The organism is Vibrio sp. SCSIO 43135, from assembly GCF_023716665.1.
GTDB classification, from domain to species: domain Bacteria; phylum Pseudomonadota; class Gammaproteobacteria; order Enterobacterales; family Vibrionaceae; genus Vibrio; species Vibrio paucivorans.
In genome coordinates this window covers 865,073-922,584 of the sequence record NZ_CP071860.1, presented here as the reverse complement: position 1 = coordinate 922,584, position 57,512 = coordinate 865,073, and the positions used below count along the sequence as shown (strand labels likewise).

The 57,512-nt window shown below is 43.6% G+C and carries 56 protein-coding genes and 4 tRNA genes (2 of these 60 running past the window's edge); 34 read left to right on the top strand and 26 right to left on the bottom strand.

Annotated features, from left to right (window positions below; translation table 11 throughout):
* A protein-coding gene (locus J4N42_RS18520; protein WP_252030887.1) for an electron transfer flavoprotein subunit beta/FixA family protein crosses the window boundary here: on the top strand, nt 1–181 show its 3' portion. The gene continues 584 nt to the left of window position 1, outside the view; only the last 181 of its 765 coding nucleotides appear in the window; its start codon lies off the left edge, out of view; its stop codon occupies nt 179–181.
* A 99-nt stretch (nt 182–280) separates the two neighbouring features.
* Nucleotides 281–1,246, top strand: a complete 966-nt coding sequence (locus tag J4N42_RS18515) for an electron transfer flavoprotein subunit alpha/FixB family protein (protein WP_252030886.1) — start codon at nt 281–283, stop codon at nt 1,244–1,246.
* 180 nt (nt 1,247–1,426) lie between these two features.
* Here J4N42_RS18515 and J4N42_RS18510 read toward each other — a convergent pair whose 3' ends face one another.
* From J4N42_RS18510 to pdhA, 3 genes are read right to left on the bottom strand one after another with little or no spacing between them, the layout of a single operon-like run.
* Nucleotides 1,427–2,575: a dihydrolipoamide acetyltransferase family protein gene (locus J4N42_RS18510; protein WP_252030885.1), complete on the bottom strand. Its 1,149-nt coding sequence runs from the start codon at nt 2,573–2,575 to the stop codon at nt 1,427–1,429.
* Nucleotides 2,572–3,555 carry an alpha-ketoacid dehydrogenase subunit beta gene (locus J4N42_RS18505; RefSeq protein ID WP_252030884.1) on the bottom strand — a complete coding sequence of 328 codons (984 nt, stop codon included), beginning with the start codon at nt 3,553–3,555 and terminating at the stop codon, nt 2,572–2,574. The genes J4N42_RS18510 and J4N42_RS18505 overlap by 4 nt, the downstream gene beginning before the upstream one ends.
* Nucleotides 3,548–4,660: a pyruvate dehydrogenase (acetyl-transferring) E1 component subunit alpha gene (gene pdhA / locus J4N42_RS18500; RefSeq protein ID WP_252034206.1), complete on the bottom strand. Its 1,113-nt coding sequence runs from the start codon at nt 4,658–4,660 to the stop codon at nt 3,548–3,550. The genes J4N42_RS18505 and pdhA overlap by 8 nt, the downstream gene beginning before the upstream one ends.
* Before the next feature lie 517 nt (nt 4,661–5,177).
* Between pdhA and J4N42_RS18495 the strand changes: the two genes are divergently transcribed.
* Together J4N42_RS18495 and J4N42_RS18490 are read left to right on the top strand one after the other, a co-directional pair.
* Complete coding sequence (locus J4N42_RS18495; RefSeq protein WP_252030883.1) at nt 5,178–5,804, top strand: hypothetical protein; 627 nt, start codon at nt 5,178–5,180, stop codon at nt 5,802–5,804.
* A gap of 92 nt (nt 5,805–5,896) precedes the next feature.
* Nucleotides 5,897–6,847: a glycosyl transferase family protein gene (locus J4N42_RS18490; RefSeq protein WP_252030882.1), complete on the top strand. Its 951-nt coding sequence runs from the start codon at nt 5,897–5,899 to the stop codon at nt 6,845–6,847.
* Between the two features lie 102 nt (nt 6,848–6,949).
* Here the strand turns inward: J4N42_RS18490 and J4N42_RS18485 are convergent, their stop codons facing one another.
* The gene (locus J4N42_RS18485) at nt 6,950–8,077 is read right to left on the bottom strand and encodes an acyl-CoA desaturase (RefSeq protein ID WP_252030881.1); all 1,128 of its coding nucleotides are present in this window, start codon (nt 8,075–8,077) and stop codon (nt 6,950–6,952) included.
* Between the two features lie 166 nt (nt 8,078–8,243).
* Here J4N42_RS18485 and J4N42_RS18480 point away from each other — a divergent pair, with 166 nt between their 5' ends.
* The 3 genes from J4N42_RS18480 (at nt 8,244) to vmeZ (ending at nt 13,204) form a co-directional block, all read left to right on the top strand.
* On the top strand, nt 8,244–8,804 hold the full coding sequence (locus tag J4N42_RS18480; RefSeq protein ID WP_252030879.1) for a GNAT family N-acetyltransferase: 561 nt from the start codon (nt 8,244–8,246) through the stop codon (nt 8,802–8,804).
* A 101-nt stretch (nt 8,805–8,905) separates the two neighbouring features.
* On the top strand, nt 8,906–10,042 hold the full coding sequence (locus tag J4N42_RS18475; RefSeq protein ID WP_252030878.1) for an efflux RND transporter periplasmic adaptor subunit: 1,137 nt from the start codon (nt 8,906–8,908) through the stop codon (nt 10,040–10,042).
* 9 nt (nt 10,043–10,051) lie between these two features.
* Entirely contained in the window at nt 10,052–13,204 is a 3,153-nt protein-coding gene (vmeZ, locus tag J4N42_RS18470; protein WP_252030877.1) for a multidrug efflux RND transporter permease subunit VmeZ, read from the top strand.
* A 41-nt stretch (nt 13,205–13,245) separates the two neighbouring features.
* Here the strand turns inward: vmeZ and J4N42_RS18465 are convergent, their stop codons facing one another.
* The 4 genes from J4N42_RS18465 to J4N42_RS18450 form a co-directional block, all read right to left on the bottom strand.
* Complete coding sequence (locus J4N42_RS18465) at nt 13,246–15,321, bottom strand: hypothetical protein (RefSeq protein ID WP_252030876.1); 2,076 nt, start codon at nt 15,319–15,321, stop codon at nt 13,246–13,248.
* 301 nt (nt 15,322–15,622) lie between these two features.
* The gene (locus J4N42_RS18460; RefSeq protein ID WP_252030875.1) at nt 15,623–15,874 is read right to left on the bottom strand and encodes a YgjV family protein; all 252 of its coding nucleotides are present in this window, start codon (nt 15,872–15,874) and stop codon (nt 15,623–15,625) included.
* 281 nt (nt 15,875–16,155) lie between these two features.
* Complete coding sequence (locus J4N42_RS18455; RefSeq protein WP_252030873.1) at nt 16,156–17,481, bottom strand: DUF1501 domain-containing protein; 1,326 nt, start codon at nt 17,479–17,481, stop codon at nt 16,156–16,158.
* An 11-nt stretch (nt 17,482–17,492) separates the two neighbouring features.
* Nucleotides 17,493–19,049 (bottom strand): DUF1800 domain-containing protein, encoded by a 1,557-nt coding sequence (locus tag J4N42_RS18450; protein WP_252030872.1) that lies wholly within the window; start codon nt 19,047–19,049, stop codon nt 17,493–17,495.
* Between the two features lie 371 nt (nt 19,050–19,420).
* Here J4N42_RS18450 and J4N42_RS18445 point away from each other — a divergent pair, with 371 nt between their 5' ends.
* Nucleotides 19,421–20,113, top strand: coding sequence for an aspartate/glutamate racemase family protein (locus J4N42_RS18445; RefSeq protein ID WP_252030871.1), 693 nt, complete (start codon nt 19,421–19,423; stop codon nt 20,111–20,113).
* On the top strand, nt 20,110–20,538 hold the full coding sequence (locus J4N42_RS18440) for a GNAT family N-acetyltransferase (protein ID WP_252030870.1): 429 nt from the start codon (nt 20,110–20,112) through the stop codon (nt 20,536–20,538). Before J4N42_RS18445 ends, J4N42_RS18440 begins: the two co-directional genes overlap by 4 nt.
* On the opposite strand, the gene J4N42_RS18435 is transcribed toward J4N42_RS18440, so the two are convergent.
* From J4N42_RS18435 to J4N42_RS18425, 3 genes are all read right to left on the bottom strand, one after another.
* On the bottom strand, nt 20,539–20,859 hold the full coding sequence (locus J4N42_RS18435; RefSeq protein ID WP_252030869.1) for a c-type cytochrome: 321 nt from the start codon (nt 20,857–20,859) through the stop codon (nt 20,539–20,541).
* Nucleotides 20,860–20,926: 67 nt separating this feature from the next.
* Nucleotides 20,927–21,931 (bottom strand): low-specificity L-threonine aldolase, encoded by a 1,005-nt coding sequence (gene ltaE, locus J4N42_RS18430; protein ID WP_252030868.1) that lies wholly within the window; start codon nt 21,929–21,931, stop codon nt 20,927–20,929.
* Between the two features lie 9 nt (nt 21,932–21,940).
* On the bottom strand, nt 21,941–22,456 hold the full coding sequence (locus tag J4N42_RS18425) for an NUDIX hydrolase (RefSeq protein WP_252030867.1): 516 nt from the start codon (nt 22,454–22,456) through the stop codon (nt 21,941–21,943).
* A 268-nt stretch (nt 22,457–22,724) separates the two neighbouring features.
* Here J4N42_RS18425 and J4N42_RS18420 point away from each other — a divergent pair, with 268 nt between their 5' ends.
* From J4N42_RS18420 to J4N42_RS18375, 10 genes are all read left to right on the top strand, one after another.
* Nucleotides 22,725–24,386: an ATPase RavA domain-containing protein gene (locus J4N42_RS18420; protein ID WP_252030866.1), complete on the top strand. Its 1,662-nt coding sequence runs from the start codon at nt 22,725–22,727 to the stop codon at nt 24,384–24,386.
* A gap of 9 nt (nt 24,387–24,395) precedes the next feature.
* Nucleotides 24,396–25,841 carry an ATPase RavA stimulator ViaA gene (gene viaA, locus J4N42_RS18415; protein WP_252030864.1) on the top strand — a complete coding sequence of 482 codons (1,446 nt, stop codon included), beginning with the start codon at nt 24,396–24,398 and terminating at the stop codon, nt 25,839–25,841.
* A gap of 162 nt (nt 25,842–26,003) precedes the next feature.
* A tRNA-Cys gene (locus J4N42_RS18410) sits at nt 26,004–26,077 on the top strand.
* A gap of 3 nt (nt 26,078–26,080) precedes the next feature.
* Nucleotides 26,081–26,171, top strand: a tRNA-Gly gene (locus J4N42_RS18405).
* A gap of 78 nt (nt 26,172–26,249) precedes the next feature.
* Nucleotides 26,250–26,336: transfer RNA gene (locus tag J4N42_RS18400), tRNA-Leu, on the top strand.
* Nucleotides 26,337–26,360: 24 nt separating this feature from the next.
* Nucleotides 26,361–26,434 (top strand) — tRNA-Cys (locus tag J4N42_RS18395).
* Nucleotides 26,435–26,592: 158 nt separating this feature from the next.
* Nucleotides 26,593–27,117 carry a hypothetical protein gene (locus J4N42_RS18390; RefSeq protein WP_252030863.1) on the top strand — a complete coding sequence of 175 codons (525 nt, stop codon included), beginning with the start codon at nt 26,593–26,595 and terminating at the stop codon, nt 27,115–27,117.
* Nucleotides 27,118–27,196: 79 nt separating this feature from the next.
* Nucleotides 27,197–28,606: a GGDEF domain-containing protein gene (locus J4N42_RS18385; protein WP_252030862.1), complete on the top strand. Its 1,410-nt coding sequence runs from the start codon at nt 27,197–27,199 to the stop codon at nt 28,604–28,606.
* A gap of 8 nt (nt 28,607–28,614) precedes the next feature.
* Nucleotides 28,615–30,099 carry a nucleoside hydrolase gene (locus J4N42_RS18380; protein ID WP_252030861.1) on the top strand — a complete coding sequence of 495 codons (1,485 nt, stop codon included), beginning with the start codon at nt 28,615–28,617 and terminating at the stop codon, nt 30,097–30,099.
* Between the two features lie 98 nt (nt 30,100–30,197).
* On the top strand, nt 30,198–30,674 hold the full coding sequence (locus tag J4N42_RS18375; RefSeq protein ID WP_252030860.1) for a LabA-like NYN domain-containing protein: 477 nt from the start codon (nt 30,198–30,200) through the stop codon (nt 30,672–30,674).
* Here J4N42_RS18375 and J4N42_RS18370 read toward each other — a convergent pair.
* A complete protein-coding gene (locus J4N42_RS18370) occupies nt 30,660–30,839 on the bottom strand; it encodes a DUF2986 domain-containing protein (protein WP_252030859.1) in 180 nt (59 codons plus the stop codon). The two genes, J4N42_RS18375 and J4N42_RS18370, sit on opposite strands and share 15 nt — an antisense overlap.
* A gap of 108 nt (nt 30,840–30,947) precedes the next feature.
* Here J4N42_RS18370 and J4N42_RS18365 point away from each other — a divergent pair, with 108 nt between their 5' ends.
* A complete protein-coding gene (locus J4N42_RS18365) occupies nt 30,948–31,328 on the top strand; it encodes a nitrous oxide-stimulated promoter family protein (protein WP_252034099.1) in 381 nt (126 codons plus the stop codon).
* An 18-nt stretch (nt 31,329–31,346) separates the two neighbouring features.
* Here the strand turns inward: J4N42_RS18365 and J4N42_RS18360 are convergent, their stop codons facing one another.
* Both J4N42_RS18360 and trxC read right to left on the bottom strand, forming a co-directional pair.
* Nucleotides 31,347–32,507 carry an MFS transporter gene (locus J4N42_RS18360; RefSeq protein WP_252034098.1) on the bottom strand — a complete coding sequence of 387 codons (1,161 nt, stop codon included), beginning with the start codon at nt 32,505–32,507 and terminating at the stop codon, nt 31,347–31,349.
* Between the two features lie 175 nt (nt 32,508–32,682).
* Nucleotides 32,683–33,117 (bottom strand): thioredoxin TrxC, encoded by a 435-nt coding sequence (trxC, locus tag J4N42_RS18355; protein ID WP_252034097.1) that lies wholly within the window; start codon nt 33,115–33,117, stop codon nt 32,683–32,685.
* A 152-nt stretch (nt 33,118–33,269) separates the two neighbouring features.
* Between trxC and J4N42_RS18350 the strand changes: the two genes are divergently transcribed.
* From J4N42_RS18350 to J4N42_RS18335, 4 genes are all read left to right on the top strand, one after another.
* A complete protein-coding gene (locus J4N42_RS18350; RefSeq protein ID WP_252034096.1) occupies nt 33,270–34,364 on the top strand; it encodes a ketoacyl-ACP synthase III in 1,095 nt (364 codons plus the stop codon).
* A 335-nt stretch (nt 34,365–34,699) separates the two neighbouring features.
* Nucleotides 34,700–35,647, top strand: coding sequence for a TerC/Alx family metal homeostasis membrane protein (locus tag J4N42_RS18345; RefSeq protein WP_252034095.1), 948 nt, complete (start codon nt 34,700–34,702; stop codon nt 35,645–35,647).
* A gap of 310 nt (nt 35,648–35,957) precedes the next feature.
* Nucleotides 35,958–36,149 (top strand): hypothetical protein, encoded by a 192-nt coding sequence (locus J4N42_RS18340; RefSeq protein WP_252034094.1) that lies wholly within the window; start codon nt 35,958–35,960, stop codon nt 36,147–36,149.
* A 144-nt stretch (nt 36,150–36,293) separates the two neighbouring features.
* A complete protein-coding gene (locus tag J4N42_RS18335) occupies nt 36,294–36,773 on the top strand; it encodes an aminoacyl-tRNA deacylase (RefSeq protein WP_252034093.1) in 480 nt (159 codons plus the stop codon).
* Between the two features lie 49 nt (nt 36,774–36,822).
* Here the strand turns inward: J4N42_RS18335 and J4N42_RS18330 are convergent, their stop codons facing one another.
* Entirely contained in the window at nt 36,823–37,380 is a 558-nt protein-coding gene (locus J4N42_RS18330; protein WP_252034092.1) for a PhnA domain-containing protein, read from the bottom strand.
* A 241-nt stretch (nt 37,381–37,621) separates the two neighbouring features.
* Here J4N42_RS18330 and J4N42_RS18325 point away from each other — a divergent pair, with 241 nt between their 5' ends.
* Nucleotides 37,622–38,704: a site-2 protease family protein gene (locus J4N42_RS18325; protein WP_252034091.1), complete on the top strand. Its 1,083-nt coding sequence runs from the start codon at nt 37,622–37,624 to the stop codon at nt 38,702–38,704.
* A 68-nt stretch (nt 38,705–38,772) separates the two neighbouring features.
* Here the strand turns inward: J4N42_RS18325 and J4N42_RS18320 are convergent, their stop codons facing one another.
* A complete protein-coding gene (locus J4N42_RS18320; protein ID WP_252034090.1) occupies nt 38,773–39,561 on the bottom strand; it encodes a M48 family metallopeptidase in 789 nt (262 codons plus the stop codon).
* 119 nt (nt 39,562–39,680) lie between these two features.
* On the opposite strand from J4N42_RS18320, the gene J4N42_RS18315 reads away from it, so the two are divergent.
* From J4N42_RS18315 to J4N42_RS18300, 4 genes are all read left to right on the top strand, one after another.
* Nucleotides 39,681–40,115 (top strand): hotdog fold thioesterase, encoded by a 435-nt coding sequence (locus J4N42_RS18315; protein ID WP_252034089.1) that lies wholly within the window; start codon nt 39,681–39,683, stop codon nt 40,113–40,115.
* A gap of 1 nt (nt 40,116) precedes the next feature.
* Complete coding sequence (locus J4N42_RS18310) at nt 40,117–40,350, top strand: DUF3389 domain-containing protein (protein WP_252034088.1); 234 nt, start codon at nt 40,117–40,119, stop codon at nt 40,348–40,350.
* A gap of 128 nt (nt 40,351–40,478) precedes the next feature.
* The gene (locus J4N42_RS18305) at nt 40,479–42,176 is read left to right on the top strand and encodes an SgrR family transcriptional regulator (protein ID WP_252034087.1); all 1,698 of its coding nucleotides are present in this window, start codon (nt 40,479–40,481) and stop codon (nt 42,174–42,176) included.
* Between the two features lies 1 nt (nt 42,177).
* Nucleotides 42,178–42,429: a hypothetical protein gene (locus J4N42_RS18300; RefSeq protein ID WP_252034086.1), complete on the top strand. Its 252-nt coding sequence runs from the start codon at nt 42,178–42,180 to the stop codon at nt 42,427–42,429.
* A gap of 369 nt (nt 42,430–42,798) precedes the next feature.
* On the opposite strand, the gene J4N42_RS18295 is transcribed toward J4N42_RS18300, so the two are convergent.
* Nucleotides 42,799–44,967, bottom strand: a complete 2,169-nt coding sequence (locus J4N42_RS18295) for a TonB-dependent hemoglobin/transferrin/lactoferrin family receptor (RefSeq protein WP_252034085.1) — start codon at nt 44,965–44,967, stop codon at nt 42,799–42,801.
* 220 nt (nt 44,968–45,187) lie between these two features.
* On the opposite strand from J4N42_RS18295, the gene J4N42_RS18290 reads away from it, so the two are divergent.
* Nucleotides 45,188–46,075, top strand: coding sequence for a LysR family transcriptional regulator (locus tag J4N42_RS18290; protein WP_252034084.1), 888 nt, complete (start codon nt 45,188–45,190; stop codon nt 46,073–46,075).
* Nucleotides 46,076–46,125: 50 nt separating this feature from the next.
* Here J4N42_RS18290 and J4N42_RS18285 read toward each other — a convergent pair whose 3' ends face one another.
* A complete protein-coding gene (locus tag J4N42_RS18285) occupies nt 46,126–48,807 on the bottom strand; it encodes a bifunctional acetate--CoA ligase family protein/GNAT family N-acetyltransferase (RefSeq protein WP_252034083.1) in 2,682 nt (893 codons plus the stop codon).
* Nucleotides 48,808–49,026: 219 nt separating this feature from the next.
* Between J4N42_RS18285 and J4N42_RS18280 the strand changes: the two genes are divergently transcribed.
* Both J4N42_RS18280 and J4N42_RS18275 read left to right on the top strand, forming a co-directional pair.
* Nucleotides 49,027–49,608 (top strand): SPOR domain-containing protein, encoded by a 582-nt coding sequence (locus J4N42_RS18280; RefSeq protein WP_252034082.1) that lies wholly within the window; start codon nt 49,027–49,029, stop codon nt 49,606–49,608.
* A gap of 157 nt (nt 49,609–49,765) precedes the next feature.
* Nucleotides 49,766–50,764: a D-alanine--D-alanine ligase gene (locus J4N42_RS18275; protein ID WP_252034081.1), complete on the top strand. Its 999-nt coding sequence runs from the start codon at nt 49,766–49,768 to the stop codon at nt 50,762–50,764.
* Here the strand turns inward: J4N42_RS18275 and J4N42_RS18270 are convergent.
* Entirely contained in the window at nt 50,761–51,717 is a 957-nt protein-coding gene (locus J4N42_RS18270) for a tyrosine-type recombinase/integrase (protein WP_252034080.1), read from the bottom strand. The two genes, J4N42_RS18275 and J4N42_RS18270, sit on opposite strands and share 4 nt — an antisense overlap.
* Before the next feature lie 100 nt (nt 51,718–51,817).
* Here J4N42_RS18270 and J4N42_RS18265 point away from each other — a divergent pair, with 100 nt between their 5' ends.
* On the top strand, nt 51,818–52,192 hold the full coding sequence (locus J4N42_RS18265; protein WP_252034079.1) for a DUF3319 domain-containing protein: 375 nt from the start codon (nt 51,818–51,820) through the stop codon (nt 52,190–52,192).
* A 7-nt stretch (nt 52,193–52,199) separates the two neighbouring features.
* A complete protein-coding gene (gene yciH, locus J4N42_RS18260) occupies nt 52,200–52,511 on the top strand; it encodes a stress response translation initiation inhibitor YciH (protein ID WP_252034078.1) in 312 nt (103 codons plus the stop codon).
* Between the two features lie 319 nt (nt 52,512–52,830).
* On the opposite strand, the gene J4N42_RS18255 is transcribed toward yciH, so the two are convergent.
* The 7 genes from J4N42_RS18255 to J4N42_RS18225 form a co-directional block, all read right to left on the bottom strand.
* Nucleotides 52,831–53,955 (bottom strand): zonular occludens toxin domain-containing protein, encoded by a 1,125-nt coding sequence (locus J4N42_RS18255; RefSeq protein WP_252034074.1) that lies wholly within the window; start codon nt 53,953–53,955, stop codon nt 52,831–52,833.
* Nucleotides 53,952–54,266: a DUF2523 family protein gene (locus J4N42_RS18250; RefSeq protein WP_252034073.1), complete on the bottom strand. Its 315-nt coding sequence runs from the start codon at nt 54,264–54,266 to the stop codon at nt 53,952–53,954. The genes J4N42_RS18255 and J4N42_RS18250 overlap by 4 nt, the downstream gene beginning before the upstream one ends.
* A gap of 3 nt (nt 54,267–54,269) precedes the next feature.
* Nucleotides 54,270–55,787 carry a hypothetical protein gene (locus tag J4N42_RS18245; RefSeq protein ID WP_252034071.1) on the bottom strand — a complete coding sequence of 506 codons (1,518 nt, stop codon included), beginning with the start codon at nt 55,785–55,787 and terminating at the stop codon, nt 54,270–54,272.
* Nucleotides 55,788–55,931: 144 nt separating this feature from the next.
* On the bottom strand, nt 55,932–56,132 hold the full coding sequence (locus J4N42_RS18240; protein WP_252034070.1) for a phage coat protein: 201 nt from the start codon (nt 56,130–56,132) through the stop codon (nt 55,932–55,934).
* An 11-nt stretch (nt 56,133–56,143) separates the two neighbouring features.
* Entirely contained in the window at nt 56,144–56,383 is a 240-nt protein-coding gene (locus tag J4N42_RS18235) for a hypothetical protein (protein ID WP_252034069.1), read from the bottom strand.
* 11 nt (nt 56,384–56,394) lie between these two features.
* Nucleotides 56,395–56,703, bottom strand: coding sequence for a single-stranded DNA-binding protein (locus J4N42_RS18230; RefSeq protein ID WP_252034068.1), 309 nt, complete (start codon nt 56,701–56,703; stop codon nt 56,395–56,397).
* A gap of 11 nt (nt 56,704–56,714) precedes the next feature.
* A protein-coding gene (locus J4N42_RS18225) for a phage/plasmid replication protein, II/X family (RefSeq protein WP_252034067.1) crosses the window boundary here: on the bottom strand, nt 56,715–57,512 show its 3' portion. 345 nt of this gene lie beyond the right edge of the window; 798 of the gene's 1,143 nt are visible here — the last part of the coding sequence; its start codon lies beyond the right edge, outside the window — the gene reads right to left on this strand; the stop codon is at nt 56,715–56,717.

Genomic DNA, 57,512 nt, shown 5'->3' with positions numbered 1-57,512 from the left:
TATCATGAAAGCTAAGAGAAAGCCGTTAGAGGTTATTACGCCAGAGAGTTTAGGTATTGAGCTAACTAGCAGCCAAGAAGTCCTCGAGGTGATGGCACCACCGAGCAGAAGCGCTGGGATTAAAGTGGATAGCGTAGAGCAATTGGTTGATAAGCTTAAGAACGAAGCTAAGGTGATTTGAGGCCAAATTGGCTGATATAAAATACTTATTACTAAGTTGCTTGTTACGAAAACGTTTGGAGCACAGCGACTTTAATTATTTCGTGTAAGGGAGACAGCGATGAGTGAATCCAACACAAATGTCTTGATTATCGCAGAGCACGACGGGCAATCTTTATCACCCGAAACCTTTAGAACAGTTACGGCATCGAAAGCGTTGTCTGATACTGACAGTAGAAGCGTTTCAGTTTTGGTTTTCGGTGGCAATGATCAAGTTACCGAGCAAGCCAAAACTCTTCCCGAGGTGAGTTGCGTGATAAGCGCAAACCAGCCACAGTTTGAGCATTTACTGGCAGAACCTGTTTCCGAGCTAGTGAACTTACTGCAGCAGGAAAAGAAGTTTACTCATATTCTCGCCGCAGCAACAACGTTCGGAAAAAATCTTTTGCCTAGAGTGGCGGCTCTGCTTGATGTAGGGATGCTTTCCGATGTGATTGACTTTGAATCCAGCGATACAGTGCTAAGGCCAATCTATGCTGGCAACGCACTTGCGAAGATTAAATCTAATGATTCCGTTAAAGTCATTACTGTCCGAGCCTCCGCGTTTGATTTACCAGAAGACATTCCCAGTGGCGAAGCGACTGTAGAGAGCTTCGATGCAGAAATCACTAATGAAGTATCAAAGTACATTAGTGAGCAAAAAGTGAAGTCAGAACGCCCAGAACTACCTGCTGCAAAAGTAGTCGTCTCAGGCGGGCGAGGGCTGGGAAGTAAAGAGAACTTCCAGTTAGTTGAAACTCTGGCCGACAAACTAGGTGGTGCAATAGGGGCGTCGAGAGCGGCTGTAGACGCTGGATTTGTGTCGAATGATTTACAAGTTGGTCAAACAGGTAAGATCGTTGCGCCTGACTTGTATATTGCAGTCGGTATATCCGGTGCGATTCAACACTTGGCTGGAATGAAAGATTCAAAGGTAATTGTTGCGATTAATAGCGATGCTGAAGCGCCTATTTTTGAAATTGCAGACTACGGATTAGTCGGCGACTTATTTGAAGTACTCCCGCAGCTTATTGAAGCGTTAGATTAATCAGCAAGAAGTGAGTGAGGAAAACAGTTGGAAGAAGCTGTTTTCCTTTTTCCGTCTTATCTATTGTCTCTTATCTCTTCTCTTATCTCTTATTAAGGGGTTAAATTAAAACGCCCCATTCACTACTTAGGGAATGGGGCGTTTATCTTATTAGGCCATTGGCTATTTCACGATTTGATTTTAGCTACTGGATTTCTGTAAGTGCTTAACCAGCGCTTTTATGAATCGAGCAGCTTCTCCGCCCGTACAAGCACGATGGTCAAAGGTCATGGATAATGGCATCGCTTTTACAGCGATTGGCTTGTCATTTTTCATGATGACTTTCTCTATGATTCGTCCTGCTCCCACAATCGCGACCTGTGGTGGTGAAACTACTGGCGTCGCATAAATACCAGCAATAGCCCCAAAGTTAGAAAGCGTTATGGTTGCATGCTGCAACTGTTCTCTACCAATTTTGCGTTGGCGAATGCCATCTACCGTGTCGTCTAACCACTGCCTGATGCCTTTTGCACTGTAATCATCGGCGTGACGTAGCACTGGTACATACAGACCATGACTACTGTCTACGGCGATACCAATATTAACGGCTTCGTGTACACAACGAGTCATGGTTTCAGCATCAAACCAAGCGTTTAACGCTGATTCTTGATGGCACGCGTGGATCACAGCTTGGATCAAACGGATAGAGATGTCTTCACCATCACGCCATTTGTCCAAAAGCGCTTCTTCGGTAATCGTTACGTTAGCGACATCGTGATGCGACTCCGCCATGGTGTTCACCATGGTTCTCCTTGCTCCTTTTAATACCTCTGTACCAGGCTTTTGTTTGTCGCACTGCGAGTAAATATCAGCGTCTACAATCAAGCCATCAGGTCCGCTTCCGCTGATCAACTTAAGATCCACACCGAGTTTTTGTGCGAGTAGTCGTGCAGAGGGCATTGCGCTAATCACATCGGCTGGTGGCGTGTTGTGTTGGCTCCCAATCCAGAAATCATCGACTTCAACTTGATGATTTTGCTGCGAAACATTTCCTACAACAGTCGCAGCATCTTGTTTCGTTGCCGAGGCGGTGGATTCAGCTTGCGCTTCGCCTTCTACTTCTTCTATTTCAAGCAGCAGGGCTCCGATATTAATCACATCTCCTTCGTTGCCGTGTCTTCTAACTATTTTCCCACTATAAGGAGCGGGAACCTCAACGACTGCTTTTGCAGTCTCAACCGTTAGAATGACTTGATCGATCTCTACTTCGTCACCGACGTTCACGTGCCATTGGATAATCTCTGAATCTGCTAAGCCTTCTCCTAGATCGGGCAAAGTAAATGTTTTCATTTCCATCCCTCCACAAGCTCTCGCGCTGCGTTCACTATGTCTTGCTCTGTGACTAAGAAATAATCTTCGTTACGGTAGTACGGCATCACGGTGTCCATGCCCGTAACCCGTTTTGGTGGTGCTTTAAGTAGGCACATGGCTTCTTCGGCGGTACGGGTAATGATTTCAGCGCCAACACCACATGTTTTACTCGCTTCGTGAACCACAAGTAAGCGTCCTGTTTTTTCGACGGATTTAAGAATGGTCGCCATATCAATGGGTTTGATACTCGCGAGATCAATCACTTCAACTTCTATGCCTTGTTTTGAAAGAGCTGCAGTGGCTTGCAGCGCTTCGACTACACATGCCCCCCAGGTCACTAAAGTCAGATCTCGGCCTTTGCGTAAGGTAAAACAGGTATCTAAGGGAAGTGCTTGACCGTTATCGACAACATCGGATTTTACGGTTCTATAAATGCGCTTGGGTTCGAAGAACATAACCGGATCGTTACTGCGAATCGACGCGAGCAATAGTCCATATGCACGCTGCGGAGACGATGGAATGACAACTTTAAAGCCAGGAATGTGAGCAAATAAGGCTTCTATACTTTCTGAGTGGTGCTCTGGGGCATGAATTCCACCGCCGAACGGCGCTCGAAACACAGCTGGGCAGGTTAACCGCCCCCGGGTTCGGTTTCGCATTCTAGCTGCATGACACATCAAGTGTTCCATAGCGGGAAATACAAAACCTTGGAACTGGAACTCAGCGATAGGGCGTAAACCTTGCGTCGCCATCCCAACAGTTACGCCGCCTATCAGAGCTTCGGCTAGAGGGGTATCGATGACGCGCCGTAGCCCATATTTTTCTTTGAGCCCAACAGTGGCACGAAACACACCGCCGTTATCACCGACATCTTCTCCTAAAACGACGACATTATTGTCGTGTTCCATTTCATGATGCAATGCTAGGTTTACGGCTTCGACTAAGGTGATTTCACTCATGTTTACCTCCCTGCATGCGCATCGCTTTGTTAATCAACTCGTCTCGTTGACGGTGAAGCTCAGTAGGCATGGATTCGTAAATGAAATCGAACGCCGACTCTGGCGCTTGGGGTGGCATGGTTAAATACCGTTCTACGGCTTGCTGGACAAGTTCTTTGCTGTGTTCAGTCCACTCGACGTCTTGTTCTTCCGACCACTCACCTTGTGCGATGAGGTACTTTTTCAAGCGAGCGATGGGTTCATACTGCCATGCTTGCTGTAATTCATCTTCGCAGCGATATCGGCTGGCGTCATCTGCTGTAGTGTGGTCGCTGAGTCGGTAACTTATTGCTTCGATGAGGGTTGGGCCTTTGCCTTTTCGTGCTCTATCTAATGCTTCCGACACGGTGTCATACATAGCAACAACATCGTTGCCATCTACTGTTATCCCGTGAATTCCAGCGCCTTTGGCTTTTTCTGATAAAAATTCAGCGGCACATTGAAGTGCTCGGGGGACGGAAATTGCCCATTGATTGTTGTTCACGACGAAAACCAACGGAATGTTCCACGCGCCAGCGCAGTTAATCGATTCGAGGAAATCTCCTTTGGAAGTTGCGCCATCTCCGCAAGTAACCAGTGCAGCTTGATGCTGACCTTGAATTTTTAGCGCTGATGCAACACCTACCGCATGTGTACATTGTGTCGCGATAGGAACACAGAAAGGCAGGTCTCTACATTGATGGCTATCGTTATTTCCATCTTGTATGTCCATTGGCCAGAAGTCACTACCACGTTCATCGCCGCCCCAATATTGGAGGTTTTTCTCCATCGGAATTCCACGAGCCCACATAGCGGGTAGATCACGATAGTAAGGAATGAAAACATCGTCTTTATGCAGTGCTCTACCTACTGCGATACCGACGGCCTCGGCTCCTAAATGAGAAGGGTATGTGCCTAGCTTCCCCGTCCTTTGTAGAGCAACAGCTTTGTTGTCATAAGTACGAGTCAGCACCATGTCGCAGTAGAAACTTTTTAACTTTGCAACATTAGCCCAATCGGGAAGTGAATCGACAAGATTACCTTGATTGTCGATATAGCGTTTCATTGGTAATGCCTGAACGTTCATCTCAAGCTCCTTTTGAGTATGCCCGCGGGCTAGCTTCATATGAGCTCGCGACTAACAGGCAAATCGAAACCAACATTCATTTTCTGTTTCGGATGAGTGTGCTGTAGAAACCAACAACACCGCTTTATTTCGCTATTAACTCCGAACTATTTAGTGATGAATCTTGGAGTCACTGTATAAGTTAAGTGTAACTAAAATGTTAAATCCTGCTAAAAATCGAAAGCAAGCAAACAGTAAAGAGGGGCTTACAGTGCTTGTTTTTAGATGAATATTTCAGTTTTTCTTATGGTGAAGAGCAAAATTTGAAAACTTTCACTAGAAGCGACGAAAAATTCGCAATAAACGAGCGGACATTTTTTCTTACTCGGAAGTGAGGGAGTTCAATCGAGTATGACCGAGATCTTAATCTTGTATAAGTGTTCTGCTAGAAGTCTAATTAAATGCTAATTTTATCATTATATTAAGGACTTATTGATCATGTCTTAGTGACTTATTTAGTCAATGAAAGGAGCTCGAAATGGAATTTGATTGGGTCGAATGGTTTGGATACTTAGCGTCATTGGTAGTGCTAGTCTCACTTACAATGACTTCTATCGTCAAACTAAGGGTAATTAACTTTATCGGTTGTTTGCTCTTTGCTGCATTTGCGTATTTCATTGATTCCTATCCCACAATGCTAATGAATCTAGGTATTGCAGGTATTAACGTGTATTACCTTTATGGGCTATACACGGCAAAAGAGCGTTTTAAACTGATTGGCGCTTCTGTTGACTCTGAATACTTCCAACACTTCGTCCAAACCAATCAAGCGGACATTGAGCGCCAAACCGATGTTGGCACTTTAAAGACTGCTGACACTGCCTTTTATATGCTGAGAAATAACAGCATAGCGGGTGTATTAGTCGGTAATTGTAACGATTCAGAAACCCTAGACATACAGCTCGATTTTGTGACACCCGAGTTTCGAGACATGAAAATCGCACATTACTACTATGAGTCACACCCTGATGTGATGAAAGAAAGAGGTATTTCTCAGTTACGTGCGGTAGCGAAAACTGAAGAGCACCGCGAATACTTACTCAAAGTTGGATTCGAAATTGATCAAGACCTTGAAGGTGAACTGCGCTATATAAAAGCACTTTAATTCAACTCGCTAATAGACATTACATAGGAATACATAGCGCATTCGGTGAGGTATACTGGCTTGGTTACAAGTTTGAACAGTAAAGGAATGAGATGAGTAGTATTTTAGAGTGTATACGCACAGTTGGACGAGGTGAAAGGGGGCGTAAACCTTTAACATTTGAACAAGCTTATCGTGTAATGAAGGAATATCTAGCCGGCGAAATGCATGATGACCAAATGGCCATGTTGCTGATGTTGATTCGTGTACAGAATGAAACCAAGCAAGAAATCGCAGGATTTGTTACCGCTTTCCAATCTTTAGTCCCAAATATCGGCGTTGATATTGATTGGCCATGTTATGCGGGAAAACGACCGGCAGCAGGTAAGCCATGGCATGTAATCGCTGCGCGCTTGTTGGCTGACAATGGCTATACTGTTCTTCTTCATGGATACGACGACAAACCCGCAAGCAGAGAACACGCAGAGCACTATCTTGATGCGTTAAATATCCCACTTGCCGACAATGCTGACCATGCTAAAGCGCTCATTTCTGAGCATGGTATCGCTTATTTGCCGCTTGGTCATTTTGCTCCTCAAGCAGAAACGATGATCAGTTGGAAAAGTCGCTATGGCCTGCGAACTCCTATCAATACTGTTGTTCGAGCGCTCAACCCTGGCGGTGGCCGACTAGGGTTACGTGGGAGTTTCCACCCAGGCTTTCAACAACTACACGCTGAAATTGAACATGAAATAGGAGAGGTTGCTCATTCTGTTATCTCTTTTAAAGGCCAATCGGGTGAATCGGAATACAATCCTAAAGTGAGTCAAACAGTTTGGTTGAGTCAACCTGACGGCGTTGAGTCTTACTATTGGGATTCAATTTTCGACGAAGAGCCTTGTTTACCTGCAACTTGCCCACTTGGTACGCCAGAAGAGGAGGCTGTGAACATGGCAAACACTGTCATTTCTACGATGGCGTCAATATTGTTTACCGATTTGAAAGATCGAGAGCAAGCTCACCGTAAAGCAACAGATATTTGGAATACCTACTGTCAGCAGTAATAAACGGGTTCAATAAAAAATCCCGCGATAAGACGCGGGATTTTTTGTATCGATGGGAAATCTAGAGTTACGCTGTAACCATATCACCATGCAACTATGTAGTTATGCGTACTGTGCAACCAGTGATTCCCAAGACTGCCTTTGGTTCTCTAAATTCTTTTTAATTTGCTTATAGCGCACACTCAAGATTGAGTGCTCATACTTTTTAACCAAATCCGCTTTCTTGCTTTCTAGCAATTGCTTTTTCACTTCATAGTATTCGTTCATGCAAGACATAAGTGCTTCGAACTCATTCTGAATATTGCTGTTCAGTAGGTGATAGTTAGGCAAGTGCTGGATTTTACTTTGAGCCGATTTCAACGTCATTTGTGCACGTGTCTTATCAATCTTAAGCTGGGGTGCCTTACGCAGTTTCTTCGCTAAACCCAACCAAGAGGCACATTTAATTAGCCATTTAGTTGGATCGTATTGATACCAAAGAATGCCATTGCGATAGTCATTTTCAAAAATATGGTGGTAGTTGTGGTAGCCCTCGCCAAAGGTAAAGAACGCCAGAATACCGTTGTCACGCGCGGTGTTCTTATCGGTATAAGGCTGGCTGCCCCAGATGTGCGCAAGAGAGTTAATAAAGAAAGTAGTGTGATGGTTTAGCACAAGTCGTACTGCACCAACAATTAGGAACATCCCGATGACATCGCTATAGATAAAACCTAGCCCGATCGGAACACCAAAATTCATTAATAGCGCCAAAGGCACGTAGTATTTATGTTGCCACATAACGATTTCATCTTTTTGTAAATCGCGGCAATTACTGTAATCAGAGTACTTGGCTTTGTTGTAGTGGCGAAGCATCCAGCCAATATGCGAAAACCAAAAACCACGTTTAGCTGAGTAAGGGTCTTTATCGTTATCGTCTACGTGCTTGTGGTGGACACGGTGATCGGAACTCCAGTGCAGTGCGCTATTTTGCAAGGCGAATGCACCGCCCAATGCGAATAGGATTCGAAGGCTCCAATGAGCTTCGTAGGCTTTGTGAGACCATAGGCGGTGGTATCCGGCGGTAATCGATAAGTTGCAGAAAGAAAACGTTAAGATCAGCCAGACTAAGTGCTCTAGTCCGTATCCATTGAAGTAACCGTAAATCGGCGCTGCCACGGTAGCGAGCAGCATGCTTGAAGAAAAGATAAAGATATTCAGCCAAATCAACGGTGGCTTATCTTGGGTGTTCATTGTTGAATTTTCCTTTGAGCTAACAACTGTTCGCTAGAATATCAGCGAACACGTGTAAGTCAAATTGCGATTTTAAAAAATGTGAATAGAATGTTTGGCTTTCTAACTGTAAATGAATAGTATGAATGTTGTAATTCCTCTTACAGGAAGTAATAAGGAACTAAGAATGGAACTTAAAGTAGCTGAATATAGCGATTACGAACGTATCGCGCAGCTTCATGCGCAGAGTTGGCGCACATACTACAATGGAATCCTAGGCGATTCTTTTCTTAAAAACGACGTCCAAGACGACCGTTCGGTAATCTGGCAAACGCGTTTGATCAATCCACCATTCAATCAACATGTGCTACTTATCGAAGAAGGCGGCCTGCTTTGCGGTTTTGTATGCGCATTTGGTAACCACGACTTCGAAAAAGGTACGATTATCGATGCTTTACACATCGACGAGAACTACCGTGGTAGAGGGCTGGGGCAAAAACTTTTAATTGAAATAGCGAATTGGATTGACCAGCACTTTGGTCAATCGGGCGTGTACTTAGAAGTTATGGCAGAAAACAAGCAAGCTGTTGAGTTTTATGACCGAATGGGTGGTAAGAATTCCCTACAAAGGCTTTGGAATGCGCCATGCGGAAATCAAGTACCGGAGTTAGTTTACACGTGGGATTCAGCGGCAGATTTGAAGAAATCGATAATTGAACATCACTCGAATCACTTCGTAACAGATTGAAACAGTTGAGCAAGTTGTCCTGATATTTCTCGGACATTGTAGCAATAGGCATTGATTAAATTGGAATATAGGTTATTCCTATTTAATTTAACGGTCTATTCATGAAAAAAACTCTTCTCCTATCGACGCTAGCCAGTGCAGTTATACTCGCTGGCTGTAGTGACGAACAAAATAAAAACACACCGCCTCTACCGTTAGTCGTTACCCAGCAAGTAACGCCAGTCGAACATAATCAAAGCAAATCTTACATTGGCCGAATTGAAGCTGTTGAAGATACGAACATTACCGCGCAAGTATCTGGATATCTTCAAGAGCGTCACTTCGAAGAGGGGCAAATGGTTGAGAAAGGCGATCTCCTTTACTCCATTGAGCCGTCTTCATTTGAAGCCCAATTAGCAAGTGCCAAAGCTGCTCTCGCTCAGGCTAGTGCAGCCCTTAAGAAAGCAGAGCTGGACTTCAATCGTGGTAAAAACCTATTACCTCGCGGCAGTATTTCACAATCGGAATTCGATGCGTTAACCGCAGCACTTTTGGGCGCTGAAGCAGAATTAGAAGCTGCGAAAGCGCAAATCAAACTTGCTGAAGTTAACCTTTCTTACACTCAAATCCGAGCGCCATTCAGCGGTCGTATCAGTGATAGTAAAGCAAGTAAAGGCGACCTAGTTTCTCCGTCGTCTGGTATTTTGACGACTTTGGTAAGCTTAGACCCTGTTCATACCGCGTTTAGCGTCAGTGAGCGCGAGCGCTTAGCTCTAGGGATGGATCGTATTCAGGGCGATGGTACTTCAGAAGCGCAAGGCGTAGAAGTTCAAGTTGTGCTTGAAAACGGTGAAGAGTTTGCTCACATGGGGCAGTTGGATTTCTTAGGAAACCGTATCGACATCAATACCGGCACTATCGCAATGCGCGCGGTAGTACCAAATCCAGAACAGCAGCTTTTACCTGGTCAACACGTAAAAGTCGAACTACGTGAAAAAGAAACAACGTCAGTTTCTGTTGTTCCTCGCCGTGCAGTGCAAACTGATTTGGAAGGCGATTTCGTTATGGTGCTGACAGAGGGCAATGTAGCAGAGCGCCGAAACGTAGCACTTGGTAAGCAGCTTGATGAAGGGATTATTATTCTAAGCGGCATTGATAGCAAAGACGTGGTGATTACTCAGGGCCTACAACGTATTCGTAATGGTATGCCAGTACGTGTAGAGCAACCTGAATCCGTCGAAGCAGAAAAAGCAGAATAAGGTTCTTAGATGTTAAGTCGTTTCTTTATACAGCGCCCTAAATTTGCGCTGGTAATTTCCATAATACTGACGTTAGCAGGTGCCATCTCTCTTGCTATTCTGCCAGTTGCGGAATACCCAAAAATTAGTCCACCGTCTGTAAGCGTTACTGCTTACTACACTGGCGCGAGTGCGGAAGTGGTAGAGCAAGCCATTGCTGACCCGATAGAAACCTCGGTCAACGGTGTGGAAAACATGATCTACATGTCGTCGAAAAGTGCGAATGATGGTTCTTATAACCTAAACGTTACTTTCGATGTTGGCACCGACCCAGACATGGCACAGGTTAACGTTCAAAACCGCGTATCCCAAATCGAATCGAAACTTCCTCAGGAAGTTCGAATGGTGGGTGTGACGGTTAAAAAACGTTCTCCAGACCTTCTCATGGTTCTTAACTTCTACTCTCCAGACGGAAAGTATGACGATAAGTTCCTGATTAACTACATTAACCTCAACGTGAAAGACCAATTGGCACGTATCAAAGGTATCAGTGAAGTTAACGTAATTGGTGGCGGTGAATACGCGATGCGTGTTTGGCTGGACCCAGAGAAAATGGCCAACTTAAACCTGACTACGACAGATGTTTATGCTGCCCTTGCTGAGCAAAACGTTCAAGTTGCTGCTGGTCGAGTTGGTGCTGCGCCTTACAACAACCCACAAGAGGTCCAATTTAACCTTGTCACAAAAGGGCGATTGGAGTCGGTAAGCGAATTTGAAGATGTTGTATTACGTGCAAATTCAGATGGATCGACGGTTTATCTAAAAGATGTTGCAAGAGTAGAGCTTGGTAAGAAGTTCTACGACGGTAACGGCATGTTCCGTGGTCAGGATGCCTCAATTGTTGCGTTGTCACTTCAGTCGGATGCTAACGCATTAGAAAGTGGTAAGGCAGTGATGGATTTGCTTGATGGGATGAGTAAAAACTTCCCTGAAGGCATGGCGTACGAAACAAGCTATGACACAACCGTTTTCGTCGCTGAGTCAATTAAAGGGGTAGTCAAAACCTTAGTTGAAGCCATTCTATTGGTTATTGCCGTTACATACTTATTCTTAGGTAGCGCACGTGCAACGTTGATTCCTGTGGTTGCAATTCCAGTATCATTGATAGGTACGTTTGCCATTATGCAGGTGACCGGCTTTACCATTAACACGGTAACGCTATTTGGTTTGATTCTTGCCATCGGTATCGTGGTGGATGATGCAATACTGGTGATTGAAAACGTTGATACTACAATGGCGAAAGACCCAACCATTTCTCCTCGTAAAGCAACATTGCTTGCGATGAAGGAAGTAACCGGGCCGATTATCACTTCTACGCTAGTTCTGCTTGCGGTATTCATACCTGTAGCGATGCTACCGGGGATAACCGGGATTATGTATCGCCAGTTCGCGCTGACTATCTGTATTGCAGTTGTTATCTCATCGATCAACGCTCTAACATTGTCACCAGCTCTATGTTCTTTGGTACTAAAACAAGGTGGTGGTAATACTGCTAGCTGGTTTAAGGCATTCAACCGTGGTCTAGAACGTGTAACCGCTGGATACGGCAAGGTAGCCGGTTTCTTGGTGAAAAAATCAGTACTGCTGATCGCTTTCTTCTTAGTAGCGCTTGCGGCAGTGACTTACTTCTCGAAGACGACGTCTACCGCGTTTGTTCCTCAGGAAGATAAAGGCATCTTGCTAGTTAACGTCCAATTACCAGATTCTGCGTCATTGTCTCGTACTGAAGAAGTAACGAATCAGCTAATGGAAATGGTAGAGCAGGAACCTGGAGTAGATGGTGTAACCGTTGCCAATGGATACTCGTTTATGACTGGTGCTGCTGCTTCGAACGGTGCTTCAATGTTTATCAAGTTGCATGACTGGAGTACGCGTAACGGATTCGAAGGTGATCATGCTGCGAACGCAATTGCTCAGCGTATTAACGGTAGAGCTGCAATGGAGCTTCCACAAGCGGTTGTATTTGCGATGGGGCCGCCAGCGGTACCGGGAATGGGTGCAGCATCTGGTTTTGAGTTTGTACTTGAAGATACGCTAGGGCGCAGCCGTACTGATCTTTCATTGGTCATGTCTGACATGATTCAAGAAGCGAACAAGCAACCTGAAATTGCTTACACCTTTAGTACGTTCCGCGCGAATGTACCACACTATTATGTGGACATTGACCGTGAAAAAGCGCAGCAGCTAGGCATACCGCTATCGTCTGTTTTCCAAACGTTGCAGGGCAACTTAGGCTCGTTGTACGTTAACGACTTTACGATGTTTGGTAAGAACTTCCGCGTAACAATGCAGGCGGACAGTGAACACCGAAGCAGTATGGAAGATCTGGAGCGTTTCCACGTTCGTTCTTCATCTGGAGCGATGATCCCACTTAGCACATTGGTAAGCTATGAGCAGGTGTTTGAACCGGACGTAGCGTGGCGTTATAACATGTACCGTAGTGCAATCATTCAAGGTCAGCCAGCGCCAGGTTACTCAAGTGGTGATGCGATTGCGGCTATGGAACGTGTCGCTGCAGAAGTTCTACCGCAGGGTTATCAATACGAGTGGACTGGTATGGCATACCAGGAAGTTTTAGCGGGTAACCAAGCTATATTTGCTTTCGCATTGGCATTGATCTTTATCTACCTGTTCATGGTTGCTCAGTACGAAAGTTGGACAATACCGCTGGCAATCATTCTGGTGGTTCCGGTAGCAACGCTTGGATCTTTCCTCGCATTGAATTTAACGGGTACACCGCTGAACTTGTACGCTCAAATAGGTCTTGTCTTACTCATAGCGCTCGCCGCGAAGAACGCAATTTTGATTGTGGAATTCGCGAAGGTAGAGCGTGAAGAAAAAGATGTACCAATTGATGAAGCAGCAGTGCAGGGTGGTAAGTTACGTTTCCGTGCGGTTAACATGACATCCTGGTCATTTATCCTTGGTATTTTCCCATTGATCTTCGCAGCCGGTGCAGGTCACGTGAGTCAAAACTCACTGGGTATTTCCCTAATTGGTGGTTTGTTGTGTGTACTACTTGCGGGTACGTTCCTCATCCCAGGTTTCTACGCATTCGTACAAAGACGCCGCGAGAAAATCCATGGTGGCAGTACCAAACTTGTGCCACTAGATGATGATTAATTAACAAGAAAATGAAAAGAGGGCCAATTGGCCCTCTTTTTTTACTGAAGTTTTAGGCTGTTAATGTCAACGCCATCACCATCGTATGGATTTACCGCTCCGCTCCCATAGATACCTAACGCATCTTCTACTTTAATTACTGAGACCGCACAGTTTTCGAATCCTTCACCGAAGCTAAACGAGAACGATTGGGCAGACTTGAAGGTCTTAGAACCATTGTCTAGATCATTCGTGAGTAGAGTAAATCCAGAGTTCAACTCCTGATTAGTACAGTGCTGTAGCTTAACCTTAACCATACCTACCTCGTTGTAGGCGGTAGGTGCAACCTCGTTAAGCGATAGCGTCTTACCAAATACTGGACAAGTGGAAATGAAGCCTTGCTCACGTAGTCTCAATACAATATTTCCGCTTTGGCCGAGTGAAAGGTGTAAAGACTCAGAAAGAATGTTTGATTCAATACTGGTATTTGGATCCGCATGGCCAGTATCACTTTCACCTTGTTTCCAAACCATGACCGACTGAGTTAAATCACAGCCAAGTTGTTCAGGTTCTTTATCGCCTAGTAAGCACATCGCTTGTGCATCGCCTTTATGCGGATAGATTTCTTCACATTGCGCTTGACGTGGGTTATTCGCAAATTCGGATACATTCACTGAACGAAGAAGAACAGGGCTACTTCCATCTGGGCCTTCTTTTTGAATCGTCAAAGTTGTATGGAATTTACTGGCGGCAATAAACAAAGTCTCCGTTTTAAAGCCTTGATCGAGTTCTTCATTCGGCTCAACTTCAGTAGATAAATAATTTAACTCTCCGCCAATATTAACGAACAAACTTGGTGATTCTTCCGAAGTATCAGCAAAGGTAATCGCTTTTACGGTGAAGTCACTGTTATCTGCTTGGCGATACGAGTTTCCATTACCTGCTGCTTTAAGAACAATCTTGTCAAAGCCGGAGTCAATGGTTTCAAAACGTTTGGTGTAACTGCCGTTTGCGCTGTCGGAAGCAAAGGTCTGTGTAGAAACCTTGATGCCATTTTTGTAAAACTCAGCAACACCGGCTTCTTTCTCATAGGCATAGAAGTGCTTAAATTCAATTTCAGCGCTGTACGAGATGTTGTCTTTCAGATCGAATGTGAGTGCTTCCGAGACACCTTGGCGATACGCAAAGCGGTAATCAACTTCGTTTGAAAGAGCGAAACCATTACTTACGTGGCTTCTTACTCCAAGGCCAGAGTATGAACGATTGACGAACGCCCAGCCAAGGTGTGCAGAGCCTGGCCATACAAAGCCTTTAGCAGTAACGGTAATACCATCTTTATGTAAATGGTAAAAATTACGTCCGTAGCCAGCAAAGTCGATACGGCCAGTTAATACGCCATCAGCCGATGTCGTATTTGCATCACTCTGATTACGACACCAAGGATGATGCCAGTTACCTGAGCCCCAATGACGATTCAAACCATAAAAATAGTTGAGTAGGTTAGAGTAGTAACTGTAGCCGCCGTGGTGATAATTACGATATGGACCGTATGGGTGGTAGTGACACATGTTGTTGTCTGTTGAATCATCGACAATCGGTTCTACCTGACGGTATTTAACTTCAAACGCATAGATGGCACCGGGTACTGTAGGAATGTAACTCCTCATGCGGTAGTTTTTGTTACTTCCATCTTGATTGCACGATTCAAGCTCTAAGTTGGCAACCTCACCATCTGCTTCTGAAGGTGGAAAATCAGTTGCGGCAGATTGAGCAAAAATAGGTTTACATGCAACATTGTTTCTTAAATCGTATAACGCTTCTTGTCTGCCTTTTTCTGTCTCTTTGTTAGGGTAGGCTGCCCATTCGTCCGGGTACATTGATGACAGTGAAGAGAAGGTCCAACGGATATCAAACTTGATCTCATTATTAGTGGTAAAGAGGTCTTTTACATAATCAGGTAGCATATCTGGATACAGTTCGACCTGTTCATCAAACTCTAAGCCTTCAATGACTCCCCAATTGGCGTCTTGATTACTACCTTGGTAACCATAAACATACGGCTGAGAGGCAGCTTCTTCAGCAGTCGCGTTCATACACAACCCAGCTAAAGCTATGCTTACTGCGATTTTAGTTTTCATTGTTGTCCCTTACTTAAGAACTATTATTCGTGGAATAGACAAGTTCACTGCGTAATCGATTAACGATTCAGTTGCGCAGATTTTGGGACTAATCTCACATCAAATACACCGTACTAGCCTCATTTAATGCAAATTCAGTGAAATAGCAGCGTTGAAAAGCCGAAAGGACTAAGAAAGAGGATTGGGGTAATAGACCATAAGACTGAGAAAAGCATGAGTTATTACTTAGGTAATTCGGTATGTACAAAAAAGCCCCAGCAATTGCTGAGGCTAGATATTCTGTATTGCTTTAAACGACTACTTAAGCAGTTGTTTCTACACGATTCGCTTTCTTTTCGTTTTGCATTTTTGCTAAGAAGTAAACATTAACACATGCGATGAAGCCGTTGGTGACAACAACTGGCCATGCGTCGATCATCAAACCGTAAGCTGTAAACAGTGCACAACCGATGAAATTTAGTACACGTAGTTTAACGATATCTTTCATGGTGAGTGAGATAGCAACCATAATCGATGCTGCGTAACCCAATATTTCAACCATATTCATGTCCATAATTTGACCCTCTAATTTTTGCCGATCCTATCGGTACCAATTCTTCTCTCCTGAGATTAGTGAGGAAGCTCCATGCCTCGAATGGTCTAATTTGAATAACTGGGCGCTAATATAACAGGGCTAAATATGTGATGAAAGCCCCAAAAAGGACATCGGTGAAGGTTAGCGATTACGCAAACGTTTAACGCCAACTACAGAAAAAGTAATTACTCTTTCTGTTGCTGGCGCTTAGCTGTTTTCAGTTGCGTCGTGAATGGTATTTTTACTTTAATCGCTGAGCGTTACGTCATAAATCCGAGGTTATTACTCGCAAAGTTATCGATATGAGGGAACACATACCGAAGTTCTTCAGGGTGCTGGACCCCCATCCATTGAGCTAACGTAGCGTGAACTTGGTCGCTAGCCAGTGTAGGAATCAATCTGCCTTTAGATATGTCATCGTCCCCATCTACCTGTAACTGAGGCCAAACCCCAATACCTTGATTTCCATTGACCGCTCCACCGAACACAAACTGGTGACCACCCCAGCCGTGATCAGTCCCGTTGCCGTTTGATGCTAAACGTCTGCCAAATTCAGATGTAGTAAACGAAGTTACGGCATCCGAAAGCCCGTGATGGGAAAGTGCATTATTAAAAGCTGCGACGTTTTTCGCTAAGTCAGCCAGTAATAGGGGATGCTTCTTCAGTTGATCGTCATGAACATCATAGCCAGTCTGTTTTAGGTAAAAAACTTGCCGACTTTGACCGAGTTGAGATTGACTTACAATAAGTTTGTAGGCGATTTGAAATTGCTTACCTAGATTGGAACTAGAAAACTCCGGCCAATCACTTATCTTGTCAATTTGGGCTGCTAACGCTTGGCTCACATGCATGGCATCACCCATAACACTGCGCATTTGAGTGACGAATGGATTGTCGGAGTCAGCCTCTGATATCTTTTGATAGTTCGATTCCATATGCTCATTGCTTAGCCCACTTAGTTTGATACTGCCATTCTGCTTTAATACATTTTGGCTGTGATCAGCTGAGCGTAACAACAGTGTATTTCCCGAAATACTGAACAAGGGTGCAATAGAGGTGTTGCTTTCAAGTACATCAAACATTCTTCCGGCCCAACCCAGCTGAAGCGTGCTTCCTGCTGCACCGCGCTCCCATTCACTGGTTTGTGAATTGTGTGAGAAAAGCTGAGGTGGAAGTGGTTTCACTTGAGACTCAATGTCCGATTTGGATAACGGCTCTTTAAGTATGCCGCTATTGATGATCACTGTGGCATTACCATCCTCAAATAGTGGCTTGAGAGGCGCGAGTTTAGGGTGCAAACCCAGTGTTACGGGCTGTCCATGGTTATCTAGAACTGTTTGAGGGATTTCAACAATCGTCGATTTGGAAACAGCAATACTCGGCCGAACCGCTTTGTACTCGTTGTAATGATTGTCATCGGTTGGCACTATGGTATTTACCGCATCGTTCCCCCCCGCTAAGTTGATACAAACAAGAGCTCGATAGTCTGTTTCGCCAGCTATAGCGATAGCGGGCACTGAAGTTGCGATAGAAGCAAGTGAGAGGCCACCTAAACTTGCAACAAAATTGCGTCTTGAGATTTTCATTAGCGTGCCCTCTAATTTTGTATAAAGAATTCGTCACTTGATAACGCAATAATCACAGCGTGATAAAGCTTCTTGTACGGATTTACGTTGTCTCCGTATTCGTCTAATCCATCAACTAACGTCATTTCGAGTTGCTGGCTCATTGTTCCGCCAAACAAGCGATTGTTTACAACTTCTACCAGTTCAGGGTTGTTATCAACGACGTCGTAAAGCTCATCTAAGTCGAGGTACATATCAGCGACAGCCCCTTTTTTCAGGTAATGCCCTAAATGGTTCACCAACGAGGCATAAGTAGACCAACCAAGTAACTCAAATTCAGGAGCATAAAGGTCTTGGTCGTCAAGAATGCCGGGGGGCTGGTAGTCTGGAGAGTAATAATTAAATACAGAGGGTGATGCTTGTGGCTCTTGCTCTGCATTATTCATAACGCGATTGGCTACCGTCATTCTCGAACCGTCATACATAAGGCCCATCGCTCTATGATAGTGAGTCGCGACTAAAAGCGGTTCTTTAAGTTTAATCGGCTTATGAACGCCTTCACCCAAAGCTTCTTGATCAGTGAGGATAGCGACCAGCACAGCTTTCATGTCACCTTTTACGCCTTCGCCGTTGTCATTAAAAACAGAAGATACGCGTTTAATATAATTTGGAGAGGGGTTTGAAGTTACCAGTCGTTGAATGAGTAAACGAGAAACGTGTGGAGCAAGATTAGGGTGCTCGAACAGGATATCGAGCACTGCCGTCACATCTTGGTAGGGAGTTTGATTGGCAGGAAGCGTATGACCAAGCACGGTTTTCTCACCAAAATCATGATATTTGTCCAAACTTTTCATTGGTTTCATGTACGCCCAATCGCTGTTCTTCCACCCTGTGAATGCTCTTGCGACTTCTTCTATATCGGTTTGGCTATAGGTGGGAATGGGTTGGCCACTTTGCAATTTATGTGAACCATCAAGATTTAGCTCGTAGAGCCCTATAGTAAACAACTGCATTACTTCGCGAGCATAGTTTTCATCGGGGTAACTGTTGGTGTTGGGATTAGCGACTTTGCTACCTAGCATCGAGAGGTAGTTCCCCATTGCTGCATGCAACGTTGCTTGTTCAAGTATATCGCGATAGTTTCCGAACGCGTTGTTGACCAGCATGTCGTAATAATGCGTTAAGGCTTTAGCTCGTGAGTTCAGCTTTCCGCCATGCCTCGACACAACTAAGACTTGGCTTAGAGCATAAGCGTATTTTTGGCGTAACTGATCGGGTGAAGATATCGCTATCTGATACCAGGCATTTTGCCTATTACGCTGAGCGTGACCGGGAAAAGAGGTGGAATAAAGCGCTAAATGGGAAGTTGGCGGTAATTCGAATTGGTCGCTAAGCCACTCGTCTAGCCCAATGTGTTTTAGCTGCTCAATGGAGCTTGCGCTTGGGCCAAAGGTTGCCTGTTCGAGAAACCGGTAAGTTTGTTCATCGGATAATTCTGTTTCGCTCGCATTGGTAGGCTGCACAGTCCACCAACTGACAAAAATACAACATGTCAGCAACCAACCACTAAGGTAATTAGTTCTGATCATAATAACTCTCTTATCGCTGAAATGCGTATGCAATCATGCGAATATCTAATAAATTAACAAAGTCAACATGCAAACTGTCTTATTTCTGAGAATTCAATAATTTAGCTCGATGTCTCGGTAAATTATAGGCACAGATCACGTTTCGGTGAGCAAAATAACCAAGTGCATATATCAATACACTCCATTAAGGGATGTAAGCGGATGTACTAAAAAGAAAAAGTGATTCTATAAAATATTTGTGACTTATTTTTTGCCAAATTAGGTCAGTATTGATATTGGGAATATTGCACTCGACCTCAAAACTTAATTTGATAAAGAAAGCTATCTTTGCTGTAGTGGTATTTCTACTTTGCTGAAAACAAGGGAATTAAATGAAAACTATTGGAATGATTGGTGGAATGAGCTGGGAATCAACGCAGACCTACTATCGACTGGTTAATCAATACACCAAACAACGTCTTGGTGGCCTTAATTCAGCAAAAGTTACGCTGGTTAGCGTCAATTTTGATGAAATCGAAAAACTTCAATCATCGGGTGAGTGGGATGCGGCAGGAGAGCTGCTAGCCAATGCTGCACTTAGCGTAGAGAAAGCTGGAGCAGATTTTCTGCTGATCTGTACCAACACCATGCATAAGGTGGCAGAGCAAGTTTCAAACTCAATAAATATTCCTTTGCTCCATATTGCCGACGCTACGGGTGAAAAATTGAAATTTGATGGAGTAAAAAAAGTAGGGTTACTTGGTACGGCCTTTACAATGGAACAATCGTTCTACAAAAGCCGAATTGCCGACAAATATGGTATTGAAGTCTTAGTTCCAAATGGGGTTCAACGTAAGCTAGTTCATGAAATTATATACAATGAACTATGCCAAGGAGTGATATCTAATCGCTCAAGAAATGACTTTCTTACGGTTGTCTCTGACTTACATGAAATGGGAGCCGAAGCGATAATTCTTGGCTGTACTGAAATTTCACTTCTGATTGGGCAGAGCGACACAAACATGCCATTGTACGATACAACGTCGATTCACGCGGAACTGGCAGTTCAAGAGGCACTGTCTTGAAGGCAGAAATCAAACGTATCTCGATTCTCGATACGTTAGCGATCAGGCAACAAGTTCTATGGCCAGACAAATCGCTGGAAGAGGTTAGAGTGCCAGGTGATGACAAAGCGATGCACATAGGCGCTTTCATTTCTGATAGCTTGGTGTGTGTGGCATCTCTATTTATTAGCGATAATTCGGCAATTCGACTAAGAAAATTTGCCACGATAGAAGCTCACCAAGGGAAGGGAATAGGGACAGAAGTACTGAACTATGCGTTGGATTTGGCCGTTTCAAAAAGGGCGACCCATTTTTGGTTTGATGCACGTGAAAGCGCATTACCGTTCTACCTTAGATTTGGCTTTAAATCGAAGGGGAAACGCTTCTACAAAGGAAGCATCCCTTACTTTCGAATGGAAAAACCGCTAAAGCATGACGAGAGGTAGTTAGTCCGCACCTTGTGCTTGAGAATAAAAAGCTGCGACATCTTTTAAGTCCAGCTCATTTAGATGCTGTAACTGCGCAGTCATCATTTCAGCTAAAGCACCTTGACGCTGATTGAGCTGATAGGCTCTCATCGCGTTAAACAAATACGTTTCACTTTGCCCGTTTAATGATGGGTAATTTTTATTAGAGTTGGGGCCATTAGGATTGTGGCAGAATACACAGCTAGGAGCTTTCAGCTTTCCCTCTGCCGCATCGCCTTGAGCATAAGCTGGTAAGATGTTCGCAACAGCAATTAGTGCGATAAAACAAAATTTTTTCATAAATTAAGCGAAATTGGTCATCAAGCCTTGAAGATAAAGCTTCCCCTTAGGGGAAGCTCAATCGTTTTTACAGACACGCCGCAATCTTTTCGATCAATGTATCAATATCTTGTCGGCTCACATCGTTGTGAGTAACAAAGCGAATTGGGTTTCCTGGGCTTATAATGATGTCTTGTTTCGAAAGCTGCTCAGCGATACCTGAGATGTCGACACTATCATCTAATTTAGCGAACACAATGTTAGTTTGAACAAACTCCGCATTCACGTTGAAACCACTGAGTTCATTGAGGCGTGTCGCTAGATGCTTAGCATTCTCATGATCGACTTTCAGTTGCTCTACTTGCTCAGTTAAGGCGAGCTTACCAGCGGCAGCAAGGATACCTGCTTGTCTCATACCACCACCGACCATTTTTCTTAGACGGCGAGCTTTTGCTATGTACTCCTTACTACCAAGTAATAGAGAACCAATCGGCGCACACAATCCTTTAGACAAGCAAATCGTCATAGAGTCGAAGTGTTTCGCGATTTCTTTGACATCAATATCAAGTGCTATCGAAGCGTTGTATACACGAGCGCCATCTAAGTGCATTTTTAGACCATGCTGGTCAACAAATTTACGCGCCTCAGCTAAGTAAGACATTGGAAGTACTTTGCCATTGATAGTATTTTCTAAGCTGAGCAAACGCGTTCTAGCAAAGTGGCTATCATCAGGTTTGATCGCAGCTGCCAGCTTGGATAGGTCTATTGTGCCATCTGGATTGTTCTCGATTGGTTGAGGCTGAATGGAACCTAGAACAGCTGCTCCTCCCGCTTCGTATTTATAGTTGTGGGCTTGCTGACCACACAAGTACTCGTCTCCACGCTCACAATGTGCCATTAGCCCCAATAAGTTAGCCTGAGTACCCGAACTGGTGAAGAGTGCAGCTTCAAAGCCATGACGCTGAGCTGCCCACTGTTCTAAATCGTTAACGGTAGGGTCATCGCCATACACGTCATCTCCAACTAACGCATTCGCGATAGCTTCGCGCATTTTGGGAGTAGGGCGTGTTACGGTGTCTGATCTAAAGTCCATGAATGTCTCCTAAAGGTAGCCACATAACTTGGCTTTACTTAAACAAGCGATAGTTTTGGCATCTGTTATCGTGCCTTCTATTATCATTTCTTCTAATTTTTTGAGTGACAGTGTCACCACTTCAATAACTTCATCTTCATCGCATTGATGTGTTTCTACTAGCGAAAGAGATTTGGCCACGTACAAGTATTGTATTTCGTCGCAAAACCCTGCGAGTGGCGTAACTTGCCCTAGTGGGACAAAGGTATCTGCGTGAAACCCCGTTTCTTCGGTAAGTTCACGTTGCGCACACTGCAAAGGGGTTTCTTGCTGCTCGATCGTACCAGCAGGTAATTCAAGTAACCACTTGTTTAATGAAGGTCTAAATTGGTTGATCAGAACAATATCACCTCGCTCGTCTATCGGAAGAATGACAGCTGCACCGGGGTGAGAAATAGTGGTGTGGGTAATAGATTGACCAGTTGGTAAGGTGACTTGCTCTTCAACTAAAGAAATACGCTTCCATGTGTGTATGGTTTTGCTCATGCAAAAAGGGCCGTTATTATAAAGTAAATAATTATTAGGACTCACAATAACGGGATTAGTTCGCTAAAGAAACCCATAAATCTTACCCTAGGTTAAACTTTCGTATAATCAACGTGTTGAATCGTAAAATTGCAAACAATGATTACATGGATCGCGTTAATAAAATGTTGTGATATAAGAGCTCCCTTATAGTTGAAAATCCACTTGTAACAAAGTGATAACAAATGTATAAACTTATATATATCCTATCTCCCCAAGGAAGTGCTCAATGATCCAACCTTCTCACACTTCGCATACCCAAAAAGCGTTGTTATCTGAAAGAATAAACAAATTAACCAAAGCGTTGTGCGATGGGGTATATGAGCGAGAAGAAACCATTAAACTGTGTTTACTTGCAGCTCTTTCCGGAGAGAGTGTTTTTCTATTAGGGCCTCCTGGTATTGCGAAGAGTCTGATCGCTAAAAGGCTCATTCAAGCATTTGATAACTCGAGCTACTTTGAATACCTAATGACTCGCTTTTCTACACCAGAAGAAGTCTTCGGTCCACTAAGCATTCAAGAATTAAAAGATAACGGACGCTACGTTCGTTTAACAAAAGGTTACCTTCCTACTGCGCAAGTTGTTTTCCTTGATGAGATTTGGAAAGCAGGCCCTGCAATACTCAATACGTTACTCACCGTTGTTAATGAAAAAACATTCAAAAATGGCAGCGATATTGATCGCGTACCGATGCGCCTATTGATTTCTGCTTCAAACGAATTGCCTGATGAAGACAGCGGGTTAGAAGCCCTTTACGACCGAATGTTAGTTCGAGTATTCGTTAATCGAATTCAGAATAAGCAGAATTTCAAATCCATGCTAACAGTTGGTACTCCACAAGAAGCCGTCATTCCTGAAGGGCTAGCAATCACAGACGCTGAATACCACCAGTGGCAGCAAGAGCTCGACCAGCTCGAATTAAGCGACCAAGTATTTGAAAAGCTATATGCACTAAAATCACTACTAGAAGAATCTGTAGAGTCTCAGGGCGTAGATATCGCGCAAACAGATATGTATGTGTCGGATCGACGTTGGAAGAAAGCGGTTAAGCTTTTAAAAGCCAGCGCATTCTTCAATGGCCGTGAATCTATTAACCCAATGGATCTACTGCTATTACAAGACTGTTTATGGAATAGCCCTGAATCTAGAGAAGTGGTTCAAGACGTAATCCGTAAATTTGCGCTTCAGCATGCGTTTGATCAACAAGATGTTGAGATGCAAATAGCTCATTGCCGTGAAGAGTTAAGTGATATCCAAGACGAATTAGAGTCCAAATTTGGCGTCGCCCTAACTGAAGAGTCTACGACTGGGTTATTAAAGAAGCATGTACATCATTACGATATCTCAGGCGCAAAAACCTACACTGTAGGGGCAACTTCCGGGCTAGTTAAACTGGTATTGCTACAAAGCAATATGTCTGTTTCTGAATCAGAAAAAGGCGACAGTCGCTGGGTGTATGTGCAAAAGAATGAACTTGAGCGAGTAATCAAGGAAGGTCACGGTGATGTTTATGGCTACGTTAACCAAAACACCAACATGTGCCGCATGCGATTTGACTTAGACGCAGACAGTAACCTTGTGATTAAAGACATCGCAAACAGGGCAGTTCTGGTTTCTATTGTGACTTCCTTCGGGCTAGATGAAGAATTATACCAAGCTTGGGTTGAACGCACAGAGTCTGCATTGAAGCAGTTAGAGTCTGCAGAGCACCAATTGAGAAAAGCGAAATCCGATTTTCATGGTGCATTACCGCATAGTTTCGTCGACGAAGAATATCCTCGTCAGATGGAAGTGAGCCTGCAGCATTTACAACAGCAACTTGAATCAGTGAAAACAGAAAGTGAGAAAGCTGCTTTCCGATTCAAAAGCCTTAATCAATACTTTTCTTGAGGAACTCTCATGCTTGGAGCTGACGGCCTAAACTTAGCCATCATGGTTGCAGAATCGGGAATCATTGACACTGCTGTTAATGATCTTATGGCTCGTTCACAAGTAATGATGATGGCTGAAAATCGTGGGGTAAAATCCTCGGTCAAAAATCATCTTTTGAAATGGCGCGGTAGTGTTAAGAAACGCATCACAAAAGTATGCGAGACGGAACGTATTCAAAAAGAACTAGAGTTGTATCAAGAAGTTATCCACTGGGATGAAGTGCAATTTTTCCTCAAAATTGAAGAAGTCATCAAAAAGTTAGAATGGCATTCCGCTTTTTATCTCAAAGCTCGCCGATTGCTAGAACAAAACAATACAGTACATAACCCGATGTTCCCGCATTACTTTTGTGACCAATGGTATCAAAGCCTAGCGGAAGCGGTTAAACAAGCACAAATCAATGAGCTTGAAGCAAACAAGGAAAAGATGCTCAAAGACCTATACCAGCGTATGGAGACCATGAAAAACATGGATAACGTCGCTGAAAGTGGGGATGGAAACAGCATCGGTCGCCTTTGGGACATGGCATCTGCAAAGCTAAGTAAAACCGACTTAGGGGTTATGAAGCGTCACGCCGATTTTTTGAAGAAAAATAAAGGTCTACAAGAAATTGCCGAGCAATTAGGTCGTATGGCTGGCCAAGTTGATGATCCGGATTTGAACAAAGCGCCGACTGAAGAGCCACAAATGGTGGAAGAAAAATCGGACGAAGCTACTGATGACATCGTGGGAATTCATGAAAGTGATGACCTCAATAAATTGCTTCCAAATGAAACTATGTTTTTGGCGTACCCAGAACTTGAAGTCGTGTTCTATAAAAACTTAGTTGATAAGCGTTTAATGAACTACCGCATGCAGGGAAAATCTCGAACTTTGCGTAAGGTAAAAGCCCACAAACCAGACAACAAACAAGTTGATGTAGAGAAGGGGCCTTTTATCGTTTGTGTGGATGCATCTGGCTCAATGAGTGGTTTTCCAGAGCAAAGTGCAAAAGCGATGGCGTATGCACTAATGCAGATTGCCTTAGCTGAAGATAGGGATTGCTATGTGATTCTGTTTTCTACCGAACAAATCACTTACGAGCTCACTCGTCAGGATGGATTACGTGAAGCCGCCGACTTTCTCACATATAGCTTCCACGGTGGCACTGATTTAGAGCCAGTTCTTATCAAATCTGTTGACCTCATGCACAGTGGAAAGTACAAGAACGCAGATTTAGTTGTGCTTTCTGATTTTATCGCGCCAACCCAAACCGACGAGGTGATCGATAAGATTAACTCCCTCAAAGAAACAAAAAACCGTTTCCATGCGGTAAGTTTGTCCAAATATGGCAATCCGGAGCTAATGAAAATGTTCGATCATTGCTGGGGATACCATCCAAACCTTATGGGTCGAATCATGAAGAAGTGGTAGCGCCAGTTGCATTTACACCAAAAGGCGATCATTACTTCATCGAATTGATTCAAAACCAAGCAAGCGAATTTTTTTCTACTTTTTTTGTTTGACTCTTATCGGTAAATCCGTAAAGTACGCATCGAACGCAACGGTGGTGACATCTAAAGCGTTGTTATAAAAGGCGTGTTGGCAGAGTGGCTATGCAGCGGATTGCAAATCCGTGGACCTCGGTTCGACTCCGGGACGCGCCTCCATTTGCGACACTAGCTCAGTTGATAGAGCGCAACCTTGCCAAGGTTGAGGTTACACCTTCTAGTTTAGAAGAAGGGAACCTAGTGTGTCGCTCCAAATTTTGGAGTGTGGAGCTTCTTCTAAGAAGTTCGATACTAAAGATGGTGTCTTACCCATCGCAATAAAGAATTGCGTGCCCTGGTGGTGGAATTGGTAGACACAAGGGATTTAAAATCCCTCGGCGTTCGCGCTGTGCCGGTTCAAGTCCGGCCCGGGGCACCATCTCTCATTATCTTCCAATGAAATGGCGTGTTGGCAGAGTGGCTATGCAGCGGATTGCAAATCCGTGGACCTCGGTTCGACTCCGGGACGCGCCTCCATTTCAAACTAACTTTTCTCGACTCAATCTAACACTAAAGCACGACAACCTGTTATAACCCCTCATTTTAGAAGCTTTCACTTGGTAAATAAGTTTATTATTTGTAATATTCAATCGTTATGAATTGATTCACCTATATTTAACAAGGAAGTTAAATCTATGTCGTTTACTTTTCGCGCACTTGCGCGCAGTATCGTTGCAACCGCTTTTCTATTTTCCTCATATTCATTCGCTGACTCTAATGCAAGTTATCCAGAAGGCTGGGAAACTTGGCCTGTAGTAAAAGAGTCGATGAACTTGCCCGCAGATACCGTATTACCGCCAGATACATCGCTATTTATTCAAGAATCTGTAAGGGCGTACAGTTGGATTAACAATGGTAATGGTTCGCCACTTACCATTAGGGTTAACCCAGAAAAACTCGAGCAATACAAAACACACGGACCTTACTCGGATGGTCCCACAGTGGTTGCTGTATCCGAAGTGCAGGGGATTGTTTGGGTAACGGAACATATAGGTGGCGTTGCGATATACGGTAGTTACGATCGCCAAGGAAAAGATATAACCTCAATGCACCCAACGCTTGAGCCAAGTTTCTGCCAAAACTGCCATACAACCTATAAAGATATCTGTATCAACGGCACCTGCGCAGAGCCCGTGTTAGAAGTATACGGGTCTAAATAGGTCGTTCAGCTTGCGAGCGCGATTCTTCCGTAACCTCACAATAAATCAAATGTTGTTCATTTCGCATTTGGTTTTGGTGATGACTATCATCGTTGGGATGACGTATGCACGTTATAACAGCGAGTGGTCGATTCGCGTATCGAATGCAACGTCACTGGCTGTTAGCCACTTATCTTCTCAACTAACATTTCTTTCAGGTTCTATAGCTGGACGTAACTATGCAAACCTAGTTATGCCGACAACCAAAGAAAACATTCTCAATATTCCGGATCTCATCTTTTTAGAGGTCAAAGGTGTATCCGATTACCAATCTCAACCTGTCGGTGTCCGTTATTTAGTCTCGAGTAACCAAGTTTGGCGCACGGATGTTACTGACGAAGAGATTGAAGCACTACAAAAAAGTTATGACCGTATAAAAGGCATGATGGACGGTGAGGATGAGGGCTCAAAAAACAAAAAGCTTACTTACGTACTTAACAAGATTGAAAACGACTTGTATGGAACTACACAAAGCAAAATTCTCCACGATTCGAGCCGCTTACACTGGACGAAACCTAACTTTAGTTCATCAGATTCAATCTTAAAATTAGAGCACAATGAACTGCATTTGAAGCTCCCTTTACGAAACAAAAATGGGGGAGAAATATGGGCAGTACTAGACGCATCAAAACTTAATGAATTTCGTGCCGAGCTAATTTCTTGTTTGCTTAAAGAAGCGTTAATCGCATTATTCGTTTCTATGGTGCTCATTTATTGGGTCACGCTGTGGATTGTCAGCCCACTTAAACACCTTTCCCATTCGATGAAGCAAGATATCGAACATATCGAGCAGCATCGCCCTGTTGAAATCGTCCGAAAGGATGAAATTGGTGACCTCGCAAGAGCGTACATGAGTCTGATCAAAAAGATTAAGAATCAGCTTAAAGTTCTTCAGCTACAAACAGACACCGATCCCTTAACCGGTTTAGGTTCAAGGTATAAATATGCTCGCTATTCAGAGTCATTCTTGGCTCTCTCGTTTTCACAGGGCGATCACGTAGGTTACCTAGTCTGTGATATCGACAACTTCAAAGCATACAACGATAGCTATGGCCACATAGAAGGAGACAACACGCTCACTATGGTTGCCAATGCAATTTCGGATGCAGTGTCAGGCAACGATTTAGCATGTCGTTTAGGAGGAGAAGAGTTCATAGTGTTGGTTCGAGCTTCTTGTAATGCCGAAGTGTTTGCCATTGCTCAACGCATCAATTCTGCGGTTGAAAATCTAAACATTCTCCACGTTAACAACCCACCGTACAAAAAAGTTACGATCTCCATTGGCGCTGTGGCAATAGGCCCACAGTGCCGCTCTGATTCAGAATTTTTGGATGATATTTTATCTAAATCGTTCAAACAGGCTGACATCAGTTTGTATCAATGCAAAGCAAATGGCCGAAATACGGTGATTTGTGAAAGCTACGACAGCGAAAATCAACAAGCAAGTTAGGATGACTTATGCAAAGTGTAGATATGGATTCTCGTCCATGTGACGAACAAGTGCGTCTATGGATCGATACTGATATTACTATAGGAACCTGCGGTAAATTAATGGCATTTCGCGACGTCGATGACGGTTACGCGATAGGCGCACTGTTTCGTAGCCAAGAAGTCGATATTGTAGGCTTAAGCTCTACTAGGGGAAACACCGAAGACATTAGCCTATCTACCGACATTGCAAAGTCCTTCGTTAAAAAGTTTGGCCCTGTAAGTTTACAAGTCAGCGAGGGTGCAAGTGAAAATTTTAATACATGCCAAACCATCCCAAAAGCGGTTGAAGATCTGGCCAACGAGCTGCGAAATGGCCCTTTAACTATATTAGCCATTGGTGCGCTAACCAATATTGCGTTACTGATTAAGCACTTTCCAGACACTATCGAGAACATCACTCAGGTAATTAGTGTTGCAGGAAGAAGGCATACCAATGATCATTTCATTTCTGGTTCCCATCAGCCAAAGCCTTTTAGAGACTTAAACTTCGAGTTTGACGTACCGGCGTTTAAACAAGTATTGGAAACTAACATTGAGCTAACACTTGTCCCGTTCGAAGTGTGCAAGCAAATGTGGGTAGACTTTTCAGCATTAGAACAATTGGCACTGCACAGTGGATTAAGTCGTTACCTAGCTGAGCATTCTCTAGGTTGGTACAGCGAATGGAAACTTGTGTTTGGATCTAAGAATGGGTTTAACCCTTTCGACATGGTGGCAGCTGCATTTGCCATCAACTCTGAGTGGTTTACAGCAAAACGATGGAACGCAGAGGTTGTTGAAGCAGCGAGCGATACTTCGAAAGGGGAGCAAAAGCCTTACCTTATTTGCAACGAAGAAGTCACCAATCATCGTCCGGTGAACTACTTGGTAGAAGTCCAACCAACGGTTCAAGACATTCTATTGCAGAGACTTGCTGAAAACGACATCGGGTCATTTGTGCTCGGACTATCACACATCAATGTGATCGTCGATGATGTTGTTGAAGCAGCTAACTATTACCAAAGAGTTCTTGGTTTTGAAGCAGCGGTCGATGAACAAGGTAATAAAATGGAATACTTAGGTGTTTCGATGGCTGAGTTTAATCAAGATGCAGGACTCTCCGGTCAAGATGTTAATGTTGACGTGAAGTTTGTGAAGCACCCTTACGCCAAATTGTATATCGAACTCATGACGTACCATCAGCCAGTGGGTAAGCAAACTCTACCGGAACAACCTAAAACATACGACTTTGGGGGGCCTAGACATATTGCGTTAGAAGTATCTAACTGCAACCAAGTATTTAACTACTTGAAGTCACAGCCAGATGCCAAGCTGATAGATCCAAGGCCAGACTATCACCCAGAGAAGTTAGCCGGATTTCCTATCACTTTTTTCTACTGGATTGATAAGTATGGAGTCCAATGGGAAATGGAAGAAGGGCGTAGAGTAGGGACGTCGAGAGGAATTGTGTAACGCAGAGCCAAGGTTAACACCTTGGCTCTTTCTTTTTGCGCTACTCATTGTGTGGCACAATAGAAGCTTAACAACATCAAAATGATTAAGAGAACAAGTTGGAAAAAGTCGCCATATTCGTCGATGTACAAAATGTGTACTACACGACTAGAGATAAATACCGTGCTAATTTTGACTACAACCAATTTTGGTATGTCGCTACTCAAGGCAGAGAGATTGTACAAGCCAATGCTTACGCAATTTCCAGCCAAGATCCAAAACAACGTCAATTCCACCACATTTTAAGAGGCGTTGGGTTTGAGGTTAAACTAAAACCGTTTATTCAACGTAAAGACGGCAGTGCAAAAGGCGATTGGGATGTCGGTATCGCATTGGATGCAATTGAAGTTGCCGAGCAGGCGGATGTAATTGTGCTGGTATCGGGAGACGGTGACTTTGAGGTCTTAGTCGACAGAATTCAGTCTCGATTCAATAAAACGGTTGAAGTCTACGGCGTTCCTGGCTTAACCGCTCAGAACCTAATTGATGCTTCGAACCGCTTTATAGCAATCGATGAAGATCTACTCTTGAGATGAAGAAGCCTCAGAACCGGACTCTGATTGTTCGGCCTCTTGTTCTAGTTCCATCTTTTCGCGCTCAGCCTTAGAAATATATTTAGGCTTATTGCTTTTGTGAAGCTTAGCATTTTGTTTTTTCAGCTTCTTTTTTAGAATTTGGTTTATCTTCTTTTTGCGGTTCATCAGAAACCCCTCATTAGTTCGAGCGGGGAGGATATAGCTTTTGTTTATCAATCGCAAACATTAGTAACCCCTCAAATCTCGGTGACAATGTAACAGAATGGTTTTACGATGTATCAGAGTAAAATACTACTAGGTGAGTTAGCGCTTGAGTTCAAAACCGTGTCTGCAATGGTTGGGATTTATTGTCGCGATCACCACAGTAGCGAGAAAGGTTTATGTAATGAATGCCAAGCGTTGTTGGAGTACGCGGAAGTAAGGTTGGACCGATGCCCCTACGGTGAAGCTAAGCCTACTTGTAATAAGTGTCCAATACACTGTTATAAGCCAGAACCAAAAGAACAAATGCGACAGGTAATGCGTTACTCTGGGCCAAGGATGTTGTTACCGCATCCGATTTTATCGATTCGCCATTTGTTACACGAGCGTAAGCCTGTACCGAGCAAACCCGGAAAACAGGCTTCAAATCGTCACAAGAGGGCGCAGAAATAAGCGCCCCCTTTAGTCAGGTTACTCTCCAGCCATAATTTGGCGTTTACTTTTAACACTAGCAAGTAACATATAAATACATGTCGCTAACAGCGAGATAAACAAGTACCCCATTAAGCCATGTTGCGACTTCATAAATAGGTCGGCAATAACAGGGCCCAAAACAGATCCTATGCTGTAGCTAAATAGCATTACTTGAGTCGCAGATACAATATAACTGGTTTCTAATTTGTCGCAACCCAAGTTAATCGCGATTGGATACAGTGCAAAAGTCGCCATGCCCAGCAAGAATAAACATACCGCAAGCACTCCAAGGTTTGAATCCATTGCAGTTAGGGCAATAGAAGCAACTCCTAGCAAGCAAAACATCGCCATTAATAGAGTACGACCTAGATATTTTGACATCCACGGTACCATTGGCTGAACCGCCATTCCTCCCATAATCACAAGCGCCATTAGTGTGCCAACTTCAGTGTGATTAATCCCGCGTTGGCTTAACTCTAATGGCATAAGCCCGTAGATCGCGCCCAAAGTCAGCCCTGACACAATACACCCAATAATCGCGGCATGGTTGAGCTTTGCAATTTGTTTTAAAGACAATGATGATGAATGTTCAGTTTCAGGTTGGTCTGATTCACCATAAATAAGCACCGTTACCGCTAATAGCATTAACGTAAAGATTGCGATAAAAGGCACACCGCCTTCAGTCCCGAGTAAGCCGATACCAAATTGACCTAATGCGCTTCCGCCATAAAGCGCACCCATGTATAAGCCGAGACGTTTCGCTCGACTCATTTCATCGCCATGAAGCAACCAAGATTCAACGATCACGAATACCCCTGCCACCGCAATACCTGCGACTAAACGAGCAAACAACCAAACCGCAGCATTATGGAATACAGGCAATACTAAAATCGTGGCAGTAAGAACGACTAAGCACCATACAAATGCATTTCTATGCCCAAGCCTTACGACAACAGGCTCGATACCTGCAGCACCAATCAAAAGTCCCCCATAAAACACACTCGCTAGCCAACTGGCTAAGTCGCTGTCTAAACCATAATGCGGCAGCATTAACGGAATAAGGCTCATTAGGTAGCCTGACGCAACGGCATATAGAGTAAGTGCGATTACCGGCACCAAAATACGTGGAGTAGGTGCTGGAGACAGAGTGTTTTCCACAGTGTTTAGCCTCGAAATTAGTAGTAAGGATAGAAAGATTTCGGGGCGAATATGCAGCTTATAGGGGGGAAGGTAAAACGAATATTTGTGACCATTACGACAACAGATATTTATCGTTTGATCGGGAGGGTTTACGCATTAAATTGCCGACCTAAATCGGCAAACATAAGTATGATTATTTGGATAGCGCCTGATTAAGCCACTGATCAAATTGACCTTTAGGCAACGCGCCATTGATCATATCAACTCTCTTGCCGTGCTTGAACACCATCACGGTAGGGATGCTACGAATTTGATACTTGGCCGAGATCGACTGCTGCGCTTCAGTATCGACTTTTACAAATCGGACTTGCCCTTTACGTTCGGCCGCAACGTCAGAAAATACGGGAGCAAAACCGACGCAAGGATTACACCAAGGTGCCCAAAAATCGATAACGACTGGATGCTCGCTGGTTAATAAGGCATCAAGATTAAGCTCGGTGCCTTCGACGGGAGAACCATCTAATAATTGTCCTTGGCATTTCCCGCAGGTTGGTGATTCTGAAATTCGGCTGAGTGGCACTCTGTTGACACCACTACACGATGGACAACGCGTGTTGAAAGTTGACATATATTTCTCTTCGTTTTCTTTGTTTTATTGTCGCTATGATTCCATTATTAAGTTTATATGGAAATTTAGCTTACTGGCCTTACCAGCAACGGTCATTTAGCCGTATACTAACGAGCATACGAGAAGAACAACAAAGAATAAATAGGTTATTAATGACAAACTATTACGCCGAAATTACAGGGTGGGGGAAATGCCTACCGCCAGCCGTCCTTTCTAATGACGATCTCAGTACTTTTTTAGACACTTCGGATGAATGGATAAGAACTCGTACAGGGATTGAAAACCGTCGTATCAGCCACGTTAACACTTCAGAGCTTGCGACTGTCGCTGCAAAACATGCCATTGCATGTGCAGGCCTTGAAGCTAAAGATATTGATATCGTTATCGTAGCGACCTGTTCACCTGACTCATTACTGCCTAACACAGCCTCAAAAGTGTCGCAAAACCTTGGGATTAAAACAGCAGCGGCATTTGATCTTAACGCTGCATGTACAGGTTTTGTTTATGGTTTAGAAATGGCGACACGTCTAATTCAAGCGGGTAACTATGAGCACGCATTGATCATCGGCGCTGAAAGGCTTTCGTTTTTCATCGATTGGACTAAACGGGACACGGCCGTTTTATTTGGTGATGGAGCCGGAGCAGCTGTAATTTCTCGCACAGAACAACAAACTGGTTTGCAGCAAGCTCAACTAGGGTGTGATGCAGCAGGGCGAGATATCCTAGCAGTGCCTAAATTCGGCACATCTATGGACAGGTTTGCTGCCGATAACGGTCACTGGGACTTTAACTTTGTCGGTAAAGAGATCTTCAAAAGAGCGGTTAAGGGCATGGGCTCAGCGGCTAACACTGTGTTAGGTCGCTCTGGTTTAACGAAAGACGACATTGACGTAGTTGTACCACACCAGGCGAACGTGCGTATCATCCAAACACTTTGTGATTTGTCGGGTATCGATCAAGAAAAAGCGTTCGTTAATATTCAGAATTATGGCAACACATCAGCTGCAACAGTGCCAATCGCATTATGTGAAGCGGTAGAGCAAGGTAAGATCAAACCAAATGACAATTTGCTAGTTGCTGCATTTGGTGCAGGTTTAACATGGGGGGCTGGCCATATTAAGTGGGGCACTCGCGTTGAACCACTATCGACTTCAGATGCTGTATTACCTGAATGTAAGTCCAGCGCACTTGAACTAATGGCAGATGCTATCAAGCATTGCCAAAATAGACCCGAAAGCACTGAATAGAAAATAGGGCTAACTAGTTGAACTTTAAAAGGAGCATATAAATTTGCTCCTTTTTTTATTTTTTTGCTAGACGCGGGGAAAAAGCAGGAATAGAATTCGCTCGTTTGGGGAGTAGTCGCCTTGAGTTTACTTATCGTCATCTCGTTAAGCATTCGCTTATCCGGTAAGTATAAGTTTTAGCGCTGAGTTCAGTGATAAAACTTCGACGAGACCAACGCATTCGAAGCACATAACAGCGGTGTATCAAACACCTCCTGTATGGCACGTTTTGTATGCGGAAGGTATCGTCATTTTTGCTAACGCTACGACACCATCCTTCCGCTTTTGGAGGATACATGACCCCAACCACTTACCTAATTTTTGGTTTATTAACCTTATCTTTAGTTGCCCTCGATATCTGGCAGACTCGTGGTGGCAACATTACTATCAAAAAAGCAGCGATCTGGAGCGTATTTTGGTTTGTACTTGCGTTCGTATTTGCAGGTTCAATCTATCTGTTTTGGGACTTCTACGCGCCCACCAGCCACTATAGCGCAGAGAAAGCAACCGTTTCTTTCATCACAGGCTACCTTCTGGAAAAATCGCTAAGTGTCGATAACTTGTTTGTCTTCGCTATTATATTCCATCAGTACATGGTTCCCCAATACTTGCGTCCGAGGGCACTACTTTGGGGTGTTATAGGCGCACTCGTTCTACGTGCGATTATGATTGCTGTAGGGGCACAATTGCTTGAGCAGTACCACTGGTTACTTTACGTCTTTGCGCTGTTCTTAATTTGGACAGGTATCCAGCTTGCCCGAGATAAAGGTGATGAAGAGCTAAATCCTTTACCTGAAAAGCTCATTCGCAAAGTTGCAAAAGTTACTGATGATTATCGTGGTAATGCCTTGATCATAAAAGAGAAGGGGATCTGGTTTGTTACACCGATGATGGTCGTTATTGGGGTGATTGCGTTTATGGACGTGATGTTTGCACTAGACTCAATTCCGGCGATTTTCGCGGTAACAAGAGAACCATTCCTTGTACTCGCAGCTAACGTATTCGCGTTGTTAGGTTTGCGGTCGCTTTACTTTGTACTGCAAGGGATGATGGATAAGTTTGTTTACCTCAAACCTGCGTTGTCGTTCATTATGGTGTTTATCGGTATCAAAATGATGTTGGTCGGCAGTGACTGGGAGATTCCAACTCCAATTTCTTTACTGGTATTACTCGCTACTATGACAACAGCGGTGGTCGCTTCAATAGTTAATCAACGTAATAAGTCGAACGAAATGATAGGCTAAATGGATAGATAATCTAATCCCATAATTACATATCACTTAACTAATTAGGCACTTAGAACATAAATACATTGTAAATATTATGTGATCCACAAGTGCCTTTTTAGTACCCTAAAATCTATTTATTCATTTAAATGCAGCATTTTCGCAGTTTAATTCACTAATGACACATAAATTTACACCTAGCATGTTAAGCTATTGTTTCATTAGAATATCTAATCCGAAAGTGCAATTTTTGTCATTTTTTGACCAGTAAAAAATTGCTTAATATTTACCACATCAAAACGAATTAACGATTTATAGAGAGGCAATCATGGCACAAGCAATGCACATCGAAACAATCGCTGCACCAACCTCTATGGATAAGAAGACCTACTCGGTTAACTTCAAAGGACTGATTGCACACTTACTAGACATTCTATTTGTAGATAACAGCGCGCCACGTGCTTACTACGCGACTGATATGTCAAACCACATGCAAAAAGATATTGGCCTAACTCGCTAATAACAGCATACTGATTTGAAAAGCCAGCTTATTCAGCTGGCTTTTTTGTTTTCTACTCTTCAGAACACTCCATTAACTATAATTAACTAAATGGTCATCTATGGGTTTAGGTACGTTGTGTACAAACAAACCAAGGAGGGCACGATGACAATCGCAACCAAAGTTAATTATTTCTTAGAAAAGAATGACATTCACTATCGAAGTATCAGGCACTATCACAGTGCAGGCTCAATTAGCAGCGCATTAGCTGCTGACATTTCAACGAAACAAATGGCTAAAGCCGTGATCTTAGAAGACCACGATGGACACAAAATGATGGCGGTGTTACCGGCAGATAAAAAAATCAGCTTTTCTGTCATCAACGAAAAGTTTAACGCCAAATATCACCTGATCAGCGAAACAGACGTACATCGGATGTTTTCCGATTGTGAGGCAGGGGCAGTACCTCCAGTAGGGGGCGCGTACAACATTCGAGTCATTTGCGATCAGCTACTGGATATACTTGATGAAGTTTATATCGAAGCAGGCGATCACCAAACGTTATTACAACTCGATAAGCCTGCGTTTAAGTCTCTCATGTCCGGCGCAAAACATATGCGATTTGGCAAAGAAAGTTATCACTGATAATAAAAAAGGCGCTCAATATGAGCGCCTTTTCATTCACACGAATACATTACTTCTTGCGACAAAACTCAGCAATCACATACATTGATTGGCCGCCATTCGCTTTACCAGATACAAGCTTAGGATCATCGCCAATACTAATACCGCGGATTACTGTACCTTGTTTAATTACTTGGTTAGTGCCACGTACTGGAAGATCTTTGATTACCGTTACGTCGTCACCTTTTTTAAGTTCTACGCCGTTGCAATCAAGTGGCTTATCGTCAGCAGACATCCCTTGCATCGCCCAGTTCATTTGTTCTTCTTCCATGTACATCATATCAAGTAGGTCTTGAGCCCAACCTTCACTGTTTAAGCGAGTCAATTGACGCCATGCCGTTACTTGTACTGGTGGTTCTTGGCTCCACATGCTGTCATTTAGACAACGCCAGTGGTTGATGTCCTTTGGCTCATCGATTTCGCTTAAGCACTTATCACACACCATGATCGCGTGGTCCACTGTTACATGGCTGTGCGGTGGAACTGCGTAGGCCGTTAATGATGTATCAGCACTACATAACTCACATTTAGATTGACAGCGTTCTAGCATGGTTGCTTCAGAAGACATAATGAACTCACATTTAATAGGGTGTTTAATCAAGGCGCATATTATCCACGTTATGTTTAGAAAATAAAGCGGATTTGTCTTTACACAACAATAAGAAGATAAAACTGACGTCAACGACTTTTTACACACGGATTAGTGCCCGTATCACAGGAATAAACATTGCCTTACCTTGTCGCAGTTGCTCACCAAGAGGTTGCTAGGCATAATCTTGCTCTTCGCGTAAACACGATTAGGTAACAAGTTGGAATTACTCTCCATATCATTATTAGGAAAGCCTTTACGGTTAGAAGGTTCAATGGCAGGTTGGCAACAGCTTTATTGGGACAACACGCTGGTTTCGCAACTCAATGCCGATTCCGACCGCGGGCCCCATGCACGCCATGAGTTTACGCTACAAAGAGGCGAAGAACGCTTGTTATGCCAAATCGACTCACAGTTAGAATGGCAACCATTTTCAATTGATTACTCTGTAACGGTTAACGGCGAGCTGCACGCTGAAGGCTCTAGAAACGAAAAAGATATCGAGCAACAAGTCCCGGTGAATGAACCTAAAGCCGAAAGACGATTCAGTGTCATCGGGCTGCTGTCGTTAGGCATGAAAGCGTTCAAAAGTGCGAAGCTAATTAAAGTTGTCCTTGCTTCAGCAAGCTTAGCGGCTTATTCGTGGCTATTTTCATTTCAATTTGCATTAGCACTCATTGCGTGCTTAGTTTTTCACGAATATGGTCATGTACGCGCAATGAAGTACTTTGGCATGAAGACTAAAGGTATTTACCTGGTTCCGTTCCTTGGTGGGCTTGCGTTAAGCGATGAGAAAATAAACACCCGATGGCAAGACGTTGTGATCTCGATAATGGGGCCTTTCTTTGGGCTTATTTTGTCGTTGATTCTTGTCGTTGCGTACTGGGTGACAGGTGAAATGTTTTTCGCTGGCTTAGCGGTATTCAATGCGTTTTTGAATCTATTTAACTTGTTACCGATCCTGCCATTAGATGGTGGTCATATTCTAAAAAGCATCAGCTTTTCGATGAACAGTGTCACTGGAATTGTTCTTTGTACGCTTGCAGCCATTGGTGGCGTAGTATTGAGCTACTCACTAGGGCTTACTCTGTTTGGTTTCCTTTTAATAATGGGAACCATTGAAATCGTACTTGAGTGGCGCACAAGACATAACAGTCATTTGCTACCGTTGAACCGCTACGCACAAGTTGTCTCTGCTGTTTGGTATGTTGGTTTAGTCGCGGCGCTAGTGGGGATTATTTGGTACTTCGCAAGCACCGGCGATGAACTGCTTAGACTGCCATTGTTGATCTTGGGAACGTAAGTTTACGTTTTACGGATTCCATCTAAACACAAAACGGGAAGCCTATGGCTTCCCGTTTACATATATACCTAGCTACAGTTCGGCTTTTTACCTTCGTACTTAGGTAAGCTTTTAATCTTGGCACTCAAGTCTCCAATACGAGTGTCGTGTGATGGGTGAGTAGAGAGAAGCTCAGGTGGAGTATTTCCGCCAGACGCCTTCGCCATGTTCTTCCATAGCTCGACACTTTGCTTTGGGTCAAAACCTGATTTGGCCATCAGCTCTAAGCCCACGATATCAGCCTCGGATTCTTGTGTTCGACCATAAGGAAGAATTACACCATATTGGACACCAACGCCTAATGCAGCCATGGTTGCGTTGCGGTATTCAGAGTATTCGGACGCACCTAAGGCAATGCTGGTCACTTGTAAGCCTGCATTAGCAAGTTGGGATTGAGATAGGCGCTCGTTACTGTGATCAGCCAGCACGTGAGCCACTTCGTGGCCGAGTACCGTCGCTAATTGGTCTTGATTGACCGCGACGTCCAATAAACCGGTATAAACGCCAATTTTACCTCCGGGTAGGGCAAAAGCATTGACTTGGTCACTATCAAAGACCACAACTTCCCACTCTTTAAAGCTGGATTGTTTAGGGACATTATCGGTAATGCTCTTAGCTACACACTGAACGTAAGCGTTAACCTTTTTGTCTTTGCTGATCTTCAATTCCTTTTTCATCTCTTCAAAAGATTGAGCACCCAGGCTACTCATATCTTGGTCTGAAAAGAGGATTAATTGGTTTCGACCAGTCGGCGAGGACGAACAAGCGACTAAACCTGCAAGCACAGTTATTGCAGAAAATGATTTCCAAGCCTGCATTTAGATCTCCATATCATAAGTGGAAGCAATAATTGATTAATAATGAAGTAGTTTCGTGAAAAAAACTAGCTACAATAGCTCGATAGATAACAATTCAACCATCGCTAGGAAACCTACCTATGAGCATCTGGAAACGCCCAATTGATCTAGAAGCATTGAATGCAACTTCAAAAAACACTTTGATCGAACACCTAGCTATTCAATATACCGAAGTCACCGACAACACCATTTCCGCGACCATGCCCGTTTGTAGCTTCACTCATCAACCGTTAGGTATGCTGCATGGCGGCGCTTCTGTAGTGCTTGCCGAAACATTAGGTTCTGTAGCCGCGAACTTTTGTGTTGAAGAAGGCTCATACTGCGTAGGACTAGATATCAACGCAAACCACGTAAGAGCAATGAGAAGCGGGCATGTTATTGGTACGGCTTCTCCGATTCATCTAGGCGTATCAACTCAAGTTTGGCAAATTTCGATTACCGATGAGCGTGAACGGCTCGTTTGTACCAGCCGATTAACCATTGCTGTTAAGCAGAAAAAAGGAATCAAAGCTTAGTATGCTCATCGAATTTAAAGGCGGAAAAATCATTACTACAGCGCACGAAATCGTTGTGAAAGTTAATGGCGAACATATGATCACTTTGCAAGCTCAAATAGATGCTGTTCAGTTAATCGGCAGGGGGGCTAACGTCATCTCAGCCAACAGCGGGGAGGTAAAATGGTCAATAAAATTAGATAACTTACAACAGCTTGAGCAGTTAGCGACTGAGATATGCGCTCCCATTCAATAAACGATACGAGCCTTGCAAAAACCTCATAAAATGAGGAAACTACTACTCATAGTCCATTTATGGAATTTCCTCTTTAAGACTTTCCACAATGACTTCCTTTGTGACTTTCTGCATGTGAGTAGCCCTATATGAGTAGCCCTCGTCTTCGCGTCCAATTTGAAACTTTGTTTGAACACTACAATGGGAAAGATTGTGGTGTTCAACTTGATGAAATTACGGAAGTGCTTTTTTGTACAAGGCGTAATGCACGAATAGTTCTTAATAAGATGGAGGAAGAAGGCTGGATTGAATGGCATCCTGCTCCAGGACGAGGCAAACTTTCTCAGCTCAAATTCAAGCGTAGCCGTACCGACGTCAGTGAGAATCTCGCAAGGCGATATCTGGATGAAGGTAAAATCGGTCAGGCGCTCAATGTACTTGATCAAGACACAGCGAAGCTTGCACAAGTCATCGAAAGCTACTTAGGTGTTCAACACCAAGAAGGGCTTCAAGTTGTGCGCTTGCCTTACTATCGCTCGTTATCAATGCTCAACCCGCTTAAGCCGATGCGCCGCTCTGAGATCCATATTATTCGTCAGATATTCAGCGGATTAACCAAACTGGATGAAAATGAAACGCTGCAGCCTGATTTGGCTCACTCTTGGGAGCAACTGTCTGATACTCATTGGCGCTTCTTTATTCGACCTGGGGTTCGATTCCACAATGGGCATCTTCTCACCACAGACTGCATTATCGAAAGTTTATATTCGCTGAAAAGTATCAACTTATTTACTCATATCGATCAAGTTGCTTCACCATCCAATTGGGTCGTTGATATAAAACTCAGTCAGCCAGACATGCATCTGCCTCTATTGCTATCAGAAGCTTGTGCAAAAATTTTGCTTCCTGAGTCTGAACGGGCGGAAGACTTTGATTTATCACCAGTGGGTACTGGCCCTTATAAAGTCATTCAAAACGATCAAAAGCGACTAGTGTTGCAAGCTAACGATACATACTTTGGATTTAGGCCTTTGATTGACCGTGTTGAAGTATGGGTCATTGATGAAGTTCATTCCCCAATTGTGTTTCCAAGCCTGAACCACCCAATAAAGCCAAATGTCAGTGAATTCTCTGAGGAAGTTGCCCTTGACCCTGGGTGTACTTATCTACTGCTTAATCGAAGAAATGGGGTAGCCAAATCGCAAGATTGGGCTCTGTATTTCTCTAACAAGCTGAACACACTGAATTTATTCAAACACATTCCACAAGATAAAGTTGTCGATTTTGGCCTGTTACCAGCACACGGATTAAAACCAGGCTGGTATCATCACACGCATTCCGACACCGAGATAAAGCCACCGCACTACAAACGTATCAAAGTCGCTTATCAAGCTTTGCATCCCATGTTTCCAACACAGGCAAAACTCATCGAAATGCTGCTCAAAAAAGATGGGTTAGACGTTGAACTGATCAAATATGATTCCACGGTCCCAGATGTGTCAGAGGTCGATATTTGGTTGAAACCGATGGGAATAGCGAACCATCGTGACGATGCATTGGCCGGTTGGCTACTCAATTACAGTGACATTGAGCAATTGAGCACTACTGATGACTTCGAATATTGGAAAGGGCTTATCAATGACTGGCGTGCTCAGTCACAAGGGGTATTCCCGGCTCGTGAAATTGGTAAATCACTTATCGAAAGGCTGCAGATCATTCCGACTTTCCATTGTTGGCTTGGCGTAAGTAAAGATCAGTGCGGAACGCTACAAAACGCTAAGTGTAATGCCCTAGGCTGGTTTGATTTCACTCAAGTGTGGGTGAAACCGGATTTGCAGAGTAATTAACATGTCGAAACCAAACAAAAAGCAGCCTACAAAAACGGTTGAAATCTATTGTAGCAAGTGCAAAACCTTACTTTTTAAGTATCGAAAGGGTGGAAAAGGCGCCTTAGTAAAATGTTTTAAAGAAAGGATTGTAAAAGATATGACTGTTACACCTTGCCATTGCCCTGGTTGTGATTGCGAATTCGCTCGAGACACCTTGGTAAGAGGGACTCCAGCTTATAAAATCATTGGCGGCAAGGTCACGATGAAGTAGGGGCTAAATTCACAATAAATTAACAAACATCCTAAGTTATATTGCGCAAATAACGTCTTGAAATCCTCACGGCAGATTATTTTTTGATCTAGATCGATAAAAGACTAAAAAACAGACACGATTGTTATATTAATTTTTAAACAGTGTTAGACTCGCGCCCAGTCCATATTTTGTTACATAAATTTTCTTTAAATAGGAGTCATCAATGGAATTAGGTCTGATCATCGCTTTCATCGTTACGTCTGCTGTAATGGTTAAAAAAGAGATGGCCTCAAACAAATAGTTTTCATTCGACTCACTTTTGAATACCTTTATAGAATGAAATAGAAAAGCCAGCATTACTGCTGGCTTTTATCGTTTTAGGCTAGGTTAGAATTCGTAATCTAAGCTCACGCCCCAGTTACGGCCTGGTTGGCTGTAAAAGTCTAGGTTGTCTTCAGAATCTTTGTCGCGCAGATCATTGTACGTCCAGTACTTCTTATCGAACGCATTGAATAAGCCAGCACGTAGCGTCAAGTCAGTAACAGGGCGGTAGTATGCCGTTAGATCTAGGATACCGTAGCCACTTAAACCTACGTTATCTTCATCTGCCCAATCATCTTTACCGGCTACCATAGTTAGGTTAGCCAACGCACCAAACTTGTATTCAACGTTGTCGTAACCAAGGCCGAAGATACCAGTAAGCGGCGCTACTGAATCCAGTGATTTACCTGTTGTTTTGTCTTTGCCTTCTGCGTACGCAATAGAAAGTTTAGTGTACGTACCAGTTGGAGCGTCGAAAGCGCCGTCCAGTAGGATAGTAGAGCTAAACTCTGCACCTTTGATTTCAACTGCGTCACGGTTAACGACTGTGTAGCTTTCTTTGCCATTTACAGTGCCTAGATCTTCTGAATCAATGAAATCATCGTAATCGTTGAAGAAACCAACCAACTCGAACTGTGCGTTGTTGTTTTGACCACGGAAACCAATTTCGTAAGAAGTACTCTTTTCAGCTTCTAGGTCTGGATTTGGTACAAAAATCGAGCCAGTTTCGTATTCGTAGTAAAGCTGTTCAACAGTTGGCGCTTTGAAGCCTTGGCTTACTTGCGCGAAAGTACTTAGCGACTGGTTGAAGTGATAGACCGCACCAAGTTTACCTGTGAACGCATCGTTGCTGTTTTTGTCTTTCGGCGTAGTAAAACCATCATCAGTAGACGGGTCTGCTTCAAATGAGTCGTAGCGGATACCAGCATTAAGTACCAAGGTTTCATTTAAGAAAAACGCGTTGTCTTGAAGGAAAATACCCCATTCAGTAACTTTTGCATCTGGGATAGTTGTAGTACCTGGTGAAGTTGTACCGTTATCGTGGAAGATGTCTGTGTTGTTTAACGAGAAGTCCGTGCCTTTATAGTTAAATCCGTAAGTGAACTCGTGCACAGAGCTATCAAACTCCACAAGCTTGTCGAGCTGAGCATCTAGCTGGATAGACTTATCTTCTGCCTCACGTAAACGCGTACGATCGCCGTTGTAACCAACGTAGCCCATGTGGTCAGTTAAAGTGGCAAAGTTTGCATTTGATGATTCAGTTACTTGATAGTCAACAGACCAAAGCAAGCTATCGAACGCTGCATTTGGTGCCGTGTATTCATGATTGAAGCCAATTCGAGTACGCGTATTTTCATCTTGAGCACGAGAATTGTCGTAAGTTAATCCTGGCATCGGGCCAAAGTACATTGTGTAGTCACCATCTAAACTACGCTCGTCGTAGTTATAGTTGTAGCGTTCAAACACAAGACCAAGGCGGTTAGTTTCATTCAGTTGGTAATAGGCTTTTGCCAAAATGTTGTTAAGATCTTTTTCTGCTGGATTCTCCAAGCCTCGATCTTCGCCAGAAATGTCTGCACCATCACCGTATGTTTGAGTTTCTTTGCCTTCAGAGTAGGTACCAATTAGAAGTGTCTCTAACTTACCTTGACGCATAGCCCACGTAAGTGTGTTCTTGAACTGTTCATCGACAGAACGGTAACTGGACTTGATACCAAAGCGGTGCTCATTGCCCTCAGTTCTTAGAATATCTTCCGGATCTTTGGTTTGCATTACAACAGCACCACCAAGCGCGTCAGAACCGTATAGTGAAGAAGATGGGCCTTTGTTAATTTCGATACTTTTTAACGTATCTAACTCTATTGCGTTAGGGTAGATAGCCTGAGTAGCGCCGCCGCCTGGGTTGAATGGTGTTGTTTGTGTCACCCCGTCGACGATCACTTTTACTCGATCGCCGTCCATGCCACGAATGTTAAAACCAGAGATACCGAATCGGCCTGCAGTTGTCGCATCAACACCAGGGGTGTACTTAAGTGCATCTTCCAAATCATTAGCAATCGAAGATTCAAGTTCATCAGAAGAAACTGATTCAATACTTGCCGATACATCCTGTTTGCTTTGTTCCGTTCTTGTCGCCGATACTACCACTTCATCAAACGTCGCTACCGATTCAGCCATTGCCGAAGGTGACAGGGCTATTATAATTGAAGCTGACAATAGAGTTTTCTTGTACATCTTGTTATTACCTTAAATCCTTAGGTTGTTTAGCGAGACGCATTTTATTAAACCTAAATGATAATTGCTATCATTCTCGTTATTGATAAATATAATTAATTTGCTTGTAAATTTAAATTGCTATATTTTTCAATAAGATAATAACCGTACGTAATGACGATAATATTCATCATTGTGATATGGATCACTAATACATATTGAACTTTTGGGGAGAAATGAGTTGCAAAGCCCAATTACGCTTGAAGCTCTTCATATTCTGGATGCAATAGAAAGGCGAGGAAGTTTTGCCGCTGCAGCCAACGAATTGAATAGGGCGCCTTCTTCTTTAAGCTACCAAATTCAAAAACTTGAGCAGGATCTAGATATTACGATCTTTGATCGTTCAGGTCACAAAGCAAACTTTACTGATGCTGGCCAGTTGATCCTAGAGCGTGGTCGCGCAATTTTATCTGCAACAGAAAAATTGGTGAATGACGCTAACTTGCTTGCTAATGGTTGGGAACTCGACTTAACCGTTGCTTATGATGGAATCATTCCGACCGCAAACTTTTTCCCTATGGTCGATGCCCTCGGAAATGTCAGTAAAACCAGAGTTCGTCTTCAAGAGGAAATTCTGGCCGGTTGCTGGGAGTCGCTAGCAGAAGGAAGAGCCGATTTACTGATCTGCCCTAAGCTTGAAACACTGCCTCATGATGTCAAAGCTGAAACGTTAGGTGAAATGTCAATGTCGTGGGTGGCGGCTGAAGATCATCATGTACACAAGCGTTCAGGTCCATTCGACGACGCCGCCCGCGAACGTTATCGCGTTATTGCCATTGCTGATACTGCTAGGGGCCAGCCTGCAATAAGTGTCAATGTACTGCAAAAGCAACCAAGACTTACTGTGACTAACTTTAACAGCAAGATAGATGCGCTAATCCAAGGCCTTGGGATTGGTACGTTACCAACTCAAGTTGCCAAGCCTCTAATCGAATCCGGTCAGTTGAAAGTGATCGAGGGAACAGAGGAACAAAGCATAGACATCATACTCGCATGGCGACGTAATAAGATTGGCGAGGCTAAATCTTGGTGTATTCAATTTCTGAAAAAGAATTGGAAGTTAGTGTAGAAAACAACGTAAAGGAGCGCGATGAGCGCTCCTTTTATTTTAATGAAACCTTACTGAAGCGACAGAACCATATCAGCAGTTCCGTCTTCAAACTGAATATCGAGTTCAAAACCAAGCTTTTGCGCTAATGTGAGCATGCCTCGGTTTGTCGGCATCGTCATCCCAGACATCTGTTTCGTTCCCTTGGAGCGGCAATAATCGATGACTTTGTTCATCAATATCTTACCGAGGCCATTTCCTTTCAGGTCGGAGCGAATCAAAATAGCAAACTCTGCGTCCGTGTTATCTGGGTTAATCAATGCACGTGACACCCCGATAATGGAAGGAAACCCATCAGCGTTTGATACCGCCACAAAGGCCATTTCTCGGTCATAATCGATTTGGGTCAAATTGGCTAATGCTTCATGATTGAATTCGCCTACGTCAGTAAAGAATCGCTTGTACAAATCCTCTTTTGAGACGTTATGTATAAACTCTGCGTGCAGAGGCTCATCTTCAGGCAATATTGGACGCAGCAGTATTTGATTTCCGTCTCTAAGCACGACTGACTCTTCAAACTCAACAGGGTAAGGGCGGATAGCCAATCTCTGCTGAGCATCGCCAACGTAAGGCTTCAAAATCAAGTCTGCATCAATGATGGTAAAATCGTTCCCATTTGCGAGCACTGGATGGATATCCAGTTCATGTATTTGTGGGCAATCGACCACCATCTGAGAGATACGCACCAAGAACTCAGATAAACCAGTAATGTTCATCGGCTCTGGCAGTTTTTGAGGGCGTATCTTGCCGCCTTTAATCGCTCTAACGATTAAGTAACGCGCTAGTGTCATGTTAAGCGGAGGCAATGCGGAAGCGGCGTCTAGTCCTTCGTTCCATTCAGAACCGCCTTGACCAACAAGTATGACCGGACCAAACGTTTTGTCCGTTTTTACCTTGATTCGAATTTCTTCTCCACCCGCTAATTTGGCCATACCTTGTACTAACAAACCATGAATATGAGCAGATGGATAACTCAACTTAGTACGATCTAGAATCGCTTCCGAAGCGCTGGCGACTTCATGACTATTACGTAAGTTAAGCATGACTCCCTGTACATCAGACTTATGCGCGATGTCGGGTGAGCGAAGTTTAACGGCAACAGGGTAGCCAATTTGTTCGGCAACATGGACTGCTTCACTGGAGTCGGAAGCAATCCAAGTCGGCAGCACTTTGAAACCAAAATGCTTCAAAAAAGTACCGATTTGATGTGTATCCATGGATACTGTATTTTTATCCAGTAACTTGTCTTGTATCCACTTTTGAGCTTTCGATAAGCTCTCGATATCCACTTGTTTAGCCGTAGTTGGTGTTTCCATCAACTGCTTTTGGTTTCTTCGATACTCAACTAAGTGCATGAAGGCGACCACGGCACTTTCTGGGGTTCGATAGGTCGGTATGCCAGCTTGAGTAAATACTTGTCTGGCTGGCTTTGCCGTTTGCTCTCCAGACCAATTAGTTAGGATGTTAAAGCGCTTATGACGCGGATGCTTTTTAATCGTCTCTACGATTTTTTGCGCGGTTTGTTCAGAGTGAGCCACCGCTGAAGGGCTATGCATGATTAGGATTGCGTCTGCGATATCACTATCAAGTAGTGTATTGAGCGTATCGACATACCTTTGATGGCCGGCATCACCAACCATATCGATAGGATTACTGCGAGACCAACTAGAGGGTAACAATCCATCCAGTTTCTCAGTCACTTGATCATCAAGTTCTGCGAGTTTTCCGCCACGCTCAAGGAGTGTGTCTACCGCCATGATTGCAGGGCCGCCGCCGTTGGTAATGACAGCCAAACGCTCACCACGAAGCGGAACTGAGTGAGTTAGCGTTTCAACGGCAGCAAATAGCTCATGGGTATTTTTAACTCGCAGCATACCCGTACGACGAATCGCGGAGTCATAAATGATATCGAGCGTGTCATCGCCGCCAGTATGTAACTGCGCTGCTTTTCGACCAGCAGATGTTCGGCCACCTTTTAACACCAAGATGCGCCGGTTGCGCGATGCTGCACGGGCAGCAGACATAAAACGACGCGCGTCTTTAATGGTATCGACGTACAGCAAAATTGCGTCGGTATGGGAATCCGTACTCAAATAATCCAATAAGTCTGCAAAATCGACATCAACTGCATTTCCGAGTGAAATGAAAGCAGAGAAACCAATTTCTTTGTCGTTGGCCCAATCCAAAATAGTGGTGCAGACAGCTGCAGATTGAGAAATGAACGCAATGTTTCCTTTTAGCGCGGTAATCGGAGAAAACGAAGCGTTAAAGTTTAGCCAAGGGAGAATCATTCCAAGGCTATTGGGCCCCAGAAGCCTCATACCGTTTTCTTTCGCGATTTCTATGCAACGGGTTTGGATCGTATCGCCGTCCAAAGTTAAGTTGTGCATATCTGAGGACAAGATGATAACGGAAGAGACACCGGCCTCTGCAAGTTGCGAAATAAGTTCGATGTTTCTAGACGCGTGAGTACATAAAATAGCGAGATCAGGAACAATCGGTAATTGACCAATAGACGGGTAGGCGAGCACACCACAAACCGATGGGTATTTTGGTGTGACCGGCATAATGGCACCTTCAAAGCCGCCTTGTAGTAAATTCTTCATTACGATGTTACCGGCTCGCATGTCTTTAATCGAAGCGCCGACGACAGCGACTGATTTTGGCTTCAATAGATGATGTAAAGTGTTCATGCGCATCTCTCAACAACGTAAATACTGTGTATAGGTTAACCAAATTTATAGGTGGGAAAGCGAGCAAATATCGCCACTGTGATCATTTACACACAGTATGTCGAACAGTTTGTGCCGTAAGTCACAGAGTATTGATATATAATTAAAATGTTGGCTTGATTCTAAGCCTTTCAATCGGCATGATTTACAGTAATTTCCACTTAAGGCGTAAAACATTTCATGAAAAAGATTTCAATTGTTGGCTTGTCTGCTCTTTTAGCTGCGTGTTCATCTGGTACATACACTACTGATGTCACCTCGGAAAGCTATCGCGAAGACTACAAAGTCGCTGAAGTAGAGCAGCCAGTAGTCACTAAGGAAGGTACAGCAACAGGCGTTACAGAAAGTAATGTCGAGTCTAAAGTGGTGAAGATGTCACCAGAGACAGCTGAGAAAGAAGTGGTGAAAATGAAGCCGCAAACCAAGCCTGCTGTCGCAATCACACCACCAACGGCTAAACAAGTTGCAATGAACCCACGCTACGGTTTCACGATTCAAGTCGTTGCTTTGGGATCTCAAGCAAAAGTTGACCAATTTGCACGTAAGCTGCCAATGGATGAACAGCAACCGATCTGGGAAAACTACAAAGTAGTGAATGGAACGAAGTGGTACACAGTGCTTTACGGCGACTACGCTACGCGTAAAGAAGCACAGAAAGCAGTGAAGTCACTTTCAGAAGAGTTCCAATCACTGAAACCATTTGTTAAGAGTATCGACTCAATTAAAAACTCTGAGTTCCCAACGCTTAACAAACTGAACTAATTCAAATTTAAAAGGGGCTTTTGCCCCTTTTTCGTGTCTAAAATTCACCCAAACAAACACCACAGCGTGAGTATTGACTCTTTACGAGTGTAACTTCTCAGTAGATTGATTATGATATCTGCCATGATTCTAACGTTGTGTCATGGAAAGAACCTTAATGACTAAAACTACCATTCTTCTTCTTTGTGGCGGTGGCTCAGCCGAGCATGAAGTGTCACTTGTTTCTGCTAACTACTTGCAAGACCAATTAGGTCAAACTGAAGACTTCAATGTCATCCGCGTTGAAATGAAGCAAGAGGGTTGGTACGACTGTCATGGTCGCTTAGTTTACCTAGATACAAACACCGCCTCCTTAAACAGCGAAAATAGCTCAACCTCTATTGATTTCGTCGTACCTTGTATTCACGGATATCCTGGTGAAACAGGAGACATTCAATCAATGCTTGAGCTTGCCGGAATTCCTTACTTAGGGTGTGGCCCAGAAGCAAGTACCAATAGTTTCAATAAGATCACATCTAAGCTTTGGTATGACGCGTTAGGTATCCCGAACACACCATACCTGTTCCTATCTCAAAACGACGAAGAATCGTATCAACGCAGTGAACAAGCTTTTGATAAGTGGGGCTCTTTATTTGTGAAAGCTGCACGTCAAGGCTCTTCTGTCGGTTGTTACAAGGTAACAGATAAGGCGCAATTAAAAGAATCTATCGATGCTGCTTTCACCTATTCCGACCAGGTTTTGGTTGAAAAAGCGGTGAAACCGCGTGAATTGGAAGTGGCTGCCTATGAGCAAGATGGCAAGCTATATATCAGCAAACCTGGTGAAGTTATTGCGCCAAGCGATGCATTCTATTCTTATGAAGAAAAGTACAGTGCCGATAGCCATTCAACTACCGTTATTGAAGCCACTGATCTGACAGAAGCCCAACGTGATGTTATCGCTCACAGCGCAGAAACTGTTTTCACGCAAATGCGCCTGAGACATTTATCTCGAATCGACTTCTTTTTAACGGAAGAAGGGGAGATCTACCTGAACGAAGTAAATACATTCCCAGGTATGACTCCAATATCTATGTTCCCTAAAATGGTTGAAAACGCCGGACTGCCGTTCTCACAGTTTTTAGCAAATTGCGTAAAAACGTCGTTAAAGAATTAATCCCAATTCTTGATTGATTTAAATTTTACCATTTCAGACTCAGAGCTTTCGACATTACCGAGATACTGGTAGGGCATAGCAATACTTTGCCAGCGTCCAAAGCTCTGAATATCTTTCACTCTAACACCTTGCTTTGCTAACTCTCTAGCTGCTCCGACACGCGTCGATTGGCCAGAAAACGACAAATCACCACCGATCAAATCCCCCGCATGTCGGACTATTCGATATATTGATGAATCATCCAATTGGTTTTTACCAATATTCCCGTGACGATCAATCCCTCTGAACACATACTGTGAATCGTTTTGGCTCATATTAATCCACTTAGCGACCGCAACAGTGCCTTCAAGGCTTAGTGCATATTTGTGTTCATTTAAAACAACCAGGTATTTGTTATCCATCAGCTCTAACTGAGTTCGGGAAAGTGACTTCAACTCACGACGTTTGAGTGCGCATTCAAACATAACGTAATAAATAGCAAGATCGCGTACATCCTTCGCTGAGGGAGAGCTGGACAGTTTTTCATTAAGGATGTTTAAATGGGACGCAGTAAACTCGGCTGCTTGTTTTGCATCTCCTTTTTTGGCTAGTCTAAGTTTTGTTACGGAATTACGTAGTAAGGCATTGTTAGTGGGATCAGGAAGTGACAGCAGTCGGTGCACAACACCAATAGTCACCAGATAGCGCCTAATCGTCGAGTACTTACGGGTGCGAGCTTCTTTCTCTATAAACTGGCGAATTGCCGCGATAGACGAAGGTAGGGGACGAACGTTTCGAGTTTGGCAGAATTCAACGAATAGATTCCAGTCTTTAGTCATTGCTAACAATGTGTTGCGAGAATATTCGGAGTGCGTTAATTCATCGAATTTCTCTAATGTCACCAACTGGCAAAACTCCCCAAGCAATTGTTTCAAAACTGTTTGATCGGTGGTTATAGGTATATTTTTTCGCATCCTGACGCACTATAACGTTGTTTTTCAACACAATATACTTGATAACATCGCAGATACAATTATTATTTAAGTAACTATATCAATAAGAAATGTTATCAATATGGCTGTCGCGACTTATAGAGGCTTTAACCTCCAATCTGCTGGAAGTACCACCGATGTGTGGCAAGTTAAGATCAAAAACCATGTTTTATCTGGTAGCATGGCTGCTGTTAAAAAGAGTATTGATTGGTTTTGCGATACAGCAACAATCATCGACCCTAAGGAGTTTTCATCGGTAGGTAGAAAGCGAGAAGAGTCTGGTTCTCCTGCTGCGGAAAATTTTGGTGGCTACGCACTTAAAAACGATACTGGCGAGCCTAACGCGTGGTATTGTTTTTTCAACGGCCGTCTAATCAAAGGATCGAAGATCGCCATTCAGAAACATATAGAAGCCTATCTGCTCGCTAAGCAGAAAGCTGATCAACAAAAGAAGTAATTTAACTATGAGTCTCGTTTATTCCACTGAAGTGGGTCGAATTAAGCCAGAAGAAGAAAAAGTAGAGCGCCCAAAAGGCGATGGTATAGTGCGTGTTCAGCGTCAAACGAAAGGCCGTAAAGGCAAAGGAGTTTGCATCGTTACCGGTTTAGACCTTGATGATGCACCATTAAAACTGCTAGCTGCGGAACTTAAAAAGGTCTGTGGCTGTGGTGGCTCTGTGAAAGACGGTAATATTGAGATCCAAGGTGATGCTCGAGATAAAATAAAAGCACACCTCGAAAAGAAAGGTCATACAGTAAAACTTGCTGGTGGCTAACTCGAACAACATTGGAAAGCCCGCTTTATAGCGGGCTTTTTAGTAAAAACAAACTCTTAACTCGTTAAGGTTTTCTCTCGGCCTTTAGTTGTAAGAACACCGACGTGATAATGGCTAGAAGGCAATATAGTCGTTTCATCAAACAAAATAATCAGTTAGAGAATCGAAGATTAACTAACTGATTATTAGGTATTTTATGGTAAATCACTATTATGTTTAATATTGTAGATTTAAAGGTGTAGGGAATAGGAATAGCGACATTATTAGTTCTTACTTAATGTCATTTAACATAAGATAGATAATGCGCACTATCTAGTTATCAAAGTCCAATTGGCGCGGCTGCAAACAAATCACTCTGCTTCTCTTGTTCTTCATAGTTTCCGCAAGTAATGAGTCGTGTATGACCGCCGAACGTGGCACTAAACAAACAATCACTTAACACCTCGAATTCGTAACCAATGTTTATCAAATCATGATGTGTGAACGTGAACATCTTGAAGTCTTTCTCATAGACATCAATATAATAGTTCTTAAACGTTAGCTTCCTGATTGGTTTCTTATTCTCATCAAAAGCAGCCTGCAAAGCCTCACCGGATACGTAAAGTTTAAAACCCGATAAAGGATCTTTTTTACGACTCTTTTTAGCTTCCGTTTTAGTTTCTTCTTTGGGTTCATCTTCGGTTTGAACATTGATTGGTTCCTCTAGGGACGCTTCTGGCTCAGATGCAAAAAAGCCAAATAAGCCACCATTTAAGTAAACAATTACAGCACCACCACATAGAAAAATGGCTGATAACCATACCGTCCAGTGCTTCCAAATCGGTTTGATATCTTTTGCCGCAGCTTCGACAACATCCTTTGAACTTTGGGTGTGACTCTTATAGAACGGGAATATTTCCTTACGGTATTTACGCTGTTCTTGGTTAACAGTTTCAGTGGTAGCACCTACCCTTACCTTTTTTGTGTAAGTCTTGTCAGAGCCTAGCGCGGTGTTTTTAGCGCAGTAGTAAGTCAACTCAATCATGTCCTTAATGTCACGGTGAATCTTGCGTAAGTTCTGAGTAAGCAAAATGATATCGATACCGTAATGACCATGAAGCGAATAGAACTCCAGTATTTTGGAATCTAGCTGCCTATTGGGGAGCACCATATGCGCTTCATCGACGATATACAAAGGCCCTACACCATCGTCATTTCTCCATTCATCCTGATAGTGTTCATGCTTGGAAAACGGCCTATCCAACTTGCCGTAGTGGTTAAGTTCACCATCAACCATGACGATTAGGTCACGAACGGATTCACCATAGACCTTGACGAAGAAGTCAATATTAAGAGCCAGATTAGTAATTACCTTGCGACCTTTCTTGATTGCCGGAATCACATGGTAAGCCACAGCTTCATAACTTTTGCCCGACCGAGGGCGACCGACTATTGCGTATATCATGAGCCTAACCTCGTAAACGGTACGAGTTGAAGCATGAGCCTAATACCAATTGAGGAAACAATCATACCCAAAGCTTGAGGCACTCCGACCTGACCAAGTACCCAAGCGGATTCGGGTGGGAAGCCTGTCATGTATTGACCAATATCAATGGGTTCAAACAGTTCAATAGCCGTCAATACGATAGCATCGACAACACTCATAATGAGATCAAAAAGGAAGTAAACAATGTCTTTTGCTATCTCGACCAGTGAGTGAAACAGCGTGTAAATGGTATCTATCAGGTCTTGAATTATGTCTCTTAGCCAATCCATTTCTTACCCTCCAAAGATGATTCTGCGGCAAAGCATTGCAGCAGTGAACAAGATACAAACGCGTATAAAGCTGAATATGTAATCAAGATTTACGTAGTCATCGAAGCTATATGTACCAAAGCCAAAACCCGACATATCCAAAGAAAAAGACGGGCGAGATGCGCCAGACAAATCAATGTCTACAAAAGCTGAAAGCATCCCGTTATAGATAGCGTCCTTGGTAGAGGTAAGGCGGGTCACCATCTCAGTCTTGAGCGAATTGGTTGTGTGTTCAGAGGTGTAAGGTTCGTTACATGGGTCTCCAGAACATCCGTTATACTCAACGCCTTGAATGGCATCTAATATTTGTTCACCAGAGGTATTGCCCTCACCTTCACCAGAACCTTGAAGCGCTTGAAGTGCTGCTAGTAATTCATTCTGTTTAGCCATCGCCGCGTTGTGATAAAACTCATCGTATTCGCCAAGTTCTCTAATGGCGTTAACCGTGTCTTGAGTAGCTGTTGTCTGCAAGGCTTTAAGTTCTTCCCATATCTCAAGTTGCTTATTTGTACCCGCTACGATTTGGTCAAGTTGCTTCTGGTTGAACTCGTTGGAGTTCTTGAGTTCATCGATGACTTGTTTAAAGTTCTGGTTATTGTCTTCATTAAGGCCAGCTAGAAGCGCATTGATTTGCTTGTTGAGTAGCAACACTTGTTCTTGCTGGTCGTTTTCCAATGTAGGTTCGCTCACACCCTCTACACTAATCGCTTCGGTATCACTTCCTTGAATTGGTGAAGACTCGACACCCTCTAGTGGTTTGGTCGGGTCAGTCATGGCGTATTCTTCTTCGGCATATGTACCACCGGAGCAACTGAATTTATCTGATGCGTCGTAGCCACACTTGGCCGCAGTGTCGAACGGTTGGCCATCGTCAGGAACGCCATCACCGTTAGTATCTTCTGGACACAAATATTGTCCGTTGTATTCTTCGCAACCACTAGGTACTTGGTCAGGCATGTTACCGCCTCCCGTTCCCTCGCCCGTACAAGTTGAACCCGTAATGACTACCGTTCCCCCACATCCGCCAGTTGCAAGAGAACATACAGAACCGGTTACTTTGAGTGCGCATCCACTGGAACAAAAAGTAGGACTGGAGCCAAATTTGAAGTAATCCCATGTGTGTTGATTTTCATTGCCAGCGAGTGATTCGCATTGGTTCTGACATTCATTGTCAACAAGTACTGTTCCCTCAGGACAGCTAGACCATGTGTATTTGAACAGCATTAAGCGGTTTTGAGAGGGAGTATCAACGGCTACATACCCGTTACTGGTGTAAGCTTTGGTCGCTGCACCTTTATTAGACCAAGTGCCAGAAATACTGCGTTTCTCAACCGTACAACCAACAAAGTAATTTATATGAACCACCATACCAACGGAGCCGCATGAACTTCGATAGGTTGAATTTTTTTCAGTCAGTTGAACAACAGCGAAAACACTTTGTGATATGAGAGATAAAATGAGAAGAGCGAATATCCTTTTCACGTGCTTTACTCCTATAAAAAAAGGGACTCGAAAGCCCCTTGTCTGTGATTAGATTCGCATGTTAGCTGCACATATACTTGCTGAAAGACCACCTAAAAGTGTGAATATGAGCAGCTGCAAATCATATAGAGCTAGAAGCAAAACTTACGCTAAACCAACAGCGCGTTTAGCAAGACGGATGGATTTAAATGCGACAGCAATACCAACAGCTGTAACACCAACACCCAACACACTTGTTGCAATGCCAGACAAATCTACTTCAGCCCATAGAGATGTCAGATCAAGTGCAGCATGAGAAGCTGAAGATGTTCCAAGAGCCACAGCGGCAACTAGATACTTTTTCATAATGAATTTCCTTATATCAATTTTACAGCTTTGAGTACGGCCTTAATCGGAAAGGAAATAATCCAACCGAAAAAGACCAATGCAAAACCGAATGAATAAAACTCGACAACCTCTGCCCCTGTTATTGATGTATGAGACGTAAGGTAGTTGTATTCATCGGCACTTAGTACGACCAATTGCGAGCACGTTTCAATCGACTCCATAGAGAGATAGAGAAAGCCGTCTTGGTCAGTAGCCACGCAACTAGTCATAATCCGTTTCCTTACTTAAGAGAGTTCATAAACGGCGCAATGGCCTGCTTAAGAGGAATGATTGTTTGCTGATAACCCTTTTTAAGCTCAGCGCCGCCAAAGTTGTTGATTTGGTATGAAGAACCGTCGAGCGTATAAAGCCCAGCTTCCAAACGGTCATTTTCAGAATCATGGCTCAAGCGTGATTCGATGATAGAGCGGCCACCCATGCGGAAAAGTACCGTTTGGTCGTAAACGGTTCGTGCAGGGTTATCACCACGAGCGGGAATGATTCGAGTTGTTACCTTTACATCTTCTGGCGCGACTTCAATTACTAGCATTTGTTTATCTCCTAAGCGATTGCCCTGAATGGCAAAATATTTGATTGAGCTACCACTGGCAGTTGATACCAGTCAGGCACTCTTAGCGGTTTAACTTCAATTACCTCTGAACGTTTCAGAGTTGGACACATACGGCTCACATCGAACTGTTGGCCGATATCAATACCGATTTGTTTTAGGCGAGCTTTGTGCTCATAGAATTGTCTTTGACTTAGAACATCACGCAAATCTGCACCGTGTTGCCACATGGCGAAATAGCTCATGGTGGTATTAGCTTGTCGTAAAGTATTTACTGCACCTGCATTTAGTAGCTGATGCGCAATTGACTGATGTTCGTCATGGTTAACTTGTAATGTGTTCATGGCGTTCTCGATGTCGTTTAAGTGTTTGTAAAAGTCCTGTTCTGTTACCAAGCCATACAGATGCAGATTGTGACGTTTTAATAATGTTTGTCTTAAGCTGTGTTCTTCTCGAACTACGCCCTGCTTTTCGCAGTAGTCTATTAATTTTTCTATGTAATCCAGTTGCTCAGGTGAAACACCGTCTTTCTTGCGTTTGTCTTTCTTTAAGTGCTCTTTCAGCTCGAACGCTTTACAATAAAGCTTGGTCATGATCCAAGTCGATGCTTCGCCCCAGTTACATGTCATGCCATTTGGATAGAGCTTTGGCTTTCGAGCTCGACCAATTTGCATTGAAGACATTCCACGGATAAAAGAAGCCTCTTTGCCCTGCCCGATTTCATGATTTTGAGTGAAGTCTATTGATGTAATTTCTGCACCATCACCGACTAGAGAAGAACTTTTTCCATC

Bases quoted from the DNA above. Each gene is read 5' to 3' on its own strand.
- J4N42_RS18505 (WP_252030884.1), bottom strand. From the start codon at position 3,555: ATGAGTGAAATCACCTTAGTCGAAGCCGTAAACCTAGCATTGCATCAT.
- pdhA (WP_252034206.1), bottom strand. From the start codon at position 4,660: ATGAACGTTCAGGCATTACCAATGAAACGCTATATCGACAATCAAGGT.
- J4N42_RS18435 (WP_252030869.1), bottom strand. From the start codon at position 20,859: ATGAAAAAATTTTGTTTTATCGCACTAATTGCTGTTGCGAACATCTTA.
- J4N42_RS18490 (WP_252030882.1), top strand. From the start codon at position 5,897: ATGAGTAGTATTTTAGAGTGTATACGCACAGTTGGACGAGGTGAAAGG.
- J4N42_RS18275 (WP_252034081.1), top strand. From the start codon at position 49,766: ATGACTAAAACTACCATTCTTCTTCTTTGTGGCGGTGGCTCAGCCGAG.
- J4N42_RS18320 (WP_252034090.1), bottom strand. From the start codon at position 39,561: ATGCAGGCTTGGAAATCATTTTCTGCAATAACTGTGCTTGCAGGTTTA.
- J4N42_RS18350 (WP_252034096.1), top strand. From the start codon at position 33,270: ATGACAAACTATTACGCCGAAATTACAGGGTGGGGGAAATGCCTACCG.
- J4N42_RS18255 (WP_252034074.1), bottom strand. From the start codon at position 53,955: ATGATATACGCAATAGTCGGTCGCCCTCGGTCGGGCAAAAGTTATGAA.
- J4N42_RS18305 (WP_252034087.1), top strand. From the start codon at position 40,479: ATGAGTAGCCCTCGTCTTCGCGTCCAATTTGAAACTTTGTTTGAACAC.
- J4N42_RS18230 (WP_252034068.1), bottom strand. From the start codon at position 56,703: ATGCTAGTAATTGAAGTCGCGCCAGAAGATGTAAAGGTAACAACTCGA.
- J4N42_RS18295 (WP_252034085.1), bottom strand. From the start codon at position 44,967: ATGTACAAGAAAACTCTATTGTCAGCTTCAATTATAATAGCCCTGTCA.
- J4N42_RS18335 (WP_252034093.1), top strand. From the start codon at position 36,294: ATGACAATCGCAACCAAAGTTAATTATTTCTTAGAAAAGAATGACATT.
- J4N42_RS18450 (WP_252030872.1), bottom strand. From the start codon at position 19,049: ATGATCAGAACTAATTACCTTAGTGGTTGGTTGCTGACATGTTGTATT.
- J4N42_RS18235 (WP_252034069.1), bottom strand. From the start codon at position 56,383: ATGACTAGTTGCGTGGCTACTGACCAAGACGGCTTTCTCTATCTCTCT.
- J4N42_RS18465 (WP_252030876.1), bottom strand. From the start codon at position 15,321: ATGAAAACTAAAATCGCAGTAAGCATAGCTTTAGCTGGGTTGTGTATG.
- J4N42_RS18485 (WP_252030881.1), bottom strand. From the start codon at position 8,077: ATGAACACCCAAGATAAGCCACCGTTGATTTGGCTGAATATCTTTATC.
- ltaE (WP_252030868.1), bottom strand. From the start codon at position 21,931: ATGGACTTTAGATCAGACACCGTAACACGCCCTACTCCCAAAATGCGC.
- J4N42_RS18515 (WP_252030886.1), top strand. From the start codon at position 281: ATGAGTGAATCCAACACAAATGTCTTGATTATCGCAGAGCACGACGGG.
- J4N42_RS18265 (WP_252034079.1), top strand. From the start codon at position 51,818: ATGGCTGTCGCGACTTATAGAGGCTTTAACCTCCAATCTGCTGGAAGT.
- trxC (WP_252034097.1), bottom strand. From the start codon at position 33,117: ATGTCAACTTTCAACACGCGTTGTCCATCGTGTAGTGGTGTCAACAGA.
- J4N42_RS18425 (WP_252030867.1), bottom strand. From the start codon at position 22,456: ATGAGCAAAACCATACACACATGGAAGCGTATTTCTTTAGTTGAAGAG.
- J4N42_RS18390 (WP_252030863.1), top strand. From the start codon at position 26,593: ATGTCGTTTACTTTTCGCGCACTTGCGCGCAGTATCGTTGCAACCGCT.
- J4N42_RS18285 (WP_252034083.1), bottom strand. From the start codon at position 48,807: ATGAACACTTTACATCATCTATTGAAGCCAAAATCAGTCGCTGTCGTC.
- J4N42_RS18445 (WP_252030871.1), top strand. From the start codon at position 19,421: ATGAAAACTATTGGAATGATTGGTGGAATGAGCTGGGAATCAACGCAG.
- J4N42_RS18250 (WP_252034073.1), bottom strand. From the start codon at position 54,266: ATGGATTGGCTAAGAGACATAATTCAAGACCTGATAGATACCATTTAC.
- J4N42_RS18280 (WP_252034082.1), top strand. From the start codon at position 49,027: ATGAAAAAGATTTCAATTGTTGGCTTGTCTGCTCTTTTAGCTGCGTGT.
- J4N42_RS18460 (WP_252030875.1), bottom strand. From the start codon at position 15,874: ATGGACATGAATATGGTTGAAATATTGGGTTACGCAGCATCGATTATG.
- J4N42_RS18330 (WP_252034092.1), bottom strand. From the start codon at position 37,380: ATGTCTTCTGAAGCAACCATGCTAGAACGCTGTCAATCTAAATGTGAG.
- J4N42_RS18300 (WP_252034086.1), top strand. From the start codon at position 42,178: ATGTCGAAACCAAACAAAAAGCAGCCTACAAAAACGGTTGAAATCTAT.
- J4N42_RS18480 (WP_252030879.1), top strand. From the start codon at position 8,244: ATGGAACTTAAAGTAGCTGAATATAGCGATTACGAACGTATCGCGCAG.
- J4N42_RS18420 (WP_252030866.1), top strand. From the start codon at position 22,725: ATGATCCAACCTTCTCACACTTCGCATACCCAAAAAGCGTTGTTATCT.
- J4N42_RS18380 (WP_252030861.1), top strand. From the start codon at position 28,615: ATGCAAAGTGTAGATATGGATTCTCGTCCATGTGACGAACAAGTGCGT.
- J4N42_RS18385 (WP_252030862.1), top strand. From the start codon at position 27,197: ATGACTATCATCGTTGGGATGACGTATGCACGTTATAACAGCGAGTGG.
- J4N42_RS18455 (WP_252030873.1), bottom strand. From the start codon at position 17,481: ATGAAAATCTCAAGACGCAATTTTGTTGCAAGTTTAGGTGGCCTCTCA.
- J4N42_RS18310 (WP_252034088.1), top strand. From the start codon at position 40,117: ATGCTCATCGAATTTAAAGGCGGAAAAATCATTACTACAGCGCACGAA.
- J4N42_RS18495 (WP_252030883.1), top strand. From the start codon at position 5,178: ATGGAATTTGATTGGGTCGAATGGTTTGGATACTTAGCGTCATTGGTA.
- J4N42_RS18475 (WP_252030878.1), top strand. From the start codon at position 8,906: ATGAAAAAAACTCTTCTCCTATCGACGCTAGCCAGTGCAGTTATACTC.
- vmeZ (WP_252030877.1), top strand. From the start codon at position 10,052: ATGTTAAGTCGTTTCTTTATACAGCGCCCTAAATTTGCGCTGGTAATT.
- J4N42_RS18240 (WP_252034070.1), bottom strand. From the start codon at position 56,132: ATGAAAAAGTATCTAGTTGCCGCTGTGGCTCTTGGAACATCTTCAGCT.
- yciH (WP_252034078.1), top strand. From the start codon at position 52,200: ATGAGTCTCGTTTATTCCACTGAAGTGGGTCGAATTAAGCCAGAAGAA.
- J4N42_RS18270 (WP_252034080.1), bottom strand. From the start codon at position 51,717: ATGCGAAAAAATATACCTATAACCACCGATCAAACAGTTTTGAAACAA.
- J4N42_RS18340 (WP_252034094.1), top strand. From the start codon at position 35,958: ATGGCACAAGCAATGCACATCGAAACAATCGCTGCACCAACCTCTATG.
- J4N42_RS18315 (WP_252034089.1), top strand. From the start codon at position 39,681: ATGAGCATCTGGAAACGCCCAATTGATCTAGAAGCATTGAATGCAACT.
- J4N42_RS18365 (WP_252034099.1), top strand. From the start codon at position 30,948: ATGTATCAGAGTAAAATACTACTAGGTGAGTTAGCGCTTGAGTTCAAA.
- J4N42_RS18345 (WP_252034095.1), top strand. From the start codon at position 34,700: ATGACCCCAACCACTTACCTAATTTTTGGTTTATTAACCTTATCTTTA.
- viaA (WP_252030864.1), top strand. From the start codon at position 24,396: ATGCTTGGAGCTGACGGCCTAAACTTAGCCATCATGGTTGCAGAATCG.
- J4N42_RS18370 (WP_252030859.1), bottom strand. From the start codon at position 30,839: ATGAACCGCAAAAAGAAGATAAACCAAATTCTAAAAAAGAAGCTGAAA.
- J4N42_RS18510 (WP_252030885.1), bottom strand. From the start codon at position 2,575: ATGAAAACATTTACTTTGCCCGATCTAGGAGAAGGCTTAGCAGATTCA.